This is a genomic window from uncultured Jatrophihabitans sp., assembly GCF_964244045.1.
In the GTDB taxonomy this organism is placed as follows: Bacteria; Actinomycetota; Actinomycetes; order Mycobacteriales; family Jatrophihabitantaceae; genus Jatrophihabitans.
On record NZ_CAXTHK010000011.1, the window covers coordinates 55,856 to 104,899 of the forward strand.

General features: G+C 66.7%; 52 protein-coding genes and 1 pseudogene (1 of these 53 running past the window's edge). 31 read left to right on the top strand and 22 right to left on the bottom strand.

The window, feature by feature from the left end:
- Positions 1–333: the 5' portion of a cupin domain-containing protein gene (locus tag ACFFC4_RS10540; protein WP_375500642.1), read on the bottom strand. It extends 72 nt beyond the left edge of the window; 333 of the gene's 405 nt are visible here — the first part of the coding sequence; its start codon is at positions 331–333; the stop codon falls past the left edge of the window.
- A gap of 153 nt (positions 334–486) precedes the next feature.
- Positions 487–936, bottom strand: coding sequence for a GNAT family N-acetyltransferase (locus ACFFC4_RS10545; RefSeq protein ID WP_375500536.1), 450 nt, complete (start codon positions 934–936; stop codon positions 487–489).
- Positions 937–940: 4 nt separating this feature from the next.
- Between ACFFC4_RS10545 and ACFFC4_RS10550 the strand changes: the two genes are divergently transcribed.
- Positions 941–1,300 carry an FKBP-type peptidyl-prolyl cis-trans isomerase gene (locus tag ACFFC4_RS10550; RefSeq protein ID WP_375500644.1) on the top strand — a complete coding sequence of 120 codons (360 nt, stop codon included), beginning with the start codon at positions 941–943 and terminating at the stop codon, positions 1,298–1,300.
- Between the two features lie 22 nt (positions 1,301–1,322).
- Here ACFFC4_RS10550 and ACFFC4_RS10555 read toward each other — a convergent pair whose 3' ends face one another.
- Positions 1,323–2,345, bottom strand: coding sequence for an Lrp/AsnC family transcriptional regulator (locus tag ACFFC4_RS10555; RefSeq protein WP_375500538.1), 1,023 nt, complete (start codon positions 2,343–2,345; stop codon positions 1,323–1,325).
- Between the two features lie 79 nt (positions 2,346–2,424).
- Here ACFFC4_RS10555 and ACFFC4_RS10560 point away from each other — a divergent pair, with 79 nt between their 5' ends.
- Complete coding sequence (locus ACFFC4_RS10560; RefSeq protein ID WP_375500540.1) at positions 2,425–3,990, top strand: MFS transporter; 1,566 nt, start codon at positions 2,425–2,427, stop codon at positions 3,988–3,990.
- Here ACFFC4_RS10560 and ACFFC4_RS10565 read toward each other — a convergent pair.
- Positions 3,987–4,640 carry a hypothetical protein gene (locus ACFFC4_RS10565; RefSeq protein WP_375500542.1) on the bottom strand — a complete coding sequence of 218 codons (654 nt, stop codon included), beginning with the start codon at positions 4,638–4,640 and terminating at the stop codon, positions 3,987–3,989. The two genes, ACFFC4_RS10560 and ACFFC4_RS10565, sit on opposite strands and share 4 nt — an antisense overlap.
- A 227-nt stretch (positions 4,641–4,867) precedes the next feature.
- Here ACFFC4_RS10565 and ACFFC4_RS10570 point away from each other — a divergent pair, with 227 nt between their 5' ends.
- From ACFFC4_RS10570 to ACFFC4_RS10665, 20 genes are all read left to right on the top strand, one after another.
- Positions 4,868–6,190: a geranylgeranyl reductase family protein gene (locus tag ACFFC4_RS10570; protein WP_375500544.1), complete on the top strand. Its 1,323-nt coding sequence runs from the start codon at positions 4,868–4,870 to the stop codon at positions 6,188–6,190.
- Positions 6,191–6,291: 101 nt separating this feature from the next.
- On the top strand, positions 6,292–6,654 hold the full coding sequence (locus ACFFC4_RS10575) for an NADH-quinone oxidoreductase subunit A (protein WP_375500546.1): 363 nt from the start codon (positions 6,292–6,294) through the stop codon (positions 6,652–6,654).
- Positions 6,655–6,658: 4 nt separating this feature from the next.
- Entirely contained in the window at positions 6,659–7,198 is a 540-nt protein-coding gene (locus ACFFC4_RS10580) for a NuoB/complex I 20 kDa subunit family protein (protein WP_375500548.1), read from the top strand.
- Positions 7,198–7,956: an NADH-quinone oxidoreductase subunit C gene (locus ACFFC4_RS10585; protein WP_375500550.1), complete on the top strand. Its 759-nt coding sequence runs from the start codon at positions 7,198–7,200 to the stop codon at positions 7,954–7,956. Before ACFFC4_RS10580 ends, ACFFC4_RS10585 begins: the two co-directional genes overlap by 1 nt.
- Complete coding sequence (locus tag ACFFC4_RS10590) at positions 7,953–9,278, top strand: NADH-quinone oxidoreductase subunit D (RefSeq protein ID WP_375500552.1); 1,326 nt, start codon at positions 7,953–7,955, stop codon at positions 9,276–9,278. The genes ACFFC4_RS10585 and ACFFC4_RS10590 overlap by 4 nt, the downstream gene beginning before the upstream one ends.
- Positions 9,275–10,192 (top strand): NADH-quinone oxidoreductase subunit NuoE, encoded by a 918-nt coding sequence (nuoE, locus tag ACFFC4_RS10595; RefSeq protein WP_375500554.1) that lies wholly within the window; start codon positions 9,275–9,277, stop codon positions 10,190–10,192. The genes ACFFC4_RS10590 and nuoE overlap by 4 nt, the downstream gene beginning before the upstream one ends.
- Entirely contained in the window at positions 10,192–11,508 is a 1,317-nt protein-coding gene (gene nuoF / locus ACFFC4_RS10600; RefSeq protein WP_375500556.1) for an NADH-quinone oxidoreductase subunit NuoF, read from the top strand. The genes nuoE and nuoF overlap by 1 nt, the downstream gene beginning before the upstream one ends.
- Positions 11,505–13,952: an NADH-quinone oxidoreductase subunit G gene (locus ACFFC4_RS10605; protein WP_375500558.1), complete on the top strand. Its 2,448-nt coding sequence runs from the start codon at positions 11,505–11,507 to the stop codon at positions 13,950–13,952. The genes nuoF and ACFFC4_RS10605 overlap by 4 nt, the downstream gene beginning before the upstream one ends.
- Before the next feature lie 223 nt (positions 13,953–14,175).
- Positions 14,176–15,468: an NADH-quinone oxidoreductase subunit NuoH gene (gene nuoH, locus ACFFC4_RS10610; protein ID WP_375500646.1), complete on the top strand. Its 1,293-nt coding sequence runs from the start codon at positions 14,176–14,178 to the stop codon at positions 15,466–15,468.
- 210 nt (positions 15,469–15,678) lie between these two features.
- Positions 15,679–16,221 (top strand): NADH-quinone oxidoreductase subunit NuoI, encoded by a 543-nt coding sequence (gene nuoI / locus ACFFC4_RS10615; protein WP_375500648.1) that lies wholly within the window; start codon positions 15,679–15,681, stop codon positions 16,219–16,221.
- A complete protein-coding gene (locus ACFFC4_RS10620; RefSeq protein ID WP_375500560.1) occupies positions 16,214–17,017 on the top strand; it encodes an NADH-quinone oxidoreductase subunit J in 804 nt (267 codons plus the stop codon). Before nuoI ends, ACFFC4_RS10620 begins: the two co-directional genes overlap by 8 nt.
- On the top strand, positions 17,017–17,316 hold the full coding sequence (nuoK, locus tag ACFFC4_RS10625; RefSeq protein WP_375500562.1) for an NADH-quinone oxidoreductase subunit NuoK: 300 nt from the start codon (positions 17,017–17,019) through the stop codon (positions 17,314–17,316). Before ACFFC4_RS10620 ends, nuoK begins: the two co-directional genes overlap by 1 nt.
- A 9-nt stretch (positions 17,317–17,325) precedes the next feature.
- Positions 17,326–19,215 carry an NADH-quinone oxidoreductase subunit L gene (nuoL, locus tag ACFFC4_RS10630; RefSeq protein WP_375500564.1) on the top strand — a complete coding sequence of 630 codons (1,890 nt, stop codon included), beginning with the start codon at positions 17,326–17,328 and terminating at the stop codon, positions 19,213–19,215.
- Positions 19,216–19,291: 76 nt separating this feature from the next.
- The gene (locus ACFFC4_RS10635; RefSeq protein WP_375500566.1) at positions 19,292–20,857 is read left to right on the top strand and encodes an NADH-quinone oxidoreductase subunit M; all 1,566 of its coding nucleotides are present in this window, start codon (positions 19,292–19,294) and stop codon (positions 20,855–20,857) included.
- A complete protein-coding gene (gene nuoN / locus ACFFC4_RS10640; protein ID WP_375500568.1) occupies positions 20,854–22,437 on the top strand; it encodes an NADH-quinone oxidoreductase subunit NuoN in 1,584 nt (527 codons plus the stop codon). Before ACFFC4_RS10635 ends, nuoN begins: the two co-directional genes overlap by 4 nt.
- Positions 22,438–22,443: 6 nt before the next feature.
- Complete coding sequence (locus tag ACFFC4_RS10645; protein ID WP_375500570.1) at positions 22,444–23,439, top strand: polyprenyl synthetase family protein; 996 nt, start codon at positions 22,444–22,446, stop codon at positions 23,437–23,439.
- A 48-nt stretch (positions 23,440–23,487) separates the two neighbouring features.
- Complete coding sequence (locus tag ACFFC4_RS10650) at positions 23,488–23,763, top strand: type II toxin-antitoxin system Phd/YefM family antitoxin (RefSeq protein WP_375500572.1); 276 nt, start codon at positions 23,488–23,490, stop codon at positions 23,761–23,763.
- Complete coding sequence (locus ACFFC4_RS10655; protein WP_375500574.1) at positions 23,763–24,173, top strand: type II toxin-antitoxin system VapC family toxin; 411 nt, start codon at positions 23,763–23,765, stop codon at positions 24,171–24,173. The genes ACFFC4_RS10650 and ACFFC4_RS10655 overlap by 1 nt, the downstream gene beginning before the upstream one ends.
- 161 nt (positions 24,174–24,334) lie before the next feature.
- Entirely contained in the window at positions 24,335–24,895 is a 561-nt protein-coding gene (locus ACFFC4_RS10660) for a hypothetical protein (RefSeq protein ID WP_375500576.1), read from the top strand.
- Positions 24,896–25,176: 281 nt separating this feature from the next.
- Positions 25,177–25,470 carry a hypothetical protein gene (locus ACFFC4_RS10665; protein ID WP_375500578.1) on the top strand — a complete coding sequence of 98 codons (294 nt, stop codon included), beginning with the start codon at positions 25,177–25,179 and terminating at the stop codon, positions 25,468–25,470.
- On the opposite strand, the gene ACFFC4_RS10670 is transcribed toward ACFFC4_RS10665, so the two are convergent.
- The 4 genes from ACFFC4_RS10670 to ACFFC4_RS10685 form a co-directional block, all read right to left on the bottom strand.
- On the bottom strand, positions 25,463–26,791 hold the full coding sequence (locus tag ACFFC4_RS10670) for a DUF222 domain-containing protein (protein WP_375500580.1): 1,329 nt from the start codon (positions 26,789–26,791) through the stop codon (positions 25,463–25,465). The genes ACFFC4_RS10665 and ACFFC4_RS10670 overlap by 8 nt on opposite strands.
- Before the next feature lie 73 nt (positions 26,792–26,864).
- Positions 26,865–27,047: a hypothetical protein gene (locus ACFFC4_RS10675; protein ID WP_375500582.1), complete on the bottom strand. Its 183-nt coding sequence runs from the start codon at positions 27,045–27,047 to the stop codon at positions 26,865–26,867.
- Between the two features lie 415 nt (positions 27,048–27,462).
- A complete protein-coding gene (locus ACFFC4_RS10680; protein WP_375500584.1) occupies positions 27,463–27,609 on the bottom strand; it encodes a hypothetical protein in 147 nt (48 codons plus the stop codon).
- Positions 27,606–28,124, bottom strand: coding sequence for a hypothetical protein (locus ACFFC4_RS10685; RefSeq protein ID WP_375500586.1), 519 nt, complete (start codon positions 28,122–28,124; stop codon positions 27,606–27,608). The genes ACFFC4_RS10680 and ACFFC4_RS10685 overlap by 4 nt, the downstream gene beginning before the upstream one ends.
- Before the next feature lie 10 nt (positions 28,125–28,134).
- Between ACFFC4_RS10685 and ACFFC4_RS10690 the strand changes: the two genes are divergently transcribed.
- Positions 28,135–30,060 (top strand): helicase-associated domain-containing protein, encoded by a 1,926-nt coding sequence (locus tag ACFFC4_RS10690; RefSeq protein ID WP_375500588.1) that lies wholly within the window; start codon positions 28,135–28,137, stop codon positions 30,058–30,060.
- Between the two features lie 12 nt (positions 30,061–30,072).
- Here the strand turns inward: ACFFC4_RS10690 and ACFFC4_RS10695 are convergent, their stop codons facing one another.
- The 4 genes from ACFFC4_RS10695 to ACFFC4_RS10710 form a co-directional block, all read right to left on the bottom strand.
- Complete coding sequence (locus ACFFC4_RS10695) at positions 30,073–30,450, bottom strand: type II toxin-antitoxin system VapC family toxin (RefSeq protein WP_375500590.1); 378 nt, start codon at positions 30,448–30,450, stop codon at positions 30,073–30,075.
- Positions 30,447–30,698: a ribbon-helix-helix protein, CopG family gene (locus tag ACFFC4_RS10700; protein WP_375500592.1), complete on the bottom strand. Its 252-nt coding sequence runs from the start codon at positions 30,696–30,698 to the stop codon at positions 30,447–30,449. Before ACFFC4_RS10700 ends, ACFFC4_RS10695 begins: the two co-directional genes overlap by 4 nt.
- Positions 30,699–30,747: 49 nt before the next feature.
- Positions 30,748–31,092: a hypothetical protein gene (locus tag ACFFC4_RS10705; RefSeq protein WP_375500594.1), complete on the bottom strand. Its 345-nt coding sequence runs from the start codon at positions 31,090–31,092 to the stop codon at positions 30,748–30,750.
- 76 nt (positions 31,093–31,168) lie between these two features.
- On the bottom strand, positions 31,169–32,059 hold the full coding sequence (locus ACFFC4_RS10710) for a hypothetical protein (RefSeq protein ID WP_375500596.1): 891 nt from the start codon (positions 32,057–32,059) through the stop codon (positions 31,169–31,171).
- Between the two features lie 281 nt (positions 32,060–32,340).
- Here ACFFC4_RS10710 and ACFFC4_RS10715 point away from each other — a divergent pair, with 281 nt between their 5' ends.
- Positions 32,341–33,636, top strand: a complete 1,296-nt coding sequence (locus ACFFC4_RS10715; protein WP_375500650.1) for a UDP-glucose dehydrogenase family protein — start codon at positions 32,341–32,343, stop codon at positions 33,634–33,636.
- 28 nt (positions 33,637–33,664) lie between these two features.
- A complete protein-coding gene (locus ACFFC4_RS10720; RefSeq protein ID WP_375500598.1) occupies positions 33,665–34,618 on the top strand; it encodes a GDP-L-fucose synthase family protein in 954 nt (317 codons plus the stop codon).
- A 6-nt stretch (positions 34,619–34,624) separates the two neighbouring features.
- Here the strand turns inward: ACFFC4_RS10720 and ACFFC4_RS10725 are convergent, their stop codons facing one another.
- The 7 genes from ACFFC4_RS10725 to ACFFC4_RS10755 form a co-directional block, all read right to left on the bottom strand.
- The gene (locus ACFFC4_RS10725; RefSeq protein WP_375500600.1) at positions 34,625–35,002 is read right to left on the bottom strand and encodes a type II toxin-antitoxin system VapC family toxin; all 378 of its coding nucleotides are present in this window, start codon (positions 35,000–35,002) and stop codon (positions 34,625–34,627) included.
- Positions 34,999–35,244, bottom strand: coding sequence for a CopG family transcriptional regulator (locus ACFFC4_RS10730; RefSeq protein WP_375500602.1), 246 nt, complete (start codon positions 35,242–35,244; stop codon positions 34,999–35,001). Before ACFFC4_RS10730 ends, ACFFC4_RS10725 begins: the two co-directional genes overlap by 4 nt.
- 53 nt (positions 35,245–35,297) lie before the next feature.
- Positions 35,298–36,506: a glycosyltransferase gene (locus tag ACFFC4_RS10735; protein WP_375500604.1), complete on the bottom strand. Its 1,209-nt coding sequence runs from the start codon at positions 36,504–36,506 to the stop codon at positions 35,298–35,300.
- A 15-nt stretch (positions 36,507–36,521) separates the two neighbouring features.
- Positions 36,522–37,064 (bottom strand): putative colanic acid biosynthesis acetyltransferase, encoded by a 543-nt coding sequence (locus tag ACFFC4_RS10740; RefSeq protein WP_375500606.1) that lies wholly within the window; start codon positions 37,062–37,064, stop codon positions 36,522–36,524.
- Positions 37,057–38,040, bottom strand: a complete 984-nt coding sequence (gmd, locus tag ACFFC4_RS10745; protein WP_375500608.1) for a GDP-mannose 4,6-dehydratase — start codon at positions 38,038–38,040, stop codon at positions 37,057–37,059. The genes ACFFC4_RS10740 and gmd overlap by 8 nt, the downstream gene beginning before the upstream one ends.
- A 231-nt stretch (positions 38,041–38,271) precedes the next feature.
- Positions 38,272–39,696, bottom strand: coding sequence for an O-antigen polymerase (locus ACFFC4_RS10750; protein ID WP_375500610.1), 1,425 nt, complete (start codon positions 39,694–39,696; stop codon positions 38,272–38,274).
- Between the two features lie 306 nt (positions 39,697–40,002).
- Entirely contained in the window at positions 40,003–40,779 is a 777-nt protein-coding gene (locus ACFFC4_RS10755; protein WP_375500612.1) for a methyltransferase domain-containing protein, read from the bottom strand.
- Positions 40,780–40,870: 91 nt separating this feature from the next.
- On the opposite strand from ACFFC4_RS10755, the gene ACFFC4_RS10760 reads away from it, so the two are divergent.
- A complete protein-coding gene (locus ACFFC4_RS10760; RefSeq protein WP_375500614.1) occupies positions 40,871–41,410 on the top strand; it encodes an SGNH/GDSL hydrolase family protein in 540 nt (179 codons plus the stop codon).
- Between the two features lie 80 nt (positions 41,411–41,490).
- Entirely contained in the window at positions 41,491–42,867 is a 1,377-nt protein-coding gene (locus ACFFC4_RS10765) for a polysaccharide biosynthesis C-terminal domain-containing protein (RefSeq protein WP_375500616.1), read from the top strand.
- Positions 42,868–42,901: 34 nt separating this feature from the next.
- On the opposite strand, the gene ACFFC4_RS10770 is transcribed toward ACFFC4_RS10765, so the two are convergent.
- On the bottom strand, positions 42,902–43,303 hold the full coding sequence (locus ACFFC4_RS10770; RefSeq protein ID WP_375500618.1) for a serine O-acetyltransferase: 402 nt from the start codon (positions 43,301–43,303) through the stop codon (positions 42,902–42,904).
- A 213-nt stretch (positions 43,304–43,516) separates the two neighbouring features.
- On the opposite strand from ACFFC4_RS10770, the gene ACFFC4_RS10775 reads away from it, so the two are divergent.
- From ACFFC4_RS10775 to ACFFC4_RS10785, 3 genes are all read left to right on the top strand, one after another.
- On the top strand, positions 43,517–44,164 hold the full coding sequence (locus tag ACFFC4_RS10775) for a methyltransferase domain-containing protein (RefSeq protein ID WP_375500620.1): 648 nt from the start codon (positions 43,517–43,519) through the stop codon (positions 44,162–44,164).
- Between the two features lie 176 nt (positions 44,165–44,340).
- Positions 44,341–45,369 carry a glycosyltransferase family 4 protein gene (locus tag ACFFC4_RS10780; protein WP_375500622.1) on the top strand — a complete coding sequence of 343 codons (1,029 nt, stop codon included), beginning with the start codon at positions 44,341–44,343 and terminating at the stop codon, positions 45,367–45,369.
- 98 nt (positions 45,370–45,467) lie between these two features.
- The gene (locus ACFFC4_RS10785; protein ID WP_375500624.1) at positions 45,468–46,334 is read left to right on the top strand and encodes a hypothetical protein; all 867 of its coding nucleotides are present in this window, start codon (positions 45,468–45,470) and stop codon (positions 46,332–46,334) included.
- 18 nt (positions 46,335–46,352) lie between these two features.
- Here the strand turns inward: ACFFC4_RS10785 and ACFFC4_RS10790 are convergent.
- Positions 46,353–46,892: pseudogene (locus tag ACFFC4_RS10790) on the bottom strand (transposase); the annotation flags it as partial.
- A gap of 41 nt (positions 46,893–46,933) precedes the next feature.
- Positions 46,934–48,259 (bottom strand): group II intron reverse transcriptase/maturase, encoded by a 1,326-nt coding sequence (ltrA, locus tag ACFFC4_RS10795; RefSeq protein WP_375500626.1) that lies wholly within the window; start codon positions 48,257–48,259, stop codon positions 46,934–46,936.
- A gap of 183 nt (positions 48,260–48,442) precedes the next feature.
- Between ltrA and ACFFC4_RS10800 the strand changes: the two genes are divergently transcribed.
- Positions 48,443–48,688 carry a hypothetical protein gene (locus ACFFC4_RS10800; RefSeq protein ID WP_375500628.1) on the top strand — a complete coding sequence of 82 codons (246 nt, stop codon included), beginning with the start codon at positions 48,443–48,445 and terminating at the stop codon, positions 48,686–48,688.
- Positions 48,689–49,044: the final 356 nt, after the last annotated feature.

Here is a 49,044-nt window from a genome sequence, read left to right on the forward strand (position 1 = left end):
GACGACGCACGCCATGAGCGTCGCCTCGTCGCCTGCGGGTCGCGCGGTCTGCCACTCGTCGGGTTCGACGAGGTGCTGGCCGCCGACGTGCAGCTCGTGCGCGACGGCCTTGCCCGGGGCGTTGCCCGTGCCGCCCGTACTGACGATCACCGGTCCGCCGCCCTGCCACAACCACAGCTCGGGCGACCGCACCCGGTGCCAGGCCGACACCTCGCCGGGCTGCAGCAGGAACGACACGCACGTCGCCAGGCGCCTGCGCCCCTGCCCGGTGTCAACGAACTGCTCGTGCCGCCACGTCTCGCGATACCAGCCGCCCTCGGGATGCGGTGCCATGCCGAGCGCGGCCGGATCGAGCGTCACGCCTCGACCCTAACTAGTACTCGGCGCGCGCTTTTGCTCTGCTCAGTATTTCTGAGCGCGCGCTCAGCCACAGTGAGCAGAGCAAAAGGCGGGGATCGGTACCTACCGGCCCAGGCCGCGGACGCGTCAGGACGGGCGGCGCATGGGCACGTGCGGGATGCCGTCCTCGACGAACTCGGCGCCGTCGCGGGCGAAGCCGAAGCCGGCGTACCAGGCCTCGAGGTAGCTCTGCGCGGCGAGCACGATCGGCCGCGCCCCGGCCAGTTCGATCGCGCGCTGCATCAGTGCAGCGGCCAGGCGCTCGCCGCGCGCGGACGCGGCGGTGACAACCCGGCCGATGCGCGCGTCGCCGTTGGGGTCGGTGAGCAGCCGCAGGGTGGCAAGGACCGCGCCCGACGGCGCGGCGATCCAGAGCTGGCGAGCGTCGGGTTCGAGGTCGCGGCCGTCGAGGTCGGCGTAGACGCAGTTCTGCTCGACGACGAAGACATCCGTGCGCAGCTGCAGGATCCGGTACAGGGTCGCCGGATCCAGCTCAACGAGCAACGCGGCACGGACGTCGTGTTGGATAGGGCGCATGGCACTGAGCAAACCAGTCATCGAGTACCCAGGCGGCGAGCCCCCGGCAGATCTCGCGATCGAGGACATCGTCGTGGGTGAGGGCGCCGAGGCGAAGCCGGGTGACACCGTCGAGGTGCACTACGTGGGCGTCGAGTATCACTCGGGCGAGGAGTTCGACGCCTCGTGGAACCGTGGCGAGTCCATCGAGTTCCCGCTGCGCGGGCTCATCCAGGGTTGGCAGGAGGGCATCCCCGGCATGAAGACGGGTGGGCGTCGCCAGCTGACCATCCCCCCGGAGAAGGCCTACGGGCCGGCCGGGTCCGGGCACCGCCTGTCCGGCAAGACGCTCGTCTTCGTCATCGACCTGCTGTCTGTGAGGTAACAGCCAAATAGCCTGCTGGGTCTTATGCCGGGGCCAGGCGGTGTCCGTCCGTCATCGCCCCGGCCTGCTTGACGTGCCGCAGCACAGGCGTCACCTCCATGCTCTGAACTCCGGCGATCGCCCCGACGCGCGCTGTGACGAACGAGTACAGGTGCGCCACGTCCCGGCACACCACCGACGCGGTCAGGTTCTGCGGGCCGGTGATCGCGGCGGCGAACGCAACCTCCGGCGCCGCGGCCAGCGCCTGACCGGCGCGGTCGAGTTCGGCCGGGGTCACCGACAACCACACCGACGCCGCTGACAACAGGCCGAACTGCGCCACCGACAGGTCGACGTCGAAATAGAGCGCTCCGCCCTCGACGAGCGCGCGCACCCGGCGGGTCGCTCGAGCCTCGGTGAGCCCGGTGGCCTCGGCCAGGCGGGCGTACGACGCGCGTCCGTCGGTGGCCAACACGTCGATTAGCGCCTGGTCGGTGGGCACGAGCTCGACGCGCTGTTCCGTTCGGGGCGGGTGGACGTCGACGGTGGCGATCAGCGCTTGCGTCTGCGCCTCATCGAGCAGCCCTTCGAGCCCGGCCCAGTTGTCGACCGAGGCCGCCGATCCGGCGCCCACGAACTGGTGCAGCACCATCGCCGCCGAGATGTCGAGCACCGGCGCGGTACGGGGTAGCCGCTGCATGAGCAGCTCCTCACGGGCTTGCGACGTCCGCGAGCGCAGCACGCAGACGATCTCCGACCCGCCCGAGGCCAAGGTGACCCAGTTGATGTCGTCGCGCTGCGCCAGGGCGTGGGCGAGGGAGTCGGCACCGTTCGGCTTGCAGCGCACCCGCACGATCCAGTTGCTCTGGCCGACCGCGGTCGGCCGCAGCAGGGCGATCACCCGGACGATGCCGGTGCGCTCCAGACGACGGTAGCGCCGGGCCACGGTCTGCTCGGAGATCTGCAGTACCTCGGCCGCCACCCGGAACGGGACCCGGGGCGAGAGCTGTAGGCAGCGGACGATCTTGGCGTCGGTCGGGTCCACGGTGGCAGTTTCCAGCAGCACGAACCCGATTGTGGCGGTAATCGTCGCCCTCTGCTGTCTTGAGCACGTCGATGTCACCCGGCACCGCAATAGTGGCCGCATGGAAACAACCGGGATGAAGAAGTGGCTGCCGCTCGTGACGGTGTGCCTGGGCACCTTCATGCTGCTCGTCGACGTCACGATCGTGAACGTCGCGCTGCCCGACATGGCCGACGACCTCAAGACCTCGTTCTCGTCTCTGCAGTGGGTCATCGACGCGTATGCGCTGGCGCTGGCTGCCCTGGTGCTCGGCACCGGCTCGATCGCCGACCGCGTCGGGCACCGCCGCGCTTACGTCGGTGGCCTCGCGTTGTTCGCCGTCGCGTCGATGGTGTGTGGCGTCTCGCCGAACGCCGGCTCGCTCATCACCGCCCGGGCGGTGCAGGGCATCGGCGCCGCGGCCATGTTCGCCACCACGTTCGCGTTGCTGAATTCCAACTACTCAGGCCGCGACCGGGGCACCGCCTTCGGAATGTGGGGCGCGGTGTCGGGCGCCTCGGCCGCCATCGGGCCGATCCTCGGCGGCCTGCTGACCGAGGGCGCCTCGTGGCGGTGGATCTTCTTCGTCAACCTCCCGGTCAGCGTGCTCGCCATCGCGATGTGCGTCCTGGTGCTGAAGGACGCCAACACCACGACCGCAACGCGCATCGACATCGCGGGTATGGCGCTGTTCACGGCTAGCGCCGGCGCCCTCACCTACGGGCTCATCCGCTCCAACGAGGCGGGATGGGGCGAGGTCGGCAGCTGGGCCTGGTTAACGGCCGCGCCGCTGCTGCTGATCGCCTTCGTGCTCGTCGAGCGCCGGCTCATCGCGCCCATGCTGGACCTCGCCCTGCTGCGCAACCGGTCGTTCGTCGCCGTCCTGCTCGCCGGCATGGTGCTCTCGCTCGCCGCCTTCAGCTCCTTCACCTACGTCTCGATCTGGCTGCAGTCGGTCATCGGGCTGTCGCCGATCGAAGCAGGGTTGACGGGCCTGCCGCTGTCCATCGCGTCGTTCGCGGTGGCCGCCCTGATCGGCCGGTTCGTGCAGGGCGAGCGGAAGGGGTTGATCATCGGCGGCGGGCTGCTGCTCATCGGCCTGGGCGCGCTGGTCGATGGCGTTCTCGTGCACGGCTCGGCCACCTGGCCGGAGCTCGTGCCCGGTTACGTGCTGATCGGGATCGGCGTCGGCATGGCCACCCCGACGTTGAGCTCGGCAGCGATGAGCGCCGTGCCGATCCAGCGCGGCGGCATGGCCGCGGGCGCGGTCAACACCGCCCGGCAGCTGGGGTACGCACTCGGCATTGCCACGCTCGGCTCGGTGTTCGCCGCGCGCGCATCGCAGGTGCTGTCCGACCGGGGCGAGCGGTCGTCCAGCGAGGTCGGCAAGGCGCTCTCGGGCGGGCAGGCGCAGGCCGTGCTGGGCCGCGCGCCGGCCGGTTCGCGCGCCTCGCTGGACTCTGCGCTGCACGCGGCGGCAGTCGGCGGCGTGCAGTTGACGTTCCTGGTCAGCGGGGTCCTCGGGCTGCTCGCCGGCGTCGCGGTACTCGTGTTGCTTCGGCCTGCCCGCGAGCCGGTGGTCGACACCGAGTCCGACGTCTCGTACGCGGTGGCGGGACTTGAGCCCGAAATGCCGCCAGCGCGCTAGGAAGGTGGGCTCGAGAGCCCGAGCGCGGACCACAGGTAGGCGCTCGTCGCTGCCCAGGTCCGCTCGACGTCGGACCAGATGACGCGTTCGATGCGGAACCCGGTCGGCCGCAGCAGCGCTTCCCGCCGCTTCTCGCGCCAGTTCTCGTCGCCGACGTACTTGGTTCGACCGTCCGCCTCGAGGATGAGGCGGTGCCGCGGCCAGCAGAGGTCGACGCGCAATGGATGCCGTCGGCCCGGAACAGCAATCTCGTACTGCAGTTCGGGCGGCGGGAAGCCGCTGTCGTGCAGGGCGAGCCGAACCACGGACTCGAGGGGTGACTCCGCGCGCGCGTCGGCGAAGTGGACGATCTCCCGGGCCTGCCGGACCCCAGGCCAACGTTGCGCCCGGGCGAGCCCCGCCTTGAGCTCGTCTACCGTCACGAGCCGCTGGTGCAGCGCCGAGTCGCACGCCATCACTCCGGCGCGGCGATCGTGCCGTGCCAGGTCGATGCAGGTGCGGGCCGGCGTGGTCACCCTGACGCCGAACCAGAACTCGACGTCTGCCGGCCCGAGCGTTGCGGCCCGCGCGCCGCGCCGCGGGTTAGCCCGGCCGGCCGAGGTGAGCTCGACGCGTTGGGGGACGTGCCTGGTGGGCAGGGCGTGCAGCACCGCGGCGCTGGAGCTGCTGACCCCGTGGCCCGGGTTTGCCAGCGCCCCACTCGACCTTTCTTACGCGGTGGCGAGATTTCGGGCCGGAATCCCGCCACCGCGTCAGAGAGGTGCGATGCGTCGCTCTGCTCCCACGGTCGGCGACGGCAATTCTGGAGGAATACACTCGTCCCGAGCGCTCGTGAACGCGTTCACAAAGTCTCCAGAGCCCAGCCGCAGGAGCGTTGATGTCCGCACCCGCCACCGTGGCCTCGACCGAGGCGCGCCCGGCCACCCACCAAGCCGACGACGTGAACACCGCCGACGTCATCGTGGTCGGCGCAGGCCCGTCGGGCAGCAGCGCGGCCTACTGGCTGGCCACCGCCGGTCTGGACGTCGCGCTGATCGAGAAGACGTCGTTCCCGCGCGAGAAAGTCTGCGGCGACGGGCTTACCCCGCGCGGCACAAAGGCGCTCGTCGACATGGGCATCGACGTCAGCGAGAGCAACGGTTGGTTGCACAACCGTGGCCTGCGGGTCATCGGCGGCGGCCAGCGGCTGCACCTGGACTGGCCGGAGCTCACCAGTTTCCCGCCGTTCGGGCTGGTCCGACCGCGCGCCGACCTCGACGCGATGCTGGCGAACCAGGCCGTGAACGCCGGCGCCCGCCTGCACGACAACACCAGCGTCACCGAGCCCGTGCTGGACAAGGACGGCCGCGTTGTCGGCGTCATCGGCAGGACCAAGGACAAGCGTCCGGTCACCTTCCGCGCGCCGCTGGTGCTCACGTGCGAGGGCGTCAGCGGCAAGCTCGCGCAGCACCTCGACGTCCACCGCAACGACAAGCGGCCGCTCGGCGTCGCGGTGCGCCGGTACTACACGAGCCCCAAGACCAACGACGACTACCTCGAGTCCTGGCTCGAGCTGTGGGACGGCAAGCCCAACGAGTCCGACCTGCTGCCCGGCTACGGCTGGATCTTCGGGATGGGCGACGGGACGGTCAACGCCGGCCTGGGCGTGCTCAACTCCTCCAGCGGCTTCGGCAAGACCGACTACCGCGCGATGCTCACCCGCTGGCTCGACAACACCCCCGAGGAGTGGGGTCTGCGCGAGCAGAACGCCACCTGCCCCATCCGCGGCGCGGCGCTGCCCATGGGCTTCAATCGCACGCCGCACTACCTGCGCGGCATGCTTCTCGTCGGCGATTCCGGCGGCAGCGTCAACCCCTTCAACGGCGAGGGCATCCCGTACGCCATGGAGTCCGGTCGGTTCGCCGCTGAGGCCGCTATCGACGCCCTGAAGTTCACTGGCGAGAGCCGCGAGCGCGCACTGCAGGCCTACCCGAAGCGGATGGCCGACGAGTGGGGCGCCTACTACCGTCTCGGCGGGATCTTCGTGAAGCTGATCGGCAACCCGAAGGTGATGCAGGCGTGCACCCGCCACGGTCTGCCGCACCCCGCGCTGATGCGCTTCGTGCTCAAGCTGCTGGCCAACCTCACCGACCCACGCGACGGGGACGTGTCCGACCGCGTCATCAGCGTGTTGACCAAGCTCACTCCCGCGGTGCGTTAGGCATGCCTTACGCCGGGACGCACGATGTTGCAGGTTTAGCCTATGAAGCGGCGCCGCACACGCTTTCGGCGCCGCAGAGTCGGAAGGGAGAACAGCGCTAAATGCTCGCGCCCTACATGCCGATCGTGCTGCTCTTCACGCTGGCGTTCCTGTTCGCCGGGTTCTCCGTGACGATCGCGCCGTTCACCGGCCCGAAGCGTTATAACAAGGCCAAACTGGACTTCTACGAGTGCGGTATCGAGCCGACTCCCGAGGCCGAGGGACCCAAGCGGTTCCCGATCAAGTACTTCCTGACCGCGATGCTGTTCATCGTCTTCGACATCGAGACGATCTTCCTGTATCCCTACGCCGTCTCGAATCGGGCGCTCGGGCTGTTCGGGCTGGTCGAGATCATCCTGTTCATCGTCACCGTATTCGTCGCCTACGCCTACGTCTGGCGCCGCGGCGGACTGGATTGGGACTAGGGCCATGGGGTTAGAGGAAAAGCTTCCGGACGGCGTCTTGCTGGCCTCCGTCGAGAAGCTGGTGAACTGGACGCGCAAGTCCTCGCTGTGGCCGGTGCAGTTCGGACTGGCCTGCTGCGCCATCGAGATGATGAGCTTCGGTGGCCCGCGCTTCGACTCCGGCCGGTTCGGCATGGAGGTCTTCCGGGCCTCGCCGCGCCAGGCCGACCTGATGATCGTCGCCGGCCGGGTGAGCCAGAAGATGGCGCCGGTGCTGCGCCAGATCTACGACCAGATGCCCGAGCCGAAGTGGGTGCTGGCCATGGGCGTCTGTGCGAGCTCCGGGGGCATGTTCAACAACTACGCGATCGTGCAGGGCGTCGATCACGTCGTACCGGTCGACATGTATCTGCCGGGCTGTCCGCCCCGTCCAGAGATGTTGATCGACGCCATCCTCAAGCTGCACCACAAGATCATGAATGAGCCGCTGGGCCCGAAGCGTGCCGTCAAGCTGGCCGACGCCAAGGTCGAGCTCGTTCCGTCCTCGTACAAGCACGGTCGCTGATGGGCGGTCCAGTCGAGCGCCCGGTCCCGGACAACTCCCGGCCCGAGCAGGACGCGGCCGAGATCCAGCGCGCCGCGCCAACACCCGAGTCGACGATCGATCAGCAGGCGGGCAAGCCGTACGGCACGGAGAAGCACGGCATGTTCGGCGTGGCGGGCAGTGGTGACACCACCGGCTTCGGTGGCCTGGTCCGTGAACCCTGGACGCCGCCGGCCGCCGAGCGGCCGTACGGCGGTTACTTCGACGACCTCGTCGACGCGCTGTTCGAGGCGTACCCGCAGGCGGCCGAGGCGATCGACCGGGTCGTCGTCGACCGCGGCGAGCTGACACTGCACCTCAAGCGCGAGCACCTCGTCGGCGTGGCCCAGGCGCTGCGCGACAACGAGAACCTGCGCTTCGAACTCTGCTCGAGTCTGTCGGGCGTGGACTACCTCGGCGCAACGAACCGCCTGCACTCGGTGGCGCACCTGACCTCGATGACCTACCGCTCCCGGCTGCGCCTCGAGGTGGCGGTCAGCGTCGAGGACCCGCGCGTGCCGTCGCTGACGAGCGTGTACCCGACCGCCGACTGGCAGGAACGCGAGACGTTCGACATGTTCGGCATCGTCTACGACGGCCACCCCGCCCTGACCCGGATCCTGATGCCCGATGACTGGGACGGTCACCCGCAGCGCAAGGACTACCCGCTGGGCGGTATCCCCGTGCAGTACAAGGGCGCCACCATCCCGCCGGCCGACGAGCGGAGGGCCTACAAATGACGAATACGGACAACGAATACGCGCCGTCGCGGCCGACGACCGAGGGCCGCGTCTTCAATCTGACCGGCGGCGACTGGGACTCCCTGTTCGCCAACGCCGACCCGATTCGCGACGAGCGGCTCGTGCTCAACATGGGCCCGCAGCACCCGTCGACGCACGGCGTGCTGCGCCTGGTCGTCGAGCTCGACGGTGAGACGGTCACCGACCTGCGCACGGTGATCGGCTATCTGCACACGGGCATCGAGAAGAACACCGAGTTCCGGACGTGGACGCAGGGCGTCACCTTCCTCACGCGGTGCGACTACCTGTCGCCGATCTTCAACGAGACCGTCTACTGCCTGGGCGTCGAGAAGCTGCTCGGCGTCGAGGTGCCCGAGCGTGCGCAGCTCATCCGGCTGATGATGATGGAGCTCAACCGCGTCTCGTCGCACTGGGTGGCGCTGGCCACCGGCGGCATGGAGATGGGCGCGCTGACGGCCATGACGAACGGCCTGCGCGCCCGAGAGCGCTGCCTGGACGTCCTCGAGCTGATCACCGGCCTGCGGATGAACCACGCGTACATCCGGCCGGGCGGCATCGCGCAGGACCTTCCCGACGACGCGATCCCAGCGATCCGCAAGTGGATCGTCGACATCCGCGAGGAGATCAGCGGTCTGCGGCGGTTGCTGTCCGACCAGCCCATCTGGGTCAACCGGCTCAAGGGCGTCGGCTGGCTCGGCGTCGAGGGCTGCATGTCGCTCGGCATCACCGGCCCGATGCTGCGGGCCGCCGGCCTGCCGTGGGACCTGCGCAAGACCGAGCCGTACCTCGGTTACGAGAACTTCGACTTCGACGTCCCGACGCAGGACGGTGGCGACTGCTTCTCACGTTTCCTGGTTCGCGTCGACGAGATGGCCGAGTCGGTGAAGATCGTCGAGCAGGTGATCGACCGTCTCCAGCCGGGCCCCGTATGGGTCGACGACCCGAAGATCGCCTGGCCGGCCAGACTGTCCATCGGCCCCGACGGCATGGGCAACTCGCTCGAGCACGTGCAGCGGATCATGACGACGTCCATGGAGTCCCTGATCCACCACTTCAAGTTGGTGACCGAGGGCTTTCGGGTGCCGCCCGGGCAGGTGTACTCCGCGGTCGAGTCGCCGCGGGGCGAGCTCGGCGCGCACGTCGTCAGCGACGGCGGCACCCGGCCGTACCGCGTGCACCTGCGCGACCCCTCCTTCGTCAACCTGCAGGCCACCGCAGCGCTGTCCGTCGGTGGCATGGTCTCCGACGTGATTGCCGCAGTGGGCTCGATCGACCCCGTGATGGGCGGTGTCGACCGATGAGCGACGTCTTGCGGAGCGAGCAGAGCGCGCAGAGTATCCCCACGAACGCCGACGCCGGGCGGACGAACTTCCGTACGAGCGTGATCAACCTCGAGCGACCGGGAAACCCCGACGTCTTCGGCGAGCAGATCCGGCGTGACGCCGCCAACCTCATCGGCCGTTACCCCGAGGGCCAGGCGCGTTCGGCGCTGCTGCCGCTGCTGCACCTGGTGCAGTCCGAGCAGGGCTGCATCACGCCCGACGGCATCGCCTTCTGCTCCGACGTCCTCGGCATCACCAAGGCCCAGGTGTCGGCGGTCGCGACGTTCTACACGATGTACAAGCGCACACCCACCGGCGAATACCTGGTCAGCGTCTGCACGAACACGCTGTGCGGCCTGCTCGGCGGCGACGAGATCTACGCCGCGGTCAGCGAGCAGCTCGGCGTGGGCAACAACGAGTCGACGCCCGACGGCCTGTTCACGATCGAGCGCGCCGAATGCCTGGCCGCGTGCGACTACGCGCCGGTCGTCACCGTCAACTACGAGTTCTACGACAATCAGACGGTCGAATCGACGTCCGAGCTGCTCGGCAAGCTGGCTGCCGGCGACCGGCCGCTGCCGACGCGCGGCGCGCCGCTGTGTTCCTTCAAGCAGGCCGAGCGACAGATCGCCGGGTTCTTCACCGTCGAGGACTACGCCCTCGAGGCCACCGCCAGCGGCGCGCCCACCGAGGCCGGCGTGCGGCTGGCGCTCCAGCGCGGCGACTCGGCACCGTCCTACGCTGTGGACGACAGCAGCTCGCGCACCGGCGCCGACGCCGAGGCCTCGGCCCAGGGCGGCCAGCAGGGCCCGAGCCAGGACGACGCCCCGCTCTCGACTGCCGAGTCCGACTCCAGTAACAGCACTGGCTCCGGCGCATCTAGGGATAGCTGATGACCACTCTGACACCCGTGCTGACCAAGCGCTTCACGACCGACCAGCCGTGGAAGATCGCCAACTACGAGCGTCTCGACGGTTACGCAGGCCTGCGCAAAGCGCTGACCATCGCACCTGACGACCTGATCGCGATGGTGAAGGATTCCAACCTGCGTGGCCGCGGCGGCGCCGGATTCCCCACCGGCATGAAGTGGCAGTTCATCCCGCAGGCCAAGCCCGGTGAGAAGCCGCAGAAACCACAGCCGCATTACGTCGTCGTCAACGCCGACGAGAGCGAGCCGGGCACCTGCCGCGACCTGCCGACGATGATGAACGACCCGCACTCGATCGTCGAGGGCACGATCATCGCCTGTTACGCCGTCCGCGCGGAGCGGGCGTTCATCTACATCCGTGGCGAGGCTATCCACGCCATCCGTCGGATCACCGCAGCGGTGGCCGAGGCCGAGGCCGCCGGTTACCTCGGCGCGGACATCCTGGGCTCGGGTTTCGGCTGCACCATCACCGTGCACAGTGGCGCAGGCGCGTACATCTGCGGCGAGGAGACTGCGCTGCTCGACTCGCTCGAGGGTCGGCGCGGACAGCCCCGGCTCAAGCCGCCGTTCCCTGCGACCAACGGCCTGTACGACGCGCCGACGGTCGTGAACAACGCCGGCAGCCTGGCCTCCGTGCCCTACATCGTGCTCGGCGGGGCGGACTGGTTCAAGAAGATGGGCCCCGACGGCTCGCCCGGCCCGTGCATCTACTCGCTGTCCGGCCGGATCAAGAACCCGGGCCAGTACGAGGCGCCGATGGGCACCACGCTGCGCGAGCTGATCGAGCTCGCCGGCGGCATGTCACGGGGCAAGAACGTCAAGTTCTGGACGCCCGGTGGCTCGTCGACCCCGATGCTGACCGCCGAGCACCTCGACGTCCCGCTGGACTTCGACGCGGCGGTGAAGGCCGGCTCGATGAACGGCACGTCAGCGCTGATGATCTTCGACGAGGACGACTGCGTCGTGCGGGCCACGCTCAAGTGGAGCGAGTTCTACGAGCACGAGTCCTGCGGCAAGTGCACGCCGTGCCGCGAAGGTACCTACTGGTATGTCGGCATCTACGAGCGTCTCGAGCACGGCCACGGCACCGAGGAGGACCTGCAGACGCTGCTCGACCTCTCCGACAACATCCTGGGCCGCTCGTTCTGCGCGCTCGGTGACGGCGCCACCAGCCCGGTGTCAAGTTCGATCAAGTTCTTCCGCGACGAGTACCTCGCGCACGTCGAAGGCCGCGGGTGCCCGTTCAACGCCCAGCGCGAGCTTGCCGGGGCGCAAGCATGACCGAGGCACCTCCAAAGGAGGATCTCGTCACCGTCACGATCGACGGCATCGAGGCCTCCGTACCCAAGGGTACGTTGCTGATCCGAGTGGCCGAGCAGCTCGGGATCTCGATCCCACGGTTCTGCGACCACCCGCTGCTCGACCCGGCCGGCGCGTGTCGCCAGTGCCTGGTCGAGGTCACCGATATGGGCAACGGCCGCGGCATGCCCAAGCCGGCGGCATCGTGCACCACCACCGTTATGCCCGGCATGGTGATCAAGACCCAGCTCACGTCGCCGGTCGCCGACAAGGCGCAGCAGGGCGTTATGGAACTGCTGCTGATCAACCACCCGCTCGATTGCCCGATCTGCGACAAGGGCGGCGAGTGCCCGCTGCAGAACCAGGCCATGAGCAATGGACGCGCCGAGTCGCGGTTCATCGAGACGAAGCGGACGTTCCCGAAGCCGATCGCGATCTCGAGCAACGTGCTGCTCGACCGCGAGCGCTGCGTGCTCTGCCAGCGCTGCACCCGCTTCTCGCTGCAGATCGCCGGTGACCCGTTCATCGACCTGCTCGAGCGCGGTGCGCAGCAGCAGATCGGCACCAGCACCGAGCAGCCATTCCAGTCCTACTTCTCCGGCAACACCGTGCAGATCTGCCCGGTGGGCGCGCTCACCGGCGCGTCGTACCGCTTCCGCGCGCGGCCGTTCGATCTGCTGTCCACCGATTCGGTGTGTGAGCACTGCTCGTCGGGCTGCGCCCAGCGCACCGACTGGCGCCGCTCGAAGGTCACCCGGCGCCTGGCTGCGAACGACCCGCAGGTCAACGAGGAGTGGAACTGCGACAAGGGCCGGTGGGCGTTCCAGTACGCCGTCCAGCCCGACCGGATCCTCACCCCGCTCGTGCGCGACGCGAACGGCGCGCTCGTCGAGGCCAGCTGGCCCGAGGCGCTCGAGCGAGCGGCGCAGGGCCTGGCCGAGGCCGTCGACCGCGGCGGCGTTGGCGTGCTGCCCGGCGGGCGGCTCACCGAAGAGGACGCCTACACCTACGCCAAGTTCGCCCGCGTGGCGCTCGGCACCAACGACATCGACGCCCGCACCCGTCCGGTGTCCGACGAGGAGCTGGCACTACTGGCCTCGTCGGTGGCCGGCGTCGGGCCGGAGCACGTCTCCTACGCCGACCTCGAGAAGGCGCCGGCTGTGCTGCTCGCGGGCTTCGAGCCCGAGGAGGAGTCGCCGATCGTCTTCCTGCGGCTGCGCAAGTCCACCCGCAACGGAGCGACGCAGGTCTTCTCGGTTGCTGCTGTGTCGTCAGCAGGCCTGGCCAAGCTCGACGGACGGCTCGTCCCGACCGTCCCCGGCGCCGAGGCCGCGGCGCTCGACGCCCTGCCCGGCCCGGTCGTCGGCGCCCTGGGCGGCGAGGGCTCGCTGATCCTGGTCGGCGAGCGGCTGGCCACCTCACCCGGTGCGCTCAGCGCCGCCGCGGCGCTGGCCGCCGAGACCGGCGCCAAGCTGGTCTGGATCCCGCGCCGCGCAGGCGAGCGCGGTGCCATCGACGCCGGCGCCCTGCCCACGTTGCTGCCCGGCGGCCGCCCGCTCACCGAGCCCGCCGCCCGTGCCGCGGTCGAAGCCGTCTGGGGCACGCTCCCGACGCAACCCGGCCGCGACATCGACGGCATCCTGGCCGCGGCTGCCGACGGCTCGATCACCGCGCTGGTCGTGGGTGGCGTCGACCCCGACGACACCGCGAACCCCGCACTCGCCCAGCAGGCCCTGGAGCGCGCCGGTTTCATCGTCAGCCTCGAGATCCGGCACAGCGCGGTCACCGCGCACGCCGACGTCGTGCTGCCGGTGGCACCACAGGCCGAGAAGGCCGGGCGCTACGTCACCTGGGAGGGCCGTCGCCGGCCCTTCGAGCTGACGATCGCGGGCACCGGGGCGCTGTCCGACGGCCGGGTGCTCAACGCCCTGGCCGACGAGCTGGACGTCGACCTGGGGTTGCCGAGCATCGAGGCGGTGCGCGGCGAGCTGCTGCACCTCGGCGTCATCGACATCCGGGCGGCCGCCCCGTCGGTGTCCTCCGAAGCGGCGGCACCGGGTGAGTACCGGCTCTCCACCTGGGCCGAGCTCATCGACGCCGGCCGCATGCAGGACGGCGACGAGCACCTGGCCGGCACGGCCAAGCCGGCGGTCGCCAGGATCAGCCCGAACACCGCAATCGAGCTCGGCATCGCCGCGGGCGGCGTCGTCTCGGTATCGACTGACGCCGGCGCGATGAGCTGGCCTGTCGAGATCGTGCCGATGGCCGACGGCACGGTGTGGCTGCCCACCAACGCGCGCGGCCACGCCGTGCGCGCGGCGCTGTCAGCCCGGTTCGGATCACCCGTCACACTGGCCGCGGCGTCGACGGGCGCCGATGCGTCGTCGGCGACCGGCGGCGCGACTCGGCTGGAGGAGCAGGCGTGAGCACCGCGACGTCACCCCGCACGTCGCCCCGCCCGTCGAGTGGTGACTTAGCCGTCGAGTGGTGCGTTATAACGCACCACTCGAGCAGTAAGGCACCACTCGCCGTGCGAGCGCTGGACGGAGGATCAGCATGAGCGCGATTCTGGCTACGTCGACCCTGGCGGAGACGACGCAGAACCTGCCCGGGTTCGGCAACAACCCGTTCTGGATCGACCTCATCAAGATGCTTGGCGTCTTCGTCTTCCTCGTCCTCATGACGCTGTTCTCGATCGTCTTCGAGCGCAAGGTCGTGGGTCGGATGCAGAATCGCATCGGCCCGAACCGCACGGGGCCGTGGGGCGTGCTGCAGTCGCTGGCCGACGGCGTGAAGCTGGCCTTCAAGGAAGAGATCATCCCCGTCCTGGCCGACAAGCCGGTGTACTTCCTGGCCCCGATCATCTCGGCCACGCCCGCGTTCCTTGCCTTCTCGGTCATCCCGTTCGGGCCCGAGGTGAGCATGTTCGGTCACCGCACCCCGCTGCAGCTGACCGACCTGCCCGTCGGCGTGCTCGTGGTCTTCGCCTGTTCCTCGCTCGGCGTGTACGGCGTGGTGTTGTCGGGGTGGGCCTCGGGCTCGACGTACCCGCTGCTCGGCAGCCTGCGCTCGGCTGCGCAGATGGTGTCCTACGAGGTCGCCATGGGCCTGTCGATGGTCGCCGTGTTCCTGTTCTCGGGAACCATGTCGACCTCAGGCATCGTGGCCAAGCAGAACCATCTGTGGAACGTCATCCCGCTCGTGGTGTCGTTCATCATCTACTTCATCTCGGTCGTGGGCGAAACCAACCGCGCGCCGTTCGACCTCGCCGAGGCGGAGTCCGAGCTGGTGGGCGGCTTCCATACCGAGTACTCGTCGTTCAAGTTCGCGATGTTCTTCCTGGCCGAGTACATCAACATGGTGACGGTGTCGGCGCTGGCCACGACGCTGTTCCTCGGTGGATGGCGCGCGCCGTTCCCGCTCTCGCTGTGGCACGGGGCGAACTCGGGCTGGTACCCGATGATCTGGTTCACCGCCAAGGTCATCGCCGGCATCTTCGTCTTCGTCTGGCTGCGCGGCACTCTGCCCCGCCTGCGCTACGACCAGTTCATGGCCTTCGGCTGGAAGGTCCTCATCCCGATCAACCTGGTCTGGATCCTGGCCGTCACCGCCATCCGGGTGCTGCGCGACCGCGGCGAGAACGCGTTCGTGGCCACCGGCATCCCGCTGGCCGTCGTCATCCTCCTGGTGGTCGTGCCCGGGTTGGTCGTGTGGGAGGGTGCTCGAGCCCGCCGGATCGCCGACGAGGCAGACGACGACGAGGACGACGCGCAGCTGCCGCGCACCTACCCGGTGCCGCCGCTCGACCTGCACGTGCCTACGCCGCCGCGACAGCTCGCCACCGCGGGCGTGCGGCGTGCGCCCGAGCAATTGGAATCGGGGGAGCTCACGGAGCGCCCGCGGTCCGGTGCGACTGAATTTAGGGAAATGTCAGATGACTGAGCTTGCGAAGGCATCAAATGTGGCCAGCACGCGTCATCGCCCGACGGAGGAGGGCGAATGACTGATCTTCCGGATCGCCCCGCGGCGCAACCGACGAGCGCGGAACTGGCCGGCTCGCAACCGCCGGCGGTCCGACACACGGGTCTCGAGGACCAGCCGCAGGGCACCGCGGTCGGCTTCGCGAAGGGCTTCGGGCTGACGTTCGGCGCGATGTTCAAGAAGGTCTACACGCAGCAGTACCCGTTCGACTTTTACCCGCCGCATGTGCGCTACCACGGTCGGCACGTGCTGAACCGGCACCCCGACGGGCTCGAGAAGTGCGTCGGCTGCGAGCTGTGCGCGTGGGCCTGCCCCGCCGACGCGATCTACGTCGAGGGCGGCGACAACACCGAGGACGAGCGCTACTCGCCGGGCGAGCGCTACGGCGCGGTGTACCAGATCAACTACCTGCGCTGCATCTTCTGCGGGTTGTGCATCGAGGCCTGCCCGACGCGGTCGCTCACGATGAGCAATGAGTACGAGCTCGCTCTGGACAACCGCCAGGACCTGATCTACACGAAGGAGCAGCTGATGGCTCCGTTGCTCCCGGGCATGGAGGCGCCTCCGCACGCCATGCGCCTCGGTGCGGACCAGGACTACTACACGGTGTCGACGCAGGCGCCGCTGCAGCAGGGTGAGCCGCAAAGCACCGCCAACGTGGCCGGCAAGCCGATCACCGGCCGCGCCATCGAGGTGGGCCGGCTTCATGGCTAGTGTCGACATCCTCGCGAGCGGCGCGCTGATGCAGGGCAACGTGCCGCTGGGCGAGGCGATCGCCTTCTGGATCCTCGGCCCGATCTCACTGGCCGGCGCGATCGGCATGGTGCTGCTGCGCAATGCGGTGCACTCGGCGCTGTCACTGGTGGCCACGATGATGTGCCTCGGCGCGTTCTACCTGATCGAGCAGGGGCCGTTCCTCGGCCTGGTGCAGATCATCGTCTACACCGGCGCGATTATGATCCTGTTCCTGTTCGTGCTGATGCTCGTCGGCCGCGATGCATCGGACTCGTTGATCGAGACGCTGCGCGGGCAACGTTGGGCGGCCGCGCTGTTCGGGCTCGGGTTCGCTGCGCTCGTCGCGATCGTCATCGGCCGTTCGCTGCACGGCTCCAAGCCGGTGAACCTCGACGGGCCGAACGGCAACGGCGCGAACGTCAACTCGATCGCCGAGCTGCTGTTCACCAAGTACCTGTTCGCCTTCGAGCTGACGTCGGCGCTGCTGATCGTCGCCGCGGTGGGCGCCATGGTGCTGGCCCACATCGAGCGGGAAGGCCGCAAGCCGTCGCAGAAGAACCTGGCCCGCGACCGGATCCGCTCCGGTCGCCCGCAGAACCTGCCCGGCCCCGGTGTGTTGTCCACCGGCAACTCGGTGGGCACGCCCGCGCTGCTGCCCGACGGCTCCGTCGCGCACGAGTCGCTGATCATCGGCACCGAGAAGTTCCCGACGTACCCAGGTCACCGTGGCGCGCTCCCGACCGGCGACTACCAGGACAGCGAGGTGAGGAGCTGATGGACCCGTCCTACTACCTGGTGCTGTCCGCGCTGCTGTTCACCATCGGCGCGGTGGGCGTGCTCGTACGCCGCAATGCGATCGTCGTGTTCATGTGCGTCGAGCTGATGCTCAACGCCGTCAACCTCACGCTGGTGACCTTCTCGCGCATCAACGGCGACCTGCAGGGCCAGATCATGGCGTTCTTCGTCATGGTCGTCGCCGCGGCCGAGGTCGTCGTCGGGCTCGCGATCATCATGGCCATCTTCCGAACCCGGCGGTCCGCGTCCATCGACGACGCGAACCTCCTCAAGTACTGAGAGATACAGGTGCACACAGCTACCGGGATCCAGTCCCTCGCCTGGCTGCTCATCGCTGTGCCGGCCGCGTCGGCGCTGGTGCTGCTGACCGTCGGCAAGCGCGGCGACAAGTGGGCGCATCTGCTGGGCGCGCTCGTCCCGGTGGTGGCATTCGTCTACTCGGTGTTCCTGTTCTTCTCCGTCAAGGGCGAGACCAACCGGCACGTCGAGAAGAACTACTTCAGCTGGGTGCCGGTGGCCGGCTTCCACGTCGACTTCGGGATCCTTGCCGACCCGCTGGCGCTGGTGTTCGTCCTGCTCATCACCGGCGTCGGGTCGCTGATCCACATCTATGCGGTGGGCTACATGGCCCACGACCCGGGACGTCGACGATTCTTCGGCTATTTCAATCTCTTCATCGCCGCGATGCTGCTGCTGGTGTTGTCGAACAGCTACCTGGCGCTCTACGTCGGCTGGGAGGGCGTGGGTGTCGCGTCCTACCTGTTGATCTCGTACTACTTCACCCGCAACTCCGCGGCGACGGCCGGCAACAAGGCGTTCTTCGCCAACCGGGTCGGCGACGTCGGGCTGTCCATCGCGATCATGCTGATGTTCACCTACACCGGCAGCACCGCCTTCGATCAGGTACTCGGCGCGAACTACAGCAAGGGCGCCGCGACGGCCATCGCGCTGATGCTCCTGCTCGGTGCGTGCGGTAAATCGGGCCAGTTCCCGTTACAGACCTGGCTGCCGGATGCGATGGAAGGGCCGACCCCCGTGTCGGCCCTTATTCACGCGGCCACCATGGTCACCGCCGGCGTGTACCTCATTGCACGCAGCGCGCCGATCTTCAACCTGGCACCGGCGGCGCAGACCGTCGTCACCATCCTCGGCGCCATCACGCTGCTCTACGGCTGCATCGCCGGCTGCGGCCAGGACGACCTGAAGAAGGTGCTGGCCAACTCGACGATCAGCCAGATCGGCTACATGTTCCTGGCTGTCGGGCTGGGCAAGGGCGTGTACGCGATCGGCATCATCCACCTGGTCGGGCACGGCTTCTTCAAGGCGGCGCTGTTCCTGTCGGCCGGTTCGGTCATGCACGCCATGAACGACCGCATCGACATGCGCCGCTTCGGCGGCCTGGCCCGGATCATGCCGCTGACGTTCGTCACGTTCCTGTGCGGCTACCTGGCCATCATCGGCTTCCCGGGCGCCACCGGCTTCTGGACGAAGGACAAGATCATCGAGGCCGCGTTCGACAAGGGCGGGACGTCGGGCTACGTCCTGGGCTTCGTGGCGCTGGCCGGCGCCGGCATCACCGCCTTCTACATGACCCGCGCGCTCGTCATGACGTTCTTCGGCAAGCGGCGCTGGGAGGACGACGTCCATCCCCACGAGGCGCCGACGTCCATGACCGCGCCGATGCTGGTGCTGGGCCTGCTCGCTCTGGTCGGCGGTTACCTGCTGATCTTCCAGGGCCGCGTGCAGCATTGGCTTACGCCGTCGGTCGGCGAGCCCATCGAGGCCGGCGCCCACACGATCAACCCGACCGTGCTATCGATCCTGACGCTCGTCGTGATCGCGCTTGGCGTGGCGGGCGGGTTCGTCGCGTTCCGTACCGTGCCGGTCACCCAGCCGGTCGGTGTCTCGCCGATCACCACGCTGGCCCGACGCAACCTGTTCGCCGACTCGTTCAACGAGGCCGTGCTCATGCGTCCCGGCCAGTGGCTGACGCGGGCGCTCGTGTACTTCGACAACCGAGGGGTGGACGGCGCCGTGACCGGTATGGCCGCGGGGCTGGGCGGCGGTTCGAGCCGGCTGCGACGGGTGCAGAGCGGGTTCGTCCGCAGCTATGCCCTCTCGATGCTCGGCGGGACGGTCGCCATCGTGGCCGTCCTCCTCGCCGTCAGGTTCCAGTGATGCGACGCCTGCGGAGCGAACAAGTGTTATGCGGAGCCTTTGGTGGCGCGCCGAGCGCTAGCGAGGTGCGGCACTGATGCACAACATCACGCTGCTCGTCCTCGTGCTGATCCCGTTGGCGGGGTCGTTGGTCGTGTTCGCGCTGCCGGAGAGCTCGCCGAACTCGGCCAAGCTGGCCAAGCTGATCAGCCTCGGCGTCTCGCTGGTCGTCGCCGTCTACGCGCTCGTCGTCATGTTCTCCTTCGACACGAGCGCAGGCGCGGACCGCTTCCAGTACATGTTCAGCGTCACCTGGATCAAGGCGTTCGGGACGCACATCGCTCTGGGCGTCGACGGCATCGCGCTGGTGTTGGTGGCCATGGCCGTGCTGCTCGTGCCGGCCGTGATCCTGGCCAGCTGGAACACCCTTGACAGCCGCTCCGGCGCCGAGGAGGAGGTGCCGAGCGTCAAGCACAAGTCGGTGAAGAACTACTTCGGGCTGATCCTGATGCTCGAGTTCTTCATGATCGGCGTCTTCACGGCCACCGACGTGTTCCTGTTCTACGTCTTTTTCGAGGCCATGCTCATCCCGATGTACTTCATCATCGGCAGCTTCGGCGGCCCGCGCCGGCAGTACGCGGCGATGAAGTTCTTCCTGTACTCCCTCATCGGCGGCCTGCTGATGCTGGCGTCGGTGATCGGCCTGTACATCACCAGCCCGACCAAGACGTTCTCGATCACCACGCTCATCGCGCATCCGCTGCCTGACGACAACACCCAGAAGTGGCTGTTCCTCGGCTTCTTCATCGCGTTCGCGATCAAGGCGCCGCTGATCCCCTTCCACACCTGGTTGCCCGACGCCGGTGCCGAGGCCCCGGCCGGCGGCGCGGCGCTGCTCGTCGGCGTCCTGGACAAGGTCGGGACGTTCGGCTTCCTGCGCTACTGCCTGCCGCTGTTCCCGGACGCCTCGCGCTACTTCGCGGTGCCGATCCTGGTGCTGTCGGTCATCGGCATCCTGTACGCAGCGTTCCTGGCCATCGGCCAGCGCGACATGAAGCGCATGGTGGCTTACACGTCTGTGGCGCACTTCGGCTTCATCGGCCTGGGCATCTTCGCGTTCACGACGCAGGGCGGCACCGGCGCGGTGCTCTACATGGTCAACCACGGGTTCTCCACGGGTGCGTTGTTCATCGTCGTGGGCCTGCTGATCGCCCGCGGCAAGAGCCGCAACGTCGACGACTACGGCGGCGCCGCGAAGGTCACGCCGATCCTGGGTGGGCTGTTCCTGCTGGCCGGGTTGTCCGCGCTGGCCCTGCCCGGCATGAGCACGTTCATCAGCGAGTTCCTGGTGCTGGTCGGTACGTTCACCCGCTACAAGGGCTTCGCGATCATCGGCACGACCGGCATCATCCTGGCCGCGATCTACGTGCTGTATCTGTACCAGCGCACCTTCCAAGGCGCGGTCAGCGCACGGGTCGAGAAGTTCCGCGACCTCAACGCCCGCGAGATCTTCTCCGTCGCGCCGCTGATCGCGATCATCATCTTCCTCGGCATCTACCCCAAGCCCGTGATCGACATCATCAACCCGGCGGTCAAGGCAACCCTCGTCAACGTCCACAAGACCGACCCGGCGCCCAAGCTCGGAACGGCGGAGGGGAAATGAACGCGATCTTGTTGGCGGCGCCGGTAGAACACATCACCACCCCGTCGGTGGCCTACAGCGCGCTGTCGCCGATCTTCATCGTGCTGGGGGCTGCGCTGCTGGGCATCCTGGCCGAGGTCGTGGTGCCGCGCGCCGACCGCTTCGCGGTGCAGGTGGGCATCGCGCTCGCCGGCCTGGCCGCGTCGGTGGTCTGCGTCGCGCTGCTGCACGGCACGTCGATCACCACGCCGTCGCCGCGGGGCACGAACACCGCGTTTGCGGGCGCGTTGGCCATCGACCCGGCAGGGCTGTTCATCCAGGGCACGGTCCTGGTGCTGGCGGTGATGGCCGTGCTGCTCATGGCCGAGCGCAGCGTCGACATCGGTAGTCCGATCGTCGCGTCGTCGGCCGTCACCGTCGGTTCGGTCGACGACCGCCGGCTGGCCACCAGCGAGCGCGTCCAGACCGAGATCTTCCCGCTGCTGATGTTCAGCGTCTCGGGCATGTTGATCTTCCCGGTGTCGAACAACCTGATCCTCATGTTCATCGCGCTCGAGGTGCTGTCGCTGCCGCTGTACCTGATGGCCGGCATGGCCCGTCGGCGTCGCCTGCTCTCGCAGGAAGCCGCGGTCAAGTACTTCCTGCTCGGCGCGTTCGCGTCGGCGTTCTTCCTCTACGGGCTGGCGCTGCTCTACGGCTACGCCGACTCCGTCGACCTGCCGAACATTCTCACCGCCAGTCGTACCTCGACGAAGTCCGACGTCCTGCTTTACCTCGGCCTCGCGCTGCTGCTCGTCGGACTGCTGTTCAAGGCCGGTATTGCTCCGTTCCACTCCTGGACGCCCGACGTCTATCAGGGCGCGCCGACCCCGGTGACCGCGTTCATGGCCTCGTGCACGAAGGTCGCTGCGTTCGGCGCGATCCTGCGCGTGCTCTACGTCGGGTTCTCGACGTCGTCCTACGACTGGCGCCCGGTGGTCTGGGGCGCGGCGATCGCATCCATGGTCGTCGGCGCGATCTTCGGGCTGACGCAGACCGACGTCAAACGGATCCTGGCGTACTCCTCGATCGCGCACGCCGGGTTCATCCTGGTCGGCATGGTTGCTCTGACCAAGGACGGCATCTCCTCGGTGCTGTTCTACGTCCTGTCCTACGGGTTCACGACGATGGCTGCCTTCGGCCTGTTGATGGTCGTGCGCGATGCAGACGGCGAGGCCACGAGCCTGGCTCAGTGGGCCGGCATGGCCCGCAAGAGCCCGCCGGTGGCCATCGTGATGACGATCCTGCTCATGTCACAGGCGGGCATCCCGCTGACCTCGGGGTTCACCGGCAAGTTCTTCGTGTTCCGCGCCGCCTACCACGTCGCCGGACCGCTCGTCGTGATCGCGCTCATCGCCTCGGCGGTGGCCGCGTTCTTCTACCTGCGCATCGTGGTGCTGATGTTCTTCGCCGACCCGCCCGAGAACGCGCCGACCATTGCCATCCCGGGGTGGTCGACCTCGATCGCGCTCACCTTCGGCGTCGTCGTGACCGTCTTTCTGGGTGTCTTCCCGCAGCCGATCCTGGACCTTGCGCAAAAAGCCGCGCACCTGACGGGCTAGGTGGGCGTGTCTCGCATCGCGTTGGGGTTGTCGTTCGACGACCCGACCCTCGAGACTGCCGTGCGCGGTGGGCTCGACGCGGTCGAGACCGCGCTGCGCACCGCGTGCGACTCGAACGACTTCTTCGTCAACGCTGCGGCCCACCACCTGGTAGACGCCGGCGGTAAGCGGTTCCGTCCCCTGGTGTCGGTCCTGGCCGCGCACTTCGGGTCGCCGGATCGGCCGGAGGTCGTCCCGGCCGCGGTGGTCTGCGAGCTCACCCACCTGGCGACGCTGTACCACGACGACGTCATGGACGAGGCGCCCGTGCGCCGCGGCGCGGCCAGCGCCAACTCGCGCTGGGACAACACCGTCGCGATCCTCACCGGCGACTTCCTGTTCTCGCGGGCCTCGAACATCCTGGCCGACCTGGGGCCGTTCGCGGTCAAGCTGCAGGCGCAGACGTTCGAGCGGCTCGTCATCGGTCAGATCCACGAGACGGTGGGGCCGGTTGAGGGCGCCGATCCCATCACGCACTACCTGGACGTCCTGGCCGACAAGACCGGCTCGCTGATCGCCACCGCGGCCGAGTTCGGCGCCTACTACGCCGGCGCCACACCCGACGTGATCGCCGGGTTGCGCGACTTCGGCGAGCAGATCGGCGTCGCGTTCCAGATCAGCGACGACATCCTCGACATCACCTCCGACTCCGACGAGTCCGGCAAGACGCCGGGCACCGACCTGCGCGAGGGCATCGCCACCCTGCCCGTGCTGTACGCGCTGCGCTCGGCAGATCCCGGCTCCGAGCGGTTGCGTGCACTGGTGTCGCGGCCGTTGACCGAAGACGACGAACACGCTGAGGCGCTCAGTCTCCTGCGCGATTCCGACGCGATCGCCGAGGCCCGGCAGACGCTCGCCGGCTACGCCGCGTCGGCCCGCGCGTCGCTGTCGACGATGCCGCACGTGCCCGCCCGGGGTGCCTTCGAGGCCCTCACCGAGGTCGTCATCGCCCGCACGGGCTGAGCGCTCAGCGGAAGGGTTGCGGTTGTACGTCGCTGTACAGTCATGCACATGACGACGATCTCGGTTACCGACGCACGGACCACGCTTCCTGCACTGATCAGCAAGGTCCAGCAGGGTGACGAGATCGCCATCACCCGGCACGGCGAGGTCGTCGCCGTCCTTGTCCCACCGCGGCGGCCACGGTCGCCAGCAGCGGTCGAGGCCCTTGCCGAGGCTGGCCGGCTGCATGACCTCGTCTCGGCTGCGAGCCCGGGCGGAGCGCTAACCATCGAGCGAGCCGAGGAACTCGTCGCCGCTATCCGCCGGGACCGCGATCGCGACTGATGATGGATTGCTTCGACGCTGACGTGCTCATCTACGCAGCTGCGCCCGGTCACCCGCTCGGTCGCAAGGTCAAGGCTCTGCTGTCTGCGGGTCCGGACTCGTGTGCCGGATCCGTCTTGCTCCTACCCGAGGTCCTCAGCAAGCCGCTGCGCAGTGGCGCAGTCGATGAGGTGGCCGCGCTTGCGGGGTTGTTGGGCAGGCTGCAGATGCAGCCTGTGGACAGACCCACGGCTGACCTCGCCACGTTTCTCGCGGGCCGATACCACCTGCATGCGGCTGACGCGGTCCACTGCGCTACCGCGGTACGGCTCGGCGCCGATCGGTTCATCACGAATAACCGGCGCGACTTCACGACCGCGATCACCGAGGTGGGCGTCGTCTATCCGGACGATTTGCCGGAGACCACATAGCCCCGCTCCACCCCCCCGCCCCCCACCCCCGCTGATCAACAGCGCTGTTGATCAGCGGCCGGGTTGCCCCGGCACTGTCACGTAAAGTCCGCGTGAGTGCTGAGATCGAGCGCCGACGTCCGCCGCGGGGTGGAGGCCCGAGAGGGCTGCAGGAGGCTCTCGTGTTGCGCGTCCGTACCCGTGCCGCGGCGTTGTCCGTGGCCGCAGCGCTCGCCGTCACCGGCGCCATCACCGACGCCGTCGTGGGCACCGCCGCGCACGCCGACACCCCGGACACCCAGGCCCCGACGCTGGTCAGCAACCGAGTACTGCCGACGACCGTCGACGACACCGCGGACGACACCACCGCGACCGTCGTGGTCCGGGTGCGCGGCGCCGCTCAGGCCGGCGCCACCGCGGCCGGTTTCAGCAACGGCACGATCACGCTCGCCACCTCCACCACCTTGCCGACGGTCGGCTTCTCCGATAGCGACCCGGGTCAGCGGCACCCCGCTCGACGGCACCTACGACGTCGACGTCCCGGTCGCGCAGGGCACCGCGGCCGGCAGCTACACCGCGACGGTGTTCCTCGAGGACTTCGCCGGTGCCGACGCAACGCTCCACGGCGCCAGCGTCCCCAACGCCACCGCGCTGACCGTCACCCGCGCGAACGACACCACCGCGCCCGCGCAGGTGTCACTGACCGCGAGCGGCTTCACCATCGGCGGTGGGCACCACGCTGACCGTCACCGCGATGCCCACGTCGTTGACCTACGGCTCGGCGCTGCCGGCGACCGGGCGCCTGGTCCGCGCGGACACAAGACCGCCCTTGCCGGCCGCACGGTGCGCCTGCAGTATCGCCGGCACGGGGTCGGCTTGTACGTCACCTTCGGCACCGCCGCCCGCACGTCGGCGACAGGCGTGGTCACGTTCTCGACGTTCCGCCCCGGCTACTCCGTCGACGTCCGGCTCGTCGCCGCCGGCGACACTGGATTCGCGGCCGCAACGTCTGCCGTCCGGGCCGGTGGGCCAGTACGCCCGGATCTCCGCGACGGCCGCCGCGAGCGTCCGCGAAGGCAAGACCTTCGCCGTCTACGGGTCAGTGGCGCCAGGCAAACGCGGCCACGTCGTCTACCTGCAGCGCCGGTCCGGCTCGCGCTGGATCACCGTGACGCGCCAGACGCTGTCGTCGCGCAGCGCCTACCGCTTCACGGTCCGGGCGGCGGCACGCGGCGCGTTCAGCTACCGGGTCTACTACGGCGCAGACGGGTTCCACGCCAGTACCGCCAGCGCAACAAAGGTCGTCCGCGTCAACTGACATTTCCGCACCTCGCGAACGTGATCTCGGGGAGGTGGTGGGCGGTGTTACGTCTGGGTCTTCGGGATGGGTCGAGCCAGGCTGGTGGCGTCCATTGGGGCACGCTGTCGATCATGGCGACTGACCAGCCGGCTTTCTCGAACGTCCGGTGGTGATACGCGCAGAGCAGGCAGAGGTTGTCGAGGTTCGTGTCGCCGCCGTGGATCCAGGCCCGGATGTGGTGGGCTTCGGTCCACGCCGTGGGCCTGGTGCACTTGGGGAAGCAGCAGCCGCCGTCGCGGGCGGTCAACGCGCGGCGCTGTTCGCAGGTCGCGTACCGGCGGGTGCGGCCGTAGTCCAGCACACCGCCGGTCGCGTCGAGGACGACGGTGGTGACGTCGGCCTGGTCGGCCAGGCGCAGGAACCGCTCGAGGGTGACGAGGTCGCCGTGCGCGGTCTGCGCCACCGCACCGGGTTCGCCGCGGCCGGCCCGCTCCAGGTCGGCGGCGTCGACGCGGACGACCACGGTGACCGGGACGCCGCCGCAGTCGGGCAGGGTGCCCGAGCGCAGCAGTGTCAGTCCGGCTTCCAGCAGCGCGTCATGGTTACGTTGCCCGGCGCTGCGTTCGTCGGGGGTGCCGTCCTGGGCGGGTCGGGGTGCGGCCAGCGAATCAAGGATCGCCTGCCACACCGCCGTCGCCTCATCGGTCAACGTGCCGTAGAGGTCGTTCGGTCCGCGGCGGCCCCCGATCCCGACCCACCGGGAACGGTCCTGCTGCTGGTCGCGGGGTTCCGCGCCGTCCGGGTCCAGACGAGCGAGCAGCATCTCCCCGGACAGCCGCACCGCGGCCGGGTCCTGATGCCGGGCCGCCTCGACAAAGAACCCTTCCGCCGCCCCGAACACCTCATAGGTGATCCCGGCCGGGATCCGGCCCAGGTAGCGGCTGATCACATCCACATGCGCACCCGAGATCTCCCCCGCCGCCAACGCGTCCGCGGTACGGGGCTGGATCGGCTCCAGCGGCTCCCCGGACAGGGTGCGCCTGCTCGCGAGATCCATCGAACGTTGCACCCGCGCGCGGGCCTCGGCCCGGGTCACCCGGGTCAACCCACCCACCAGATCCGGCACCGACGTCGCCCCGAACTCGGCCGGTGTCGCCTGCGCCGCCAACGCCGCCACCACCTGCACATCTACCGCCTCGAGACGCCGGCGCTGCACCTCCAACCCGGTCAACAGTTCAGTCAGCGTCAACGCAGGAACGGTCACGCAGTCCAGCGCCAGCACCCCGTCGACCGCAGCACGTAACGCGTTCATCGCGTCGTCGACCACAGCCCCGTCCATACCGAAAACGATATGGAGGGGGTCCGACAGAAACCTGCCCCCAGCGGCCCGAAGCCGAAAAGAATTTAGAGAATCAGGCGTTCGCGGCCGTCAGCCGGCGATACTGCTCGCGCGCCTCGCGGACCTGGGCCTCGAGCTCCGCGGCTCGAGCCTTGTCCTCGGCGGCGGCCCGCTCGTGGGCCATCTCCGCGTGAATAAGTGCCCGTAGTGCATTGGCCGTGGACCCGCGCCCACGCATGCGTCGATCGAACTTCATGATCTTCCCCCCGGTTAGATCTGCATCGCCGCCTAGTACTCACCATCGAGGCGGTCATGCATCAGACTGACGATTCTCAGTGTCGTACGCATGTCCGGAAGTGGATTCGGGTCCAAAGTCACGGGCACTCCTGCGCTCATGGAGGCGCAAACGCAGCCATTGTCCGACAGCCAGGACAAAGCCGCCCGCACCGATCAAATCGGACGTTGTCACGCCGTTGTGCGACGTGAGGTCGATGAGCACGACGCCTTCGAACAGGTTGTCGACGAGCAGCCAGACGAGCGACAGCAGGGCGACAATCAGGACGCCGCCACGGTGCCGCGCCCCCAGGACGGCGCCGACCCCATGGTCAGCAGCAACGTCCAGATCAGGATGATGATCCGCAGCTCCGACATCTGCACAGGCTAGTGATCCGTCACTGAGTTGAGTCGATGACGAACGGCAGCCCGAGCGCAAGCAGCGTGCGGTCGGGTGTCAGGACGTCCAGCCCGGCGGTGTGCGCCTGCGTGAGCAACAGCCGGTCGAAGGGGTCGTGCCGGACGAGGTTCGGGAACGTGGTCATTGCCGCCGCCTGCTCCGAGGCGTGGCGAATCGATCAACACCCAGATCAGGGTGGCCGTACCACATTGTCCACACCGGCATTGAAGCCCACCCGCAGAGCGGTTCAATATCTCGGTGCAGCTCGACACGCTGATCCACCACCTGATACAGCTCGACGAGGCCCACCTCGCCGAGCTGCTCAGCCGCCGGCCCGACGTCGTCTCCGGCTACCCACCCGCCGACCTCGCCGAGGTGGCCGAGCGCCTCGTGCACCCGTACTCGCTGGCCATCGCCGCCCGATCGATGCCCCTGCCGGCCGTGCAGGTACTGGAGGCGGCGCTGGCGCTCGGCGACGGGTGCCGGGTCGACGAGCTCATCGCCTTCCTGCGCGAAGGCGACGAGCACGCAGCCGTCGTCGAGACCGTCCTGGACGAGCTGCACTCCGACGCGATCGTCCTGCGCACCGGCGCGACGCTCGGGCTGCCGCAGTCGCTCTGGGAGCTGATCCCCGAGCCGCTCGGCCTCGGCCAACCGCACCGTCGATCAGATGCGCCGTATCTCGACCGCGCTGGGCCTGCCGAAGCAGCAGAACCGAGCCGCCACCGTGCAGGCTCTGGTCGACCACTTCGCCGACCCGGCCCGCGTCCGAGCTCTGGTCCACGAAGTCCCAGCCGACATCCGCGCAACGCTGCAGGACATGGACGCCGAGGACTGGTCCGACCGCGCGTGGCGGACGCGCCGGGCGGCGGTCGACTGGGCCGAGCCGCGCGGGCTGCTGATCCAGAGCGGGTACAGCCACCTCTGGCAGGTGCCCGCCGAGGTCGCCCGGGCCCTGAGCGGCCCCGACTACGCAGCGCCCTTCACTCCCCTGCCGCCGACCATTGCCACTCGCACCCCGAAGCCGGCCACCGTCGAGCGCGAGTCCTCGGCGGCGGCCACCGTGTTCGCCGCCGGTCTGCTGGCGCTGCTCGACCACCTCGCGCGGACGCCCGTCGCCACGCTCAAGTCCGGTGGGCTGGGGGCTCGCGAGCTTACCCGGCTGGGCAAGACCTTGGGGACGGACGAGCGGACTCTGCGCCTCGCGCTCGAGCTGGCCCAGGACTGCGACCTGCTCGACACGTTCGATGCGACGGTGACGGTCTCGGCGCAGTTCGCGGTATGGCGCGACGCCCCGCCCGAGGTGCAGTTCGCGGCCGTTGTCGAGGCCTGGTGGTCGCTGGGCAGCACTCCGACGGAGGCCCGCGACGCCGACGACAAGGTGCAGCGCGCGTTGGTGCGCCGCGGGCTGTACTGCGAGGGCTGCCTGCTCGCCAGGCAGGCGATGGTGGTCGTCCTGGATCGGTTCGGGGCCACCGATCGCGCCTCGCTGCTCGAGCAAGTGCACTGGTGGCACCCGGCCGTCCACACCTCACCGGACGACGCGCCGCTGGCCGACCAGTGGGGTGAGGCCGAGCTGCTGGGCGTCATCGCCGATGGCGCCGTCAGCGACCTGGGCCGCGCGCTGCTGGCCGAGGACGACAGGAACAAGCTCGAAGAGATCGCCCGGCGCCTGCTCCCGGCGACCGCCCAGCACGCCACCTTCGGCTCGGACCTCACCGCCTTCGTGGCAGGCACCCCGGCCGGCCGGGTGACGTCGGTGCTCGACGCCGCGGCCGACCGCGAGGGTCGCGGCGGGGCCATCACCTGGCGATTCTCGGCCGCGTCAGTGCGGCGCGCATTCGGCGACGGCGCGACCGCCGACGGGCTGCTGGACAGACTGGCCGCGGTGTCGCAGGCCGAGCTGCCGCAGCCGCTGCGCTACCTGATCGCCGACGTCGCGCGCCGGCACGGTCACCTGCGCCTCGCCCCGGCCACCGCGGTGATGTGCAGCGACGACCCGGCGCTGCTGGCCCTCGTCGCGGCCGACCGCAAGCTGGCCAAGTCCGGCCCACGCCTGCTGGCCCCGACCTTCCTCGCCGCCGACGTCGACGTCGACACCCTGCTCAAGGCGCTGCGGTCGGCGGGCTACTTCCCCGTCCGCAACGCAGCCGCGCCGGTCCCGGCCACAGGACAGCCGGCAGCGCCGTTGGACGCGGCCGAGCTGCAGGCCGCGATCAATGCCTGGGGCCAGGAGGCCGGGATTTCCATCGTGCCCGCGGAGCCCGAGCCGCCCGGCGCACCGCTCGACCTGCTCGAGCTGGCCCGAGGGTTGAAAGCAGCGAAGCCGAAGGCACCGGGCAAGACCATCACCGAGCGCGTGCTCGGTCGGCTCAACCGGACGCTGTCGACGACCGAGTTGCGCCAGCTCGCGCACGCGATCGACACAGGCGGGTCGGTGGGGATCGTCTACGCCTCTGCGTCGGACAAGATCACGGAACGCGTCATTAGCGAGATCCAGCTGATGGGCACCTCGCTCTCGGCCTGGTGCGGGCTGCGCTCTGACGACCGCGAGTTCTCGGTGTCGCGGATCAGGTCGGTGTTCCCGGTCCGGTAACCGTTCTCCGGGTCAGTACGGCGACTGCAGGCCTTTGACCATCGGGAAGTGCCGGACGTTGCGCGTGAGCAACCGGCACTCGAAGAGTTCCGCGGTCGCGGCGATGGCGAGGTCCGCGCCGTCGATGCCGCGGTAGCTGGGCAGCCAGCGCCGTCCGAGCGCCCCCGCGCGCTCGGCGACATCGGAGTCCACCGGGTGCCACAGCACCGTGTCGAGCAGCGCGCGGGTGGGTGTTGTCTCGCTGTCGCGCATGCCGGCCAGGACCTCGAGTCGGGTGATCTCGCTGGCGTGCAGTTGTTCCGCACGCACCTCGCGCTCGAGCACCGCGGCTGCGTCAGCGCGACCTCGCAGGTAGTCGATCAGGACGGACGTGTCGACGAGCGCGCTCACGACGACGGGTCGAGGCGGGCGCCCGATCGCAGGCGATCCACCAGCGCCGCACCGTCCTCGCCGGCGGCCGGCCACGTGCCGAAGGCCGCCCGCATCGTCGCGAGCTGGTCGTCCACCGATCGCTGGGTGCCGTAGACCGTCTCAACAGCGTCGCGAATCAGTGCCGCGACCGAGCGTCCCGTCCGGGCTGCCTCGGCGTCGAGTGCGCGGCGCTCCTCGTGGGTGAGCGAGATCTGGGTGCGCAACATGATGTAAGGCTACATCACTCAGCGTCAGGGACCCTCACCGTGGACGTGATCAATTCTCGGAGGTGAGGTTGGTAGGCCAGCAGGTTGCTGCGGGGCGCGAGGCTCGTTCCCGTGGCGCCCCGGCCGGTCGGGCATGGGTGAACTTGCCGCCCACGTAGACGGTGTTGCCGACGATGGCCTGCGACCACGCCACGCCGTCGATCTGCACAGTCGGCAACGCGTCGGCGGTAACGTCCGAAGCCGCGCGATCGACAACGGGAGAGACGGCTGCGCCGGCGTCGGCGACCTGCGCGAGACTCACGCCCAGGCCCAGGCCCAGGACGACAGCGACGACAGCGACGACAGCGACGACGATGGTGCGTTTGGGCGCGCGACGATTACCGATCAAGGTCATGACGACGCCCTCCGACATTGGGTTCCGGCGGACGATCTTCGGCCGCCCGGAACAGCCGGATCAGAAACGGCTGATGTCAGGCGGTGTCGAACGCAGCGACGACGCGGGCCGGCTGGAAGTTCGACGGGTCGCCATGGATCCCGGCGGTCGAGACCAGCGTGGCGCGCCCGGGCGCATTGTGGGCGAAGGCGCTCAGGCATACGTCGGCGTTGTCTCGTTGCCGCACGGTCACGTCGTCCACGGACGAGAAGGCCATGGCGGGGATGGCCGCCGTGATCGTCGGCGGCGAGAGGGCGGCGAGGGCTGTGCTGAGCCCGGTGCCCCACGCGGCGTCGACGGCGGCGTGCAGGTCCGAGGTTTTCGACAGTCCGTACACCGACTGGAGGTTGCACACCGGGTAGATCCCAATCCATGCCCGCACCTTCGGCAGGCGGGGCAGCAGCTGCAGCGAGGTCAACCCGCCCATGGACTCACCGATCAGGTACACACCGCTCGCTCGATACGTCGCGGGCACGGACGACACAGCGTGGACGTAGGACGTGATGCTGGCCGGGTTCGCCCATGCATTGCCGCCGGCGTCGTCGCCCAGGATTGCGTACCCAGCCCGGGCCAGAGCAACGGTCAGCGACGCGTTCTGCGAGCTGTCGATCATGGTCATCGCGTCTTCGTCCGATCCATGGACGAAGACGACCAATCGCCCGTTCGACGCGCTCCGCGGCGTCGCCAGCACGATCTCGTCGCTACCGTGCGTCGAGTGCCGCACCCGAGCGACGCGTTGCACGTCGGCCGGTGTGGTGACCGGTGGCGTGGTGGCGTCGTGAACCACGTGAAACGCACGGGTGCCCGTGCTAGACGGATTCTCGTGGCCGTTCGGGATGAGGGCGTAGCCGACTGCGCCCGCGCCCACGAGCACGCCGACCGCCGCCAGCACGATCCATCGTCGCCTCAGAACGGCAGCGACGACCATGCCTTCACAGTAGGTCGCTGGCGGCGGCGAATGGTTGTGGCACCTCGAGGGACGTGATCATTCACCGGTGGTGCGGTTGTAGGCCAGCAGGTTGCTGCGGCCGGCACCTGAGCGAGGGTCACAACCAAACCCACTGCAGCAGCGAAGGCGACGGCCCGTCTCCGCGTTCGCACTTCATGCGGTCTGCGGGTTGGTCGGGACGAAACATCCGCTGCGTAAGCTCATGACTTCCGCGGGCGCCTGTCGTCCATCCGGGCGATGAAGGGACGCTGCACGTGCGTATGTCAGTGATCGGCACCGGTTACCTGGGTGCGACTCATGCTGCGGCGATGGCCGAGCTGGGTCACGAGGTGGTCGGCGTGGACGTCGACGAGGCCAAGATCGAGCGGCTCAGCAAAGGTGAGGTGCCGTTCTTCGAGCCCGGATTGCCTGAGCTGCTGTCCAAGCACGTGGCCTCGGGCGCGCTGCGCTTCACCACCTCGACGGCTGAGGCCGCGCAGTTCGGCGACATCCACTTCGTCTGTGTCGGCACGCCGCAACGCAAGGGCGAGTTCGCGGCCGATGTGTCCTTCGTCGACGCCGCGTTCGCCGAAGTCACCCAGCATGTGCGGCCGGGCTCGGTCGTCGTCGGGAAGTCGACCGTGCCCTCGGGTACGGCGGCGCGCCTGCAACCGCTCGTCGAGGCGGCCGGTGCCGAGCTGGTGTGGAACCCCGAGTTCCTGCGGGAGGGCTTCGCGGTGAAGGACACGCTGCACCCCGACCGCGTCGTGGTCGGCGTCTCCGGCGACATCGGCCTGGCCGCGATCAACGAGGCTTACGCCCCGATCTTCGAGACCGACAACACGCCGGTCATCGTCACCGACTTCGCCACCGCCGAACTGGTCAAGGTGGCCGCGAACTCCTTCCTGGCCACCAAGATCTCCTTCATCAACGCCATGGCCGAGATCTGCGAGGTCACCGGCGCCGACGTCGTCCAGCTCTCCGACGCCATCGGCAAGGACGCGCGCATCGGACACCGCTTCCTGCACGCGGGTCTCGGCTTCGGTGGCGGCTGCCTGCCCAAGGACATCCGCGCGTTCATGGCCCGCGCTGGCGAGCTCGGTGTCGACCAGGCCCTGACCTTCCTCAAGAGCGTCGACGACATCAACATGCGCCGCCGGGCCCGGATGGTCGACCTCGCCCGCGAGGTGTGCGGCGGTTCGCTGGCCGGCCAGCGGGTGGCCGTGCTGGGCGCGGCGTTCAAGCCCAACAGCGACGACGTGCGGGATTCCCCAGCCCTGGACGTCGCGGTCTCGGTGCAAAAGGCCGGAGCGGCCGTGCGCCTGTACGACCCCGAGGCGATGAACAACTGCCGTGCGCTGCACCCGCAGCTCGCCTACGCCGATTCCGCGCTCGAGGCCTGCCGCGACGCCGACGTCGTGCTGCACCTCACCGAGTGGCAGGAGTTCCGCGACCTCGGCCCCGACGAGATCGGCGCGGTCGTGAAGACCAAGAACATCCTCGACGGACGCAACGCCCTCGACCCCGAGCTGTGGCGCGCTGCAGGCTGGCACTTCCGGGCGCTCGGGCGTCGCTGAGGCCGACCGATCCGGCAGACTGACGGGCATGGTTGACGCCCTCGATCGCAGTGCCCGGGTCTACATCGCCGGCCACCGCGGTCTGGCGGGTTCAGCGGTGTGGCGCAGGTTCGAGCAAGCCGGATTCACCGACCTGGTCGGCGCAGCGAGCTCAGAGCTGGATCTGCGCGACCGGGACGCGACGTTCGCGTTCCTGCACGAAACAAAGCCGGATGTCGTCATCGACGCTGCGGCACGCGTTGGCGGCATCCTGGCCAACGACACGTATCCGGCCGAGTTCCTGTCCGACAACCTGCGCATCCAGCTCAACGTCATGGACGCCGCCAATGAGGTCTGCGTCGACCGACTGCTGTTCCTCGGCTCGTCGTGCATCTACCCCAAGTTCGCCGAGCAGCCAATCCGCGAGGACAGCCTGCTGACCGGTGCGCTGGAGCCCACCAACGACGCCTACGCCATCGCCAAGATCGCCGGCATCATGCAGGTGCAGTCGACCCGCAAGCAGTACGGCCGGCACTGGATCTCGGCCATGCCGACGAACCTCTACGGCCCCGGCGACAACTTCGACCCGCAGAATTCGCATGTGCTGCCCGCGCTGATCCGTCGCTTCCACGAGGCCAAGATCGATGGGCTGGACGAGGTGGTGCTGTGGGGGACGGGTACACCGCGTCGCGAGTTCCTGCACGTCGATGACCTCGCCGACGCGGTGCTGTTCCTGCTGGACCACTATGACGACGCAAGCACCATCAACGTTGGGGTGGGTACCGACGTCACGATCCGTGAGTTGGCCGAGCTGGTGGCGCGGACGGTCGGTTACGAGGGCGCGATCGTTCAGGACGTCTCGAAACCGGATGGCACGCCGCGCAAGCTTCTCGACGTGTCCCGGCTGTCCGAACTCGGTTGGCAGGCGAGGGTCGGCCTCGTGGACGGGGTGGGCGCCACGTATGAATGGTTCGTCCGTCAGCACGCCGCGGCACGGCTCTGACCCGGGTCAGTACGGCGCTTGCAGCCCGTCGATCATGGGGAAATGCCGGACGTTACGCGTGAGCAGACGACGTCCGCCCAGCAGCGCCGTGGCCGCTATGGCCAGGTCGGCGCCGTCGATTCCGCGATGACTCGGTAGCCATTGCCGGCCGAGTTCGCCGGCCTCCTCGGCGATGTCGGCGTCGACGGGATGCCACGTGAGGGTGCCGAGCAGCGCACGGGTTCGCTCAGTTTCGGAGGCCCGCATCCCGGCAAGCACCTCGAGCCGGGTGATCTCGCTGGCGTGCAGCGGGGCCTGCCGCACCTCATGTTCGAGCACTTGCGCAGCCTCAGCTCGGCCGCGCAGGTAATCGATCAGCACGGAGGTGTCGACGAGCGCGGTCACTCCCGAACCAGACGAGATCCCGAGCGCAGTCTGTCGACCATGATCGCGCCGTCGTCGTGCTCAGCCCACGAGCCGAACGCCGATCGCATCGTGGCCAGGTCGTCCTCGACGGGGCGTTGCTCCCCGTATGTGGATCGGACCGCCGCGCGAATGAGGGCCGCGATCGAGCGACCGGAGCGCGTGGCCTCGGCGTCGAGGATGAGGCGGTCGTCGGCGGTAAGCGAGATCTGCGTGCGCTGCATGATGTAACGCTACATCGTTGTCGGTCAGTGCGGTCGGCTGCGGCTGTGACAGGTCAGTGCTGCGCGGCGAGGCCGGCTATCCACAGGTCGTAGGCACTCATCGCCGCAGCCTTCGACAGGTGCTCCTCGGCGAAGGCGCGACCGTCGGCTGCGAGTCTGCCGCTCCACTCGTTGTCGGCGGTGACCTTGCTGATGGCGTCCAGCAGCTGGGCGTGATTGCCGGCCGGGGTCACGATCCCCCCGCCGGACGCGCGGATGAAGTCGGCGGTCGGGCTGTGCTCGTTGGTGGCGGCGACGATCGGGCGGCCGGCAACCAGGTAGGATGTGAGTTTGCTCGGCAGGCTCATCTCGGACATGCCCGGACGCTCGTTGACGAGCAGGACGTCGGCGGACGCCAAGAAGTCGACGTAGTCGTCGTCCTCGATGCTCGGTACGAACGATACGTTGGAGCAGCCACGCGCGTACCGTTCCACGACCGTGCGCTGGTGACCGCCGCCGGCAAGTACGAAGCGGACCGGGCTGCCTTCGAGCTCAGCCAGCCGGGCTGCGTCGACAACAACTTCGAGATTCTGCTTCCCGCCCATGTTCCCGCTGTGCAGCGCGATCACCTCGTCGTCGCGCCAGCCGAGCTCCTCGCGAAACGACGTCCCGAGCCTGGGCCGGGGGGCGACGTGGGTCCAGTTGTAGATGACGTCGGGGACCGTGTCAGTCAGCGTGCCCAGCTCGATGGCGAGCCGCGGATGGATCGTGGACACGCCGGCGACCTGTCGCATCGCGGACCGCTCAATGCGCGTCGTCATGGTGGAAACAAGCCGTCCGCCACGCGCACCGCTCTGCTCGGCAGCCTTGCCCATGATGTCCTGCACGATGATGCCCAGGGGTACCCCGTGGTGCGCCGAAAGGGAACGGGCGGCGTGCGCACCGAGCAGCGCGGGGACTACCGCGACGACGAGATCGGTCGGGATGGATCTGCCCGCCGCCGCAGCGCGGGCCGACCAGGTCACCTCGTAGAGGCCACGACGGAGCACGTCGGGATTCTTGGGCACGTAGTGCCCAAGCCGGATCACCCGGACGTTGCCGGTGCGCTCTTCGGTGCGCCAGGCCCGGTGGTGCGGCGCCACCTGCCAGTCGGGATAGTGCGGCAACCCGGTGAGCACGGTGACCTCGTGATCGCGGGCCAGGTGCTCGGCAAGCCCAGTGGTGTACGGCGCGATGCCGGTGAGTTCAGGCGCGTAATTGATCCCTACGATGAGGATGCGCATGAAACCTCCGGGCCGTTAGTAGGTGCTTCCTGTAGGAACCCTCGTGCCCGCAGGGACGGATCTGGTAACCACCGCGCGGGCGCCTACCAGCGCGCCCTGTCCAACCGTCACACCTCGCAGGACCATCGCTTGAGCGGCGACCCAGGCGCTGTCCTCGATGGTAATCGGGCCGTTGTCGAACTCGAATGTGCTCGACAGGTGATCATGGCTGCCGGTGCAGAGAAAGGCCTCCTGCGACACGCAGGCGTTGGCACCAATGCGAATATTTTCAAGGTTCAGCAGCCAAGCGCCTTCGCCTACCCAGGCATGATCGTCTATCTCAAGCTTCCAGGGCCAGAGAACGCGTACGGTGTGGCGGATGTGCACGCCGGTGCCAATCCGCGCGCCAAACGCCCGCAGGATCGCAGGCTTCCACGCCATCGGGAACCACCAGGCCCTGAAGAGCAGTCGCTCGGTCGCAAACCAGGACGCCTGCCAAAGCTTCGACCGGCCCTTGTCGTAACCCGCCCCGGTGAAATCGGCAAGGTGATGAGTCACCCGCGACGGGCCGTCAGCCACGCGCGCGCACCTCGCGCTCGGCAAGCTCGAGGTCAGCCTCGACCATTATGCGAGCCAGTTCGGGCGCATGCACCCGTGCTTTCCAGCCGAGCGCTGTCTCGGCCTTCGATGCGTCGCCGATCAAGGCGTCGACTTCGGTGGGGCGCAGGTACCGCTCGTCGAACTTTACGAAGTCATGCCAGTCAAGTCCTGCGTGCTCAAAACTGAACTCGAGAAACTGGCGCACGGTGTACGCGGTGTTGGTGGCGACGACATAGTCGGTGGCCTCATCCCGTTGCAGCATGAGCCACATCGCCTCTACGTACTCCTTGGCATAGCCCCAGTCGCGGACTGAGTCTAGGTTGCCGAGGTACAGGTCCTTGTCCAGGCCGGCCCTGATGCGGCCGATGGCACGGGTGATCTTGCGGGTCACGAAGGTCTCGCCACGGCGCGGGGACTCGTGGTTGAACAAGATGCCGTTGACGGCAAACATCCCATACGCCTCGCGGTAGTTGCGGGTCATCCAGTGCGCGTACAGCTTGGCCGCGCCATAAGGGGAGCGTGGATAGAATGGAGTGTCCTCGTTTTGCGGCGGCCGAGTGGCGCCGAACATCTCTGAGCTGGACGCTTGGTAGAAACGGCAGTCCAGCCCAACGAGGCGGATCGCCTCTAGTAAGCGCGTGGCGCCTAGACCGGTCGTGGTCCCCGTGAATTCCGGTTCGTCGAAGCTGACACGAACGTGCGACTGCGCAGCGAGGTTGTAGACCTCATCGGGACGGGTCGCCGCCAAGAGGGTGACGAGTCGCGAGCCATCGGTGAGGTCGCCGTAGTGCAGCGTCAACCGCCGGTGTTCCTCGTGTCGGTCCTCGTAAATGTGATCGATACGGGAGGTGTTGAACGTCGACGACCGGCGAATCAGGCCATGGACCTCGTAACCTTTCTCCAGCAGGAGCTCTGCAAGGTACGACCCGTCCTGTCCTGTGATTCCCGTGATCATAGCGATCTTTCGAACTCGCACAGATAACCACCCTTCTTACGAACACACTGCTCCGTGGTTCCGCCTCCGAGCGACTGGCCCCGCGGCGTGTCGCATCAACCCTTCCGCGGTTCTGACTGCGCCACCCTTATCGCAGTCCAGTAGGTCCAAGGCCAGGGCGCCGACGCACCCTGCGTCGGCCTGGACGCCGCGGTGCTACATCATGGCAACTCCGAAATAGCGGGCGACTGTTCAGCCGGCCACACCTGTGTCGTGATTCCCGGACTGTCGAATTCTCGGCTTTACGCAAACCCGTAGCATCAATCCAATTGCTACGAGAATTCCGGTCGACTGCAGTAGTGACCCTCGAAGCACGCTCAATTGATAGATGGAAAAGACGGGCGCGAACAACTGCCACCACCCTGGAGACATCGCGAACCTACGCCCATAGCCCTCCATGCGCTCTACTAATGCGCCGTAGGCCACGGCAATAACCACTACCCAGACAGGCCCGCCGTCGACGTAGGCTTCCGCGGGCAGCGGGTCTGACAAGTTCGTAAACGCGTAACCCTTGTATTCGGCGACGCGGGTGCCAGTATCTTTGGCTCGCCCAGGCCACACAGAATGCGGCACGAAAAACAGCACAGCACTAAGCTCCTCCCGGCCCATCTGAAAGCCTTTAGCGTCGACGTAGTCGACGTTATTGACTATCTGCTGGAACGAATCGAAGTCGCCGCCGCTCAGTTGCTTCGTTATCGCACCAGTAGTGCTTTGAGTCCTTTGATTTGTTCGGAAGACGTTTAATAGTGGGAACAAAATGAACAGACCAACTACCGTAAGTGCTACGAGCTTGGTTAGCAGTCGCCGGGTTAGCGGCCAGCGCGCGGCGAAAAGGAGGCTAACGTACACGGTCAACAGAGTGAAGCGTGACGACGAGTAGGGATTCGTCAAAATGACAGATAGCAGGACAAGGCCTACCGCAAGGAACCGCCTTCCATGCACCGCGCCAGTGCGTCGCGCAACAAGAAGGACGTAGGCGCAAATGAAAACAGGTACCGTCAGCAGCGCAGATAGAAAGGCAATTGAGGTTGAAGTATTTGCCGCAAGGCTTTGAGCGCGGCTTAGTCGACTGGTAAAAAGGGCCGAGCCACCGCCAATGTGGCCGAAGGCGTAGATCGCGCCCAGGATCGCCAATGGAAGGACGAATCGAAGGCGCCCGGGAGCCAGCACGTAGCGCGGTTCGCGGTCCTGCAATGGGCGGCGGATCGCAATCGCACGCAGAAGTGCCATACCGACGTCCACGAAAACCACGAAGCACGCAACCATGACGGCTGCTTGAGTGACATATACCGGCGAGGCCGGCGGAGGGTACAACGGCCAGACGCCGCGCTCATATTGATTCAGCGGAGCGAGGCCCAGCACAAAGTAGAAAAAGATCCATGTGAACGTCTTGGTGGGCTGCGGCGTGCGAGCCAGCACTACGGTGCTGAGTCGAATTCCGCTGTAGGCTGCCGTGGCGAAAATCAACCACTCAGATTTGGTGGATGGCACCCCTCGCGCTATAAGCATCGGGACGCCGAGGCCGGCGACAACCGTCAGCGGGACGACTGCGACGCTCGATTTAGCGCGGACCACTCGCGGGTTACAAGATTCTGCGAGCTCCGCGCGGACCGTCATGCAGGACATCGTAGGCGACCATCAACCCCACCTCGCACCGACGCTTCGCGACCAGGCACGTTTGTGCGTGCGCGCGCACCGTTTGCGACCGATCACATGCCGATCTCGGTTATCCGTGTGCGAAAAAATAAGGTCACACGAATGAGCGCACGGACACCGCCGGACAGCTGTCGAACGTCCACTATTGCCGCGATATGATACTCAGTTCCCTGGCCGCGACGTCTAAAGAACCCGTCCAATTCGATGATCTTGCACAGTGGATCCGGAACCGCCATACCGGCCGTCCGTGCCGACCGTCACATCGATTCAGTACGGCCGCCTCATGCTGACAGGAGACTGCATCCACGTGTGCAGCACCCGTAGATCTTTTCGGATAGTCGCCGCGAAGATGTTGCCCTGCTTGCGCGCCAAGATATTCAAAAGCTTTTGAGTGGCAATGAGGAGAGTTTCGGCGTGGTCGTCGGACCGAAGCTTCAGGACCTTACGCACCTTCGCGCTCGATGCGCGATTTAACCCAAGGTTCCACTCCGTATACACATCTATAGGAATCGAGAAGGCGGGATCAAACGAGGCCACCGTCTTATGCAGCTCGCGCCGCGTCCATCGATACACGAAGTTCGGTATCGCACTGCCGTCGACGCCGCCCGACACGTAGTCAGCACCAACGACGGCAGGCAGCTCGTATCGAAATATCAAACCACTTCGCTCTCCCGCCCGCATCAACGGGGAGTCCTGATTTTCGACAAACACGACCGACTTGCGCGCGAGCCGGTACATCTCGTACAAAGCCTCCTGCGGCCTCGAACAATGATGAAGTCCAGAATGTGCGATCACGTGATCAAAAGATTCGTCACGGTGCGGCATTCGATGAGCATCGAATCTTCTCGCTACCGTATCACCCGTACTCACCGATCCGGGGGCGATATTCGCGAAGTGGCAATTCACCAGTCCAGCAGCCGCGCAAACCGTCTCATCATACGAACCAGCAAACTGAACTAGGACCGAGTCGTCACTGCTAATCGATCCGTTGGCAACCTTCGATTTCAGCAACTGAGCGAACGTACCAGCCCCAGGCTCATTCATTCCGCTATAGTAACGCGATGACCCGTGCATCCGTTGTAGGGGCATGTCACGCTGCGCGCAACGACGCGCCCTACGTAAGGTAGGCAGTACCGTGAAGACCGACGGTGGTGTGGTCATTGGCGACTCGTTCGCGCGCGGGACCGGATCAAGCGACGGCGTGGGCTACCCAATTTTGCTTGGCCGACGTCTGGACTGTCGGATTCGCGTGGTGGCCGCCGGCGGTTGCGGCTTCGTAAACACTGGCAGATGGGGTCCGCACCGCAGGCGGAGGTGGCTGGTGCCGAAGACGGCCGAGTTCCTGCTGATTCAGTCAAGTGCGAACGACCGCAGGTCACCCGATCAAGCAATTGAGCAGGCCATGAACGACTACCTTGATCGGCTGCACTTCTCGGCGCGAGTGATTATTACGGGGGCCATCTGGTGTGGTCAGGACGAGCGAAACTTGCTGCATCGGGTGACAGCTGTTGCCCAGTCCGTGGCGTCAGTTCGCGGTGTCGAGTTCATCGACACGCGGGAATGGCATTTGGAACCGTCTCTGTTCCATGAAGACGGCCATCCGACAGATGATGGACACGACGCCATAGCCGAAATGCTCGCTGACTCCATCGAAACAACGATTACGAGAACCTGAGGGGGCCTTGCGATGGGTCACCGTCGTGGTGTTGTTGGCGATAGTGCGCCCGGCAGGCCTTCTCAGTTTGCGTGGTGGGTATGGCCGTAATCAAACGTGTAGCCGTGCTGCCAGCCGACTCGCCGTCCGGACAGCAGGCCGAAAAGAGCTATCTCCGGACGCAGCTTCGTACTGGTGCGATCTGGTCGCTCATTTTTCAAATAGCGTCCAAATCATCATTGTTTGTCATCGGTGGTGTCGCCGCGCGACTCTTATCAGTCCAAGACCTTGGCCGATTATTCGCGACGCAAGGCCTTCTCATTCTACTCGTCGCCGTAGCGGACCGAGGAATTTCTCTGTATCTCGAACGTAACATTGCCGCGGCGCGGCTACGGCGCGGATCCCTACGTGTGCAGTTCGTTGTCCGGGCTATGGAATCAGTCGCATCCTTCGGCATCTGTTTCGTGGGCTTCACGACCTTCACGACGTACTCAAACGGCGTTTGCGCATGGTTTTCCTTGGCCTTTACGGCAATGTACTTTTCAATCACCACTAACGCCGCGCTTCAAGGTTTCCAAAATTTCAGGACGAGTGCCTTGACACAAACGACAGGACGACTCGTCTACCTAGCCGCCATCTTGCTCATCGTGGCCGCCGATGAGCGGTCGATTGCCGGGGTCGCCGCGGCCTGGGCGCTCGGTGAAATTACGATCGCAGTTACTCAGTCAGTATGGATACTAAAGTCTCGTGCAAGAGGCGGGGGGTACGCGCAACACGTATACGCAGCGGTCCCGCGAGATTCCGCGATTCGCTCGTACCGCCGACTTGCTGCTCGCGCTGTTCCGTATTGGATATCTGTCGTTGCATATCTTGCCTATAATCGCGCGGACTCGACGATTGTCTTGTTGTTTTCAAACGCGCGCCAAGCGGGCCTGTATGCGCCGGCCAGCAACATCCAAACTGCCCTAATGGTAATTCCGTCCGCCCTCACGGGCGCCATGGCCGTCGTAGGGGCGGCAGCAATCGGGCGAGGAGAGGCCAGCACCCGGGACCTGCTCGCAGAAGTAAAGCGGCTCTCTATCCGAGCCGTGCTCGCAAGCCTTGCGCTGGCGGCAGCGGCTACCGCGATAGCTCCGTATATAATCCTTGTGTTTGCGGGTCGCGCCTATCAGTCGTCGGACCTGCCTACTCGAATAATCGTATGGAGCCTACCCTTAAATGCGGTCGAGTTTAGCCTGCTGGGCTTACTGATTTCACTTGGATTCCCCGGAAAGACGATTTGGTTCTACTTGACTACGCTCAGCGCATCGCTTGTCGCTAATGCTGCGCTGACCCCTCACTTCGGCGCAGTTGGCGGCGCCTGGGCGGCAGTGATCCGGGAACCATTCGGTTGCGCAGTATTGATCTACCATACGCGTCGGTCGATCCGTGGAACATTAAACCGCACACCTGCACGACATCAAGCCCAAGCGGAGTAAAGTCGTCAGGGTCGATTACACGTTCGAATCTCGCTCAGACGACCCGGGCCGGATTGCCGACAACGACCGAATGTGCAGGCACATCGGCGATCACTACAGCTCCGGCCCCAATTATCGCCCCGTCCCCAATGACGATTGGTCCAATGATCACGGCGTTAGCGCCGATGACAACGTCCGCGCCGACGACCGGTGGTTGCGCGTATCCGTGCTTAGTGCCGATGGTGACGTTCTGGTAAATAACGCAGCGCGGGCCAACTGGTGAAGCAGCGTGAATAGTAATTCCGTAAGGGTGGGGCAAGATCAATCCCTCGTAGTCCTGAGCTCCGATATCGCCGCCGAGCAGCAAGCAAACTAGCTTCAGGCCCCGATGGTTCCGGCGTCGCGCCAACCACAACAGGAACGCCGCGGGCTTCGGGTTGGTGAGCGGTGTGTCCATCGCTGACTCGCCAGGATTCATGTTCACCTCCACAAGGCTCGAGAATCCGGCTTCTCAACAATCTGGCTCTCGTATTCTCTATACGCCTGATCGACACCGGAGGAACGTTGACCGCCGCGTGAAGTCGTCCTCAGTTCCAGCGTCGAACGGGCAAACCCCACCCCAGCGGGCCAGCGTCCACCAACGAGATACCGCTGACCGTACTATAGGCCCATGAGACTGAACCTTGGCTCAGGGCACAGCGCCATCGATGGATGGACAAGCATCGACCGCTCGCCAAGCATCTTTCTCGACCGAATTCCCGGTTCAAAGCGGCTGCTGCGTTCGCTCCATGTGATCGACGATAGTCAGGCCAAGCGTTGGGATCCTGCCGTAATCAGGGCTGATATTCGGCGGTTGCCCTACGCGGATGCGACGGTTGACGCCATTTACAGCTCACACGCGTTGGAACACTTGTATTTCGATGACGCGCGGGCAGTCTTGGTCGAGTCGTATCGAGTCTTGCGGCCGGGAGGCGTTATCCGCCTTGCCCTCCCAGACTGTGAATCTCACGCTCGGGAATTGGTCGATGCGTTGGCTGGTAACGCTTCGTCAGCTGACGCTGCTTTAGCCGTGCGCGTCTACAATGAAAAGCTTCTCGCGTTTCCTTCTGCCAAACCACGCGGACTGGATGCCGTGAAGCGGGCAGTGGGCGGTCATATCCACCGCTGGCAGCCGATGTATCCCTTAGTTAGATCGATGCTTGAGGAGATAGGATTCGCGTCGGTAACTCGGTGTGTATTTCAGGAGGGGCGTACGCCAAATTTGCGTGATATAGAGACTCGCGCCGAGAGCTTCTTCGTCGAAGGAGAGAAGGCGTAGTCGTGATAGTGGTCAGCGCGCCCTACCCCGAGTCGGCAATCAGAGCGATCTCGATGTATGCCGCCGCCGAGCGGCAATTACACATGCATTTCAGCCGTGGCGGTCTGAGCCCAGCTGGACGACCCCTTTCTCGAAGGAGAACGCGAAGGTCCCTGGCTGATACATTCCCTTGGGGCGTGGCGAGTACTCCACTTGCGCATATAAATGAGCTGGCGAGGCTTGCAGCCAAAGCCGGGCGATTCCCGCCGGCCGCGCAGGTGGCACTGATGTACCGACAATATGCGAGGTTCGACAGGCTGGTGGCCGCCAGGTTGACTGATCGGGACCAGACGCTATTCGGAATGCCTGGCGCTTGCCTTGACGCGTTTCGCCAAAACCGCAAGTTGGGTGGGTTCAACGTGTTTCACGCTGTCAATGCGCACCCTTTGGCGCATAACGCGGCGTTGTTGGAGCAACATGAGACGGAGACCGTTCGAGGCGAACTCATTCCTGACGGTGCAGCCGCTCGAGTGAGTGAAGAGCTTGAGACCGCAGATATGGTGCTTTCGCCCTCACAATCGAACACGGCTGGACTCGTGCGGTTCGGTGTTCCGTCCGAAAAGATTGCGACGGTTGGATACGGCGTCGACCTTGCTCGATTTGACGTTTCGCTCGGGAGTGATGCTACCCCCGATGGGGCAGAGCCGATACGGCTATTGTTCGTTGGGCAGATATCTTTTCGCAAGGGTGTAGATACGCTCATTTCAGCGATGCGTGCCCTCGCGGACAATTTTCTGCTAACGATGGCTGGGCCCATTGTTTCGCCATCTGTCCTCTTAGATGTTCCGGCAAATGTTCGGATCTGTGGCTCGGTGTCGCAAGAGCACTTGGCCCACTTGTACAACGAAGCCGACGTCCTCGTTCTACCAAGTGTCGAGGACGCGTGCGCGCTAGTTACTTTCGAGGCGGCGGCGACCGGCCTGCCGGTCATTACGACTCGCGAGAACGGTGCTTCAGAATATTTGAACCGACGCGCCCTCATGCTCGTGCGGAGCGCTGACGCTGGCTCGCTTGCTAGCGCATTGGGTAGCGTTACGAAACTGTCCCTGGATGTAAAGTTGCAAAATCGTGCTGACCTGCTGGAAACGCGGCAGGTGGTCGACTGGGCTGAGTACGCAGAGCGAGTGATGAAGCGCGTCACAGAAAGTGGAACTGTCCACCGCTAGCGCGCCCTCAATTTGCCGCGCGGGCAGACATGTGTTCGCCGTCGTGCGCGGCCGTCTTGGGCTCAGCACTATCGTCCTAATACTTGAAGGAGTTAAACATGACCCTGAGGCGAGTCATGCGCAAATCTGCTCTGCTTTCAAGGGTGAATTCCTACCGCGTGCGCCGACACACTCGAATAATCGAAGAACTTCTGTCGTACAGCCCGAACTCAGCGGCCCCGGCAGAGGTTCTTTCTCGGCTTGCTATCCAATCAGTGCGCCAATCTGTCGCGCTAATGTATGAACTGTCGGAAACAACTGCTAGTTTTACACCTTTGAATCCTGAGGCTTTTCAGACCAGCATCTGGGACGGCGACAACCACGATAACCCGATTCGGCAAGCGGAAACGCTGACCCACGCGCTAAGCGAGGCTCTCGAAAAGTTCGGCAGTGACAAATCGACGGTGCACAACTACCACCTGGTGTATGCAGCAATTCTAGGTACGCTGCCGTCGGCCGCCGCAATCCTCGAGTTCGGACTTGGGACGAACAACGAGGATGTCCCTTCCACTATGGGTCGAAATGGAAGGCCGGGGGCATCCCTGCGAGCTTGGCATGCGGTTCTACCTGACGCTCAGGTCCTTGGCGCGGACATTGACAAGCGGATTTTGTTTGACGAGCCGCATATCTCAACGTTTCATGCCGACCAAACCGACGATGCGTCCATGGCGCATCTGTTGACTCGCCTGCCCGAGAAACTCGATCTGATTATTGATGATGGCCTACATTCTCCGAACGCGAATCTTCGCGTCCTGCTTTTAGGCCTTCGACTCGTGACAGTGGGCGGGTGGATCGTCATTGAGGACATCCGTCCATCAGCGGATCAGCTCTGGGCGGTCATTGCGCGTCTCGTTCCTGCAGGCTATCGCTGGTGGTACGTCAGGGCGCGCGCCGGCGATATGTTCGTAGTCCGCCGGCTGGCGTAGTTGTCTGGTCTGTCGCACTTATACGGCTGATCCGGAACGAGGGTGTAGTCGAGGTCGGAAGCCGCCTGCCTCGAGTAGTGATCTTGCGATGTAGTGGGTGAGGTTGCGGAAGCCGAGGGCGGTGCCGCGTAGGTGTTCCAGGCGACCGTTGATGGCTTCGGTGGGTCCGTTGCTGGTGTGGGGTCGGTCGAAGTAGGCGAGCACGTCGGCGGCGCGCCGGTTCAGCGTTCGGCCCAGGGTGATCAGCTCTGTGAGCACGGTCGGGACGCCGGCGCGTAGCTCACCGATGATCACGCTCAGTGCCGTCTTCGCGGCGGCGCGGTCGGGGTCGCGGTAGGTGGCGACGATGCGCTGGTAGTAGAGCCAGGTCGCTTCGACCTGCACGTGCGCGTCGTTGTTGAGCACCGCGGCCAGTCGCTTCTTCTGCTTGTCGGTGAGCAGGTCGGCGCCGGTGCGCAGCACCCGGCGTGCGCCGTAGAGCGGGTCGCCGGTGCGGCCGCGGTGACCGCAGGTCTGTTGTTGGATGTGTTGCCGGCAGCGATCCATCGCGCCCCCCGAACCGGACGTGCGACTTTCACCGCATCCGGCTCTCCACACGCTCACGCCAGGCAGGCTGGTGCTGACCGCGGTGCTGGGGTCCACGGTGTCGGAATCCGGTCTCCGCGGTAGCTGTAACGGACGATCGTCACCGCTGCCGGGTCGAACATTCGTATCCCGTCGTGTTCCGGCCACCACCCGCGAACGGTGTAGCGGCGGCGCAACGACTTACAGGACGCGCGGCGGTGTTTGTCCCGCAGCCACGCCAACACCCGACGCCACGTGTAGTGGCGCAGGTAGCCGAACGTGGCGTTGGAGACCGCGTGCCGGAAGTAGGTGGTCCAACCCCGAAGAGCAAGTTCCAGCTGTCGCAGGATCTCGCTCAACGGCTGGTTCGTGCCCTGCCGGGAGATCGCCTTGACCTTCCTCGCGATCGACGCGAGCGCCTTCTTCGAGGGGTAGGTGTAGACGTATCGTTTCCCGTCGCCCTGCTTGGCTTGACGCTGGATGCGGAAGCCGAGCAGGTCGAAACCATCGTCGATGTGTGCGATCCCCGTCTTGTCCGGGGCCAGGCGAAGCCCGACCCCGGACAGGATCGCCGCCACCGTCGCGTGCAGCGCCTGCGCGTGTGCACGTGTCCCGTTCACCATGATCACGAAGTCGTCGGCGTATCGCACCAGGCGATAGGTCGCTAATCCGTGACGGTGTCGGCGGGCCCGGTCGACCCGAGTGGCGCTGGTCTGCTGCCATGCCTCGGCGAAGTGATCGTCAAGGTCTGACAGTGCCAGGTTGGCCAGCAGCGGGGACAAGATCCCGCCCTGGGGCGTGCCCGTCCGCGTTTCCCGCGAGACCTCGTCCTCACCGAGGATCCCGGCCTTCAGGAACGCCTTCACCAGCGCGAGCACCCGCTTGTCTGCGACTCGTCGACGTAACCGCTCCATCAGCGCGGTGTGGTCGATGTTGTCGAAGCACGCCTCGATGTCACCTTCGAACACCCACGTGTATCCGTTGCGGGCGAACATGTGCACCTCGGCGATCGCGTCGTGCGCGCGTCGGTTCGGTCGAAACCCGTAGGAGCACGGCTGGAAGCCGGCCTCCAGGATGGGTTCCAGGACGAGCAGCAAGGCAGCTTGAACGACGCGGTCGCGGGTGTCGGGGATGCCGAGGCGGCGCCACTTGCCCGCCGCTTTCGGGATCATCTTCTCGCGCACCGGCAGCGGAGCGAAGCTCCGCTGCTTCAGGTCCTCACGTAGATCGGTGAGGAACGCGTCCACGCCTCGTCCGGCTTCGATCGAGCGGGCGGTCTGTCCGTCCACTCCTGCCGAACGGGCTCCCTTGTTCGCCCGGATCCGGTTCCACGCCATCATCAGCGTGCCCGGATCCGCCACGAGGTTGAACAGGTCATCAAACCGGCGATCAGGATCATCACTGGCCCAACGGTGCAGCTTCGTCTGGATCCCCAGTACCCGTGACCTTGCCTCAGCAAGGCTCGGCCACGACGCGTCGGTATCACCGGCGACCTTCTGGCATTCCAGTCCTCAGACTGCGAACGTGCTGTCGCCCTTCCCCATGTGCGCGGCTTCCCGCGCTCGGAGTACTACGGCGACTCCGCCCCGTCCCGGTCCCGTCAGCTGACGACGAGCCTGACTGCCGACCTGCTGGTTGCAGGCCCGGACAGTCGAGACCGGGACGGTTCCCATTTTCACTGCGTGCCGATCGATGAGGGCAGCGCCCAGCTCTTCCCCGACAGCCTCGCCACGAGTACGCCGCAGACATTCCTCGTGACCTTCAACGCCGACGTTGCTATCCGTCGCTGAAGTCGCCTCACCGCATTGCGGCTCGGCGTGCACTGCTGCCCGGCCCATATCCACCAGATTGGAGCCGGTTCCACGCTTACGGGGGTTCAACCACTGGTTCACTTGCGTTACGCATTCCCATCTCGCTAGCCAGGCCCGCACCGTCTGGCAGTACCAGCACGACCTGTCGTTGTCGGGGCTGCTCGCCACCCTCCCCAGCGTCTCCTGGATCAGGCTGCCCCCAGCTTCACCGTGATGCTGCGACACCACGGCGGCGGCGGTCTCTCACCCCCGCTCGAACACACAGCGCCTCATGGCGCACAGCGGCGACGTGGAAGGGGTCCATCACGGCGACCGCGTCCGGCACGGTGTCGGCG

Excerpts from the sequence above, each read along its gene's own strand:
- ACFFC4_RS10705 (WP_375500594.1), bottom strand. The coding sequence starts at position 31,092 with ATGACCTTGATCGGTAATCGTCGCGCGCCCAAACGCACCATCGTCGTC.
- ACFFC4_RS10585 (WP_375500550.1), top strand. The coding sequence starts at position 7,198 with ATGGGCGGTCCAGTCGAGCGCCCGGTCCCGGACAACTCCCGGCCCGAG.
- ACFFC4_RS10545 (WP_375500536.1), bottom strand. The coding sequence starts at position 936 with ATGCGCCCTATCCAACACGACGTCCGTGCCGCGTTGCTCGTTGAGCTG.
- ACFFC4_RS10655 (WP_375500574.1), top strand. The coding sequence starts at position 23,763 with ATGATGGATTGCTTCGACGCTGACGTGCTCATCTACGCAGCTGCGCCC.
- ACFFC4_RS10675 (WP_375500582.1), bottom strand. The coding sequence starts at position 27,047 with ATGAAGTTCGATCGACGCATGCGTGGGCGCGGGTCCACGGCCAATGCA.
- ACFFC4_RS10620 (WP_375500560.1), top strand. The coding sequence starts at position 16,214 with ATGGCTAGTGTCGACATCCTCGCGAGCGGCGCGCTGATGCAGGGCAAC.
- ACFFC4_RS10775 (WP_375500620.1), top strand. The coding sequence starts at position 43,517 with ATGAGACTGAACCTTGGCTCAGGGCACAGCGCCATCGATGGATGGACA.
- nuoK (WP_375500562.1), top strand. The coding sequence starts at position 17,017 with ATGGACCCGTCCTACTACCTGGTGCTGTCCGCGCTGCTGTTCACCATC.
- ACFFC4_RS10710 (WP_375500596.1), bottom strand. The coding sequence starts at position 32,059 with ATGGTCGTCGCTGCCGTTCTGAGGCGACGATGGATCGTGCTGGCGGCG.
- ACFFC4_RS10690 (WP_375500588.1), top strand. The coding sequence starts at position 28,135 with ATGCGCCGTATCTCGACCGCGCTGGGCCTGCCGAAGCAGCAGAACCGA.
- ACFFC4_RS10605 (WP_375500558.1), top strand. The coding sequence starts at position 11,505 with ATGACCGAGGCACCTCCAAAGGAGGATCTCGTCACCGTCACGATCGAC.
- nuoN (WP_375500568.1), top strand. The coding sequence starts at position 20,854 with ATGAACGCGATCTTGTTGGCGGCGCCGGTAGAACACATCACCACCCCG.
- ACFFC4_RS10755 (WP_375500612.1), bottom strand. The coding sequence starts at position 40,779 with ATGAATGAGCCTGGGGCTGGTACGTTCGCTCAGTTGCTGAAATCGAAG.
- nuoI (WP_375500648.1), top strand. The coding sequence starts at position 15,679 with ATGTTCAAGAAGGTCTACACGCAGCAGTACCCGTTCGACTTTTACCCG.
- nuoE (WP_375500554.1), top strand. The coding sequence starts at position 9,275 with ATGAGCGACGTCTTGCGGAGCGAGCAGAGCGCGCAGAGTATCCCCACG.
- ACFFC4_RS10670 (WP_375500580.1), bottom strand. The coding sequence starts at position 26,791 with ATGGACGGGGCTGTGGTCGACGACGCGATGAACGCGTTACGTGCTGCG.
- ACFFC4_RS10765 (WP_375500616.1), top strand. The coding sequence starts at position 41,491 with ATGGCCGTAATCAAACGTGTAGCCGTGCTGCCAGCCGACTCGCCGTCC.
- ACFFC4_RS10720 (WP_375500598.1), top strand. The coding sequence starts at position 33,665 with ATGGTTGACGCCCTCGATCGCAGTGCCCGGGTCTACATCGCCGGCCAC.
- ACFFC4_RS10560 (WP_375500540.1), top strand. The coding sequence starts at position 2,425 with ATGGAAACAACCGGGATGAAGAAGTGGCTGCCGCTCGTGACGGTGTGC.
- gmd (WP_375500608.1), bottom strand. The coding sequence starts at position 38,040 with ATGATCACGGGAATCACAGGACAGGACGGGTCGTACCTTGCAGAGCTC.
- ACFFC4_RS10750 (WP_375500610.1), bottom strand. The coding sequence starts at position 39,696 with ATGACGGTCCGCGCGGAGCTCGCAGAATCTTGTAACCCGCGAGTGGTC.
- ACFFC4_RS10680 (WP_375500584.1), bottom strand. The coding sequence starts at position 27,609 with ATGACCACGTTCCCGAACCTCGTCCGGCACGACCCCTTCGACCGGCTG.
- nuoF (WP_375500556.1), top strand. The coding sequence starts at position 10,192 with ATGACCACTCTGACACCCGTGCTGACCAAGCGCTTCACGACCGACCAG.
- ACFFC4_RS10730 (WP_375500602.1), bottom strand. The coding sequence starts at position 35,244 with ATGCAGCGCACGCAGATCTCGCTTACCGCCGACGACCGCCTCATCCTC.
- nuoH (WP_375500646.1), top strand. The coding sequence starts at position 14,176 with ATGCTTGGCGTCTTCGTCTTCCTCGTCCTCATGACGCTGTTCTCGATC.
- ACFFC4_RS10650 (WP_375500572.1), top strand. The coding sequence starts at position 23,488 with ATGACGACGATCTCGGTTACCGACGCACGGACCACGCTTCCTGCACTG.
- ACFFC4_RS10700 (WP_375500592.1), bottom strand. The coding sequence starts at position 30,698 with ATGTTGCGCACCCAGATCTCGCTCACCCACGAGGAGCGCCGCGCACTC.
- ACFFC4_RS10715 (WP_375500650.1), top strand. The coding sequence starts at position 32,341 with ATGTCAGTGATCGGCACCGGTTACCTGGGTGCGACTCATGCTGCGGCG.
- ACFFC4_RS10590 (WP_375500552.1), top strand. The coding sequence starts at position 7,953 with ATGACGAATACGGACAACGAATACGCGCCGTCGCGGCCGACGACCGAG.
- ACFFC4_RS10580 (WP_375500548.1), top strand. The coding sequence starts at position 6,659 with ATGGGGTTAGAGGAAAAGCTTCCGGACGGCGTCTTGCTGGCCTCCGTC.
- ACFFC4_RS10570 (WP_375500544.1), top strand. The coding sequence starts at position 4,868 with ATGTCCGCACCCGCCACCGTGGCCTCGACCGAGGCGCGCCCGGCCACC.
- ACFFC4_RS10635 (WP_375500566.1), top strand. The coding sequence starts at position 19,292 with ATGCACAACATCACGCTGCTCGTCCTCGTGCTGATCCCGTTGGCGGGG.
- ACFFC4_RS10785 (WP_375500624.1), top strand. The coding sequence starts at position 45,468 with ATGACCCTGAGGCGAGTCATGCGCAAATCTGCTCTGCTTTCAAGGGTG.
- ACFFC4_RS10575 (WP_375500546.1), top strand. The coding sequence starts at position 6,292 with ATGCTCGCGCCCTACATGCCGATCGTGCTGCTCTTCACGCTGGCGTTC.
- ACFFC4_RS10735 (WP_375500604.1), bottom strand. The coding sequence starts at position 36,506 with ATGCGCATCCTCATCGTAGGGATCAATTACGCGCCTGAACTCACCGGC.
- ACFFC4_RS10770 (WP_375500618.1), bottom strand. The coding sequence starts at position 43,303 with ATGGACACACCGCTCACCAACCCGAAGCCCGCGGCGTTCCTGTTGTGG.